We start from the raw sequence: 57,671 nt of genomic DNA, 5'->3' as shown, positions 1-57,671 counted from the left end.
CTAACCCTACTAAGTTTCCTTTTAAACAAGGTTATAAGTTTTACACCAATTTTATCTTACCCATTATTGGTAAAATATTTTCAAAAGACAAAGTTGCTTACTCTTATTTATCAGAAAGTGCAAATTCTTTTCCTTTTGGAGAAGCCTTTAACAATATTTTACAAAAAAACGGGTTTAACAATGCAAAGAATTTACCTGTGACTTTTGGAGTCGCATCAATTTATACCGCTTTAAAATAGTATGTTAAAAAAACTTTTGTTCTTCGGATTTTTCGCATTTATCACAATTAGCTTTCAAGCGCAAAGTGAAAAGATATTAAATCTTCCTAGTTTTGATAAACCGATATTTCATTATGGTTTTTACCTAGGTTTAAATAATAATGGATATAAAGTTGCCTACAAACCTAGCTCATTTAATAATGCTGAGATAGAAGTAAGTTCATCTATTGGGTTTAATGTTGGTTTAATTGCTGATTTAAGGTTACATAACAATATTAACCTACGTTTTGAGCCTGGTTTAATGTCTAACACTAAAACATTGCGTTTTAAACATATTGTTGGAACAGAAAACCAGAAAGAAAGAGAAGTCGGTGCCACATATTTACGTCTACCTTTTATCTTAAAACTTAGCACCAACAGACTTAATAATATTAGACCTTATGTATTAGGAGGTATATCATATGATTATAATTTTTCTAGTAACGAAAGTAATAGTGATGATAATTTTGGTGGTGAATTTAGAACCACTTCTAGCAATATAATGTACGAAGTTGGTATTGGAATAGATATTTACTTAAGTTACTTTAAGTTCTCCCCTTCTATTAGAGGAGTATTTGCTGTTAATAACGAAGCTGTTTACGATAATACAAGCCCAAGTCAATGGACAGATCCTATTGACTTCTTAGGTACAAGAGGAGTGTTTTTACACTTATCTTTCGAATAACAAAAAGCCACTGTTAACAGTGGCTTTTTTATGCTCTTAATTTACTTAAAAGAAAAAATGACTTCCGTTACCGGAAGTCATTTTAGTTAACTACTAGATGATAGATCCCCCCGAATCTATCATCTAGCAGTTTGACACCTCTTTTTTAATTAAGTCACTTTTTTTACAAAAAAAATGACCATCTTTCGATGGTCATAACGACAAAGATAAATCTTTATCTATAAGATAGAAGTCCCCCGAAATCTATCATTTTCTTAATTTACTTTTCATTATTATCAACAAATATAAAATAAAAACCGACAAATCATTAATTTTTAACAACTATTTTACTGTCTACCACCTCCTTAATAGGAAAAACAACTTTTCCTTCAGCTGTTTTAATGGTTAAACAAATATTATCTATAGCTATTACAACACCTTCAACATCACCTATAATAACTTCTTTACCAATACTTACATTTTTCCTCGAATAATAACCATAAAGTAATCTTGCAACCACCTCTTTTGCTCCTAAACCAAAGGCTAAAGTGAATGCTAACAGAACAGAACCTATTAAAAGAGTTAGGTTGCTTTTAATTACTGATGTATCTACACCTGCTTGATCTAGTGCTGTTATTGACAGAAAAACTACTATTAAATAAAAAGCGATATTTCCTACAAGGTTTCCTCCTGATATTTCTAACGATTTAAACATTGTTTGTATTGCCTTCTTAACCATTGTACCTAAATAGGCCCCAGCTACAAAAATACCTAACGCTGTTAATAGTTTTGGTAGATATGCAAAAAAGCTTGTAATACCTTCTGAAACCACTATCAAACCAAAGATATTAGATCCAGCCATTACAAAGGTTAAAATTAAAAACCATTTTAAAACCGCGAGTATTGCATTTGTTAATACTATATTTATGGTAGAATTACCAAATATTTGAGTTTCACTTAATTTTTTAGACCATTCATCAATCTTTGTTTTTGTTAATGCTTTTCTAACAATAAACAAAAAGAGTTTGATGATTAACCAAGCTAATATAACAAAGCCAATAAAGCCAAGTACTGTTGGTAATGAATCAATAATATTCTGAAAAATATTTTTAAAAGGCTTAATAATATCAATTTGTAATATAATCATAGTTTCGTATTGGTTCTGTTATTCGTTGCTGTTAAATTCATTTTTAGATGCACCACCACCTAATAAATCAGCAATTGTACTTGGGTATTTAACCACAAATAAATCAGCGATATCTATCGATAGTTTAATCATTGCCACATCGTTTAGCACTTTTCCTTTAAGTGCCTCTGGCAATTCTTCGTTATGTAATATTTTCTTAAATGGGTTCTCCATAATTATTACAGTGCATTATATGCTTTTATAACTTTTTCTTTTGCTCTTTTTAAACGCATTTTTACTGCGCTTACTCCTAATTCTAATGCTTCTGAAATTTCCTTAATACTCATATCATCTTGATATTTCATTAATAAAATCATCTTTTCTGAAACCTGTATCTTCTCGAGTGCCTTTGCTAACTTATCAGCTTTTAACTCAAATAACGAAGCATCATCAATTTCATCGTCATTACTATCTTCTTTAATATTATCTGTTACAACAGTTACTTTTTCTTTTTTCTTCTCTTTATTTCTTTGTACATAATTTACACAAAAATTATAGGTGAAAGAATACAACCATGTAGAAAACTTAGACCTTCCTTTAAAAGTTCTTAATTTTATAAATAATTTAATGAACACATCATGTGTTAAATCTTGTGCCTCTTCTTTATTATTTGAAAAACCATAACATTTGTTATACACAATACCAGCGTATCGGTCATATAAAACAGCGAATAAATGAGTGTCATTTTTTTCTACTATTTTACTAACTAGCTCCTCATCGCTTAGTTTTGTATCATCAATGGGTTTCAATAGCTAATTTTGGTTCTAGATTTGTAATTCGGTATCTAAATAATTTAGACACTACTTTACAAAAAAGGTTACTATATATTTGTTCTATGTTACAAATTTAACACTTCAATATCAATAAAAAGTTTTTTTTAAAAGAAAATATAATATGCAGTTATTATAGTTCATTATAAATTTTTTTAACTTTTTCTTTTGTTCTTTTCAAACGCATTTTTACTGCGCTATCTCCTATATTTAATATTTTTGAAATTTCTTTAATACTCATTTCTTTTTGATACTTCATGAGTAATATTTTCTTTTCTGAAACATATAACATGTCTAAGCTTCTTTGTAATTTATCAATCTTTAGCTCAAAATAGAAAATACTGTCTATTTCATCTTGATTAGTTTTTTCCTTAATATCATCTGTTGCGATAGTTACTTTTTCTTTTTTTCTCTCTTTATTTCTTTGTACATAATTCACACAGAAGTTATAGGTAAAGGAATATAACCATGTAGAAAATTTAGACATACCTTTAAAATTTTTTATTTTTAAAAATAACATAACAAATACATCTTGTTTTAAGTCTTCTGCTTCTTGTTTGTTTTTAGAAAAACCATAACAATTAATATATACAAACTTTGAAAAGCGTTGATATAATTCTGCAAAAAGTATGTTATTATTAGTTCTAATTATTTCAAAAACTAAATCTTCATCTGTCATTTCTAATACTATATCATTCATTCTATCTATATATTTACTACACAAATTAAATAAACGATTAATCTCAAAAAATTTAAAAACGTTTAAACAGCATCTTATATCTTCAAAAGAGCATAATCTATCGATGAATTGTTTAAAACATATATTTCGAAAAAGTTTTATTTTTTTTGTAACATTATTGAAACTTCATACGTATAAGCTAATGTAGACGGATAGATGAATTAAAAATAGTACTTAATTAGATGAGACAACTAAAGATTACCAAGCAGGTTACTAATAGAGAAACCGCATCATTAGATAAATATTTACAAGAAATAGGAAAGGTAGATTTAATTACTGCTGATGAAGAAGTTGAATTGGCACAAAGAATTAAAGCTGGTGACCAAAGAGCTTTAGAAAAATTAACGAAGGCCAACTTGCGTTTCGTTGTTTCGGTAGCAAAGCAATATCAAAATCAAGGTTTAACATTACCTGATTTAATTAATGAAGGTAACTTAGGTTTAATTAAAGCGGCAAAACGTTTTGATGAAACTCGTGGTTTTAAATTTATCTCTTATGCTGTATGGTGGATTCGTCAATCGATATTACAGGCATTAGCAGAACAATCTCGTATTGTACGTTTACCGTTAAACAAGATTGGTTCTATCAACAAGATTAATAAAATGTATGCTTTCTTAGAGCAAGAAAACGAAAGACCGCCAAGTCCTGAAGAAATTGCTAAGAAGTTAGATATGACAGTGAACGATGTAAAAGAGTCTATGAAAAACTCTGGTCGTCACGTATCAATGGATGCTCCTTTAATTGAGGGTGAAGACTCTAACCTGTACGATGTATTAAACTCAGGTGAATCTCCAAACCCAGATAAAACATTATTACATGAATCTTTACGTATCGAAATTAACCGTGCGTTAGAAACATTAACACCTCGTGAGGCTGATGTTGTAAAATTATACTTCGGTTTAGGAGAACACCAACCAATGACTTTAGAAGAAATCGGTGAAACGTTCGATTTAACTCGTGAACGTGTGCGTCAGATTAAAGAAAAAGCTATCAGAAGATTAAAACATACTTCTAGATCTAAAATATTAATGACCTACCTAGGCTAGCACAATCACAGATTGCATTAAGTATCACACTCATGCGCTATCAAGCATGGAAGATATATAAAACTCTCGAATTCATTTTCGGGAGTTTTTTTATTTGAAGCTATTTCCCGCTTTCCTCTCTATCTTTTTATGCTGCTATTCCGAAGCTTGTATTTTACAAACTTTAGTAATCTTATAATTAAAAAGTAGATTGCTTCGTACCTCGCAATGACGCTTATTTATTTTAAGCATAAAAAGGATGTCACTTCAAATACAAAATATTCAACGACGCTATAAAATATAAAAGCGGAGTTAATCCGGACTAAACTTAAACCTTTTACAATGGCATACTTTTAATTTTTGCTAGAATTCAAATTGTATGAAACGGCAAGCAACCAAATAACGTAGTGGTCTGGATGCAATAGTGGAGTACAATGCTAAAGTTCAAAAAAATTAAAATAAGACTAGATTTTTGTTTCTTGTCAGCAATGGAAAAGAAAAAAAGAGAATTAAAATTAGCATTCTTACTTTTAAATTTCAAAAAACAACGACCAATTAATTATCTTTACACTACATAACAACACAACAACAAACAAATGAGTAAATTAATTGCACCATCAATTTTAGCGGCAGATTTTGCAAATCTTCAAAGAGACATCGAAATGGTAAACAATAGTGATGCCGATTGGTTTCATATTGATATTATGGACGGCGTTTTTGTACCAAACATATCTTTCGGAATGCCTGTTTTAAAAGCGATAACGAAACACGCCAAGAAAACAATCGATGTACATTTGATGATTGTTAATCCTGATCAGTACATTCAAACATTTGCAGATTTAGGAGCCGATATTTTAACGGTACATTACGAAGCTTGTACACATTTACATAGAACAATTCAAGCTATAAAAGCTGCAGGAATGAAAGCCGGAATTGCCTTAAACCCCCACACACCAATTGCTGTTATAGAAGACGTAATTGCCGATTTAGACTTGGTTTGTATTATGAGTGTAAATCCTGGTTTTGGCGGACAATCTTTCATAGAAAATACCTATAAAAAAGTAACTCAATTAAAACATTTAATCGAGTTTTCGAATTCTGAATGTCAAATAGAAATTGACGGGGGAGTAACCAATAAAAACGCGAACAAACTTATTGAAGCTGGCGCTGATGTTTTAGTAGCTGGTAGCTATGTTTTTAAAAGTGATAACCCTGCCAAAACTATTAAAATACTAAAAGAGTTGGCTAACTAAAACTAAAATAAATTGATAGAAAAAATTAAACAACATTACGGTTACTTATTTGAAGATGATTTAATTAACGAAATCGCTAATGTTGCCGTTTATAAAGAATTTAAAGAAGACACTATTATTATTGATGTTGATAGTAATATGGTCTCTATCCCTTTAATAATTAGCGGTGCTATTAAAATTTTAAGAGAAGATAAAGAGGGAGAAGAATTAGTTTTGTACTATATTGAAAAAGGTGATACTTGTGCAATGACACTTTCTTGTTGTATGGGAGAAACAAAAAGTAAAATCAAAGCAATTGCCGAGACGGATGTTACATTATTAATGATACCTAAAAACAAAATGTCCGAGTGGTTAAGTAAATACAAAAGTTGGCAAGAGTATATTTTACTAAGCTATCATTCTAGACTTAATGAATTCATTGAAGCTGTAGATTCTATTGCTTTTTTAAATATGGATGAGCGTTTATATAAATACCTTAAAGATAAGGCTATGGTCGTTGGCAATGATGTCTTAAATGTTACTCATTTACAAGTAGCTAATGACTTACACACTTCTAGAGTTGTCATCTCTAGATTATTGAAAGCTTTAGAGAAACAATCGAAGATAGAATTACATAGAAATCAAATAAAAATACTAGCTCTTTAATTTTAAGAAAATTAAAATGTTATGTAACTTAAGTTACATAACATAAAATAATTCTTATATACTTTAGCACTTTATTAAAAAAGTTCCCCTTTTTATATTCCCCTAAAAAAGCAGTAGATATTTCTACTGCTTTTTTGTTCTTTTTGTGACTGCGAAGGGATTCGAACCCCCAACCATCAGAGCCGAAATCTGATATTCTATCCAGTTGAACTACGCAGCCATTATTATTAAGCTAAGCTTTTTTTAACAATCATTGAAATAGTTTTGCCATCAGCCTTTCCTGCTAATTGTTTTGAAACCATCCCCATTACTTTTCCCATATCTTTCATCCCTTCTGCTCCGACTTTAACAATAGTTTCGTTTACCACTTTTTCAATTTCATCTTCAGATAAAGCTTCAGGTAAAAACTGTTCTAAAACGGCTGCTTCTGCCAATTCAGGATCTGCCAAATCTGCCCTACCTTGTTCAGAAAAAACTACGGCACTATCTTTACGTTGTTTTACTTGTTTCTGAATAATTTTCAATTCTTCAGCTTCTGTAATCTCCCCTGTTCCTGTTTCAGTATTTGCTAACATAAAAGCTGACTTCAAAGCTCTAAGAGCTGTTAAAGCAACTGTATCTTTCGATTTCATTGCTTCTTTCATCTTATCCATCACTTGTTTTTGTAAACTCATCTTTCTTTTTTTATGATTAAAAAATTCCCGACAAGGCGGGAATTTTAAAAAAGTATATTCTTATTTTATTAATCTACATTATCATGTAAAAACGAATTATTAGAACGTAACAAATCGTTATTATCTGTATTTAATGCAGTATCTGATCTACTAATATCAGAACCTGTATTAATATCTACACCTAATCTTTTGTAGGCTGGTTGACGCTCAATTTCATCAATATTTTTACTAACTTGATCGTTGAACTTATAATTAAACCCTTTCATTTTATCACGTCTTTCTTGCGTTCTTTTTTGCAATTCCGATATGGTAATTTCTAAAGGTGAAACCTCTTCGCTTGTCGTTTCTATATTATTAATTTCTTCTTTAGTTTTAGTCTTCACTTTAAATTGTAAAGCTTCTTCAACTTCCTCTTTTATAACCGGAGTAGAACTTTTACCAATGGTTGGCTGCGCATTAAAATCATCTAAAACATAACGCTTTTCTATTTGATGAACCTGAGGTTTTACTTCTTGAGCTACAACTTTTATGTTTTTAATTTCATTTGTTGTTGTTACAATTGGCGCTACTGGTGTAATTTCTTCATATGAATTTACCGGTAAGTCAAACAATAAGTCTTGTTGAACAGGCTGTTGTTGTACTTCTTGCTTAACAACTTCTTGCTCAGCAATATTTGTAATAATAAAATCGTCTTCAGAAATTGTTTCTATAGCAACCTCTTCATAAACAACATTAATGTTTTTTATAGCCTCTGTTGTAGGAATTAAATTTGATTTTGGCGCTTCTTTTTCTTCCTCTAAAACATGAACAACTTTACTAGGTGTTGCTGAAGCGAAAGGTTGATTAAGACCTGGTGCTACCTGTACTTTTTTTTCTCCAAAATTATAGGTAGCCTTCTGTTCATCTTCTAAGGTGTGAACAATTTTTTTCACCTCAGTATCTGTAATTGTTCCTTGTTGATCTGCAGTAAAACCCGTTGCAACAATAGTAACAGCAATACCATCATCTAAAGACTCATCTTCACCAACTCCCATAATGATGTTTGCATCATAACCTGCTTCATCTTGAATATAGTCATTAATTTCTCCGATTTCATCTAAAGTAACTTCATTAGCACCTGAAACAATTAATAGTAAAACGTTCTTAGCTCCCGTGATTTTGTTATCATTTAACAACGGTGAATCTAATGCTTTTACTATGGCGTTTTTAGCTCGGTTATCTCCTGTTTCTTTAGCAGATCCCATAATTGCAGTTCCACTATTAGAAAGCACAGTTTTAGCATCGTGTAAATCAATATTTTGTTTATAGTGATGTGTTATTACTTCTGCAATACCTTTAGCAGCTGTTGCTAAAACTTCATCCGCTTTAGAAAAACCTGCTTTAAAACCTAAGTTTCCGTAAACTTCACGTAACTTATTATTATTTATAACAATAAGTGAATCTACATTTTGACGTAGTTCATCTATACCTTTTTGAGCTTGTTTGGTACGCATTCTACCTTCAAACTGAAATGGCATTGTAACGATACCTACCGTTAAAACATCCATATCTTTTGCAATCTTTGCTATAATAGGCGCGGCTCCTGTACCTGTACCACCACCCATACCGGCAGTAATGAATACCATTTTAGTATGCGTGCTTAACATTTGCTGAATCTCCTGGATACTTTCTGCTGCTGCTTGTGCACCAACATCAGGATTAGCTCCTGCCCCTAAACCAGAAGTTAGATGTGCTCCTAATTGAATTTTATTCGGAATAGGACTGCTTTCTAACGCTTGCGCATCGGTATTACAAATTACGAAATCTACTCCGTGAATTTGTTTACTAAACATGTGGTCTACAGCATTGCTTCCACCCCCACCAACACCAATCACTTTAATAGCATTCGATTGTGTTTTTGGCATGTCGAATGAAATGTTATTGAATTCTGTACTCATAATAACTTTCCTTTTAATTTTTATTCATTTACTTTCTTTTTCTAGGGGATAAAAAAGAACACTTAATTTATATACTTACTTATTCCGCGTTATCTAGAAACTCCGTAAATCTTTCTCTAAATTTATCAAAAATAGATTTTGTTTTCCCTCTAACCACTTGTTTTTCAACATTCAATTCCTCCGAAACATTTTCTGCTTCTATAATATTTTGTGTCTCAGCAACTATGGGCTCCTTAGCAACTTCTTCTTCTACCTTGTAAGCATCTTTACGTAAACCCTCCATTAACAAACCTACTGCAGTTGCATATGACGGACTAGATAAAACCTCGTCAGAATCACCTGCTAGGTGCTCATTCGGGTATCCAATACGAACGTCCATACCTGTAATATATTCTACTAGTTGACGCAAATGTTTTAACTGAGATCCTCCTCCTGTTAAAACGATCCCTGCTATTAGTTTTCCTTTCTGAGTTTCGTGCCCGTAATTTTTTATTTCTAAATACACATGCTCTATAATTTCCTGTACTCTAGCATGAATTATTTTCGATAAATTTTTAAGAGTAATCTCTTTAGGCTCTCTTCCTCGTAATCCTGGAATAGAAACAATTTCTGTTTCTTTATTTTCTCCTGGCCAAGCAGATCCGAATTTAACTTTTAACAATTCAGCTTGCTTTTCAATTATAGAACAGCCTTCTTTAATATCTTCAGTTATAACATTTCCTCCAAAAGGAATCACTGCTGTATGGCGAATAATACCATCTTTAAAAATTGCCAAATCAGTTGTACCACCTCCAATATCAATTAAAGCAACACCTGCTTCTTTTTCTTCTTGACTTAAAACTGCTGATGCTGATGCCAATGGCTCTAATGTTATATCTGACAAACTTAAACCAGCACTTTTAACACATCTCCCTATATTTCTGATAGAAGAAACCTGACCAACAACTACGTGAAAGTTAGCTTCTAACCTACCTCCATACATACCAATAGGCTCTTTAATTTCCGCCTGACTATCAACCTTAAAGTCCTGGGGTAAAACATGAATAATTTCTTCACCCGGAAGCATTACCAATTTGTGTACCTGATTTACTAAACTTTCTATATCTGCTTCATTAATTACTTCATCTGATTTTTCACGAGTTATATAATCACTATGATGTAAGCTCCTAATATGCTGACCTGCAATACCCACAACTACATTTTCAATCATCTGGCCAGAAACACTTTGTGCTTCATCTACTGCCTGTTGAATAGATTGAATAGTTTGGGTTATATTGTTTACCACTCCTCGTTTTACACCTAAACTCTTAGCCTTACCAATACCCAAAACCTCTAATTTGTCGTACTCGTTCTTACGACCAATCATAGCAACAATTTTGGTGGTACCAATATCTAAACCAACTGCAATTTTATTATTCTCCATCTTGCTTTTGTTTTGTGCACACAACTTGGTTGTGGTATTTTACATTTATTGTCTTATAATTTTTAATTGTTTTATCAATCAATGCTTTATTATAAAAAGCTATTAACTTTTTAAATTTTACATTTATATCTTCTAGCGCTCCAAAAATTATTTGATACTCACCACTTCTAACTGTAAAAACATATTCATCTTGAGTATTTTTTTGAATTGCAATAATTTCTTTACTTAAAAAATCATTGCTTTCAATTACTTTTATCAAGTTTATTAACTCACTGATGTCTTTAATACTCTCTACTCCCGAAACCAACGGAACTCTTGCTGAAAAATTCATCGATAAGGGAATTTTCACTCCAAACTTATCTACATAATAAGACTCATCTTTATTAATAACACGAGCTATTGGTGTACGTTGTTTTATCAGTGTTTTTAAGACGCCATTAATTGTTAAAAAAACAGCTGCTTTTTCAACATAAGGATTCTCAGAAACCTTGGTTTCTAAAAGGTGTAAATCTACTACTCTTTTTGGTTGATTTTTAACAAATTTTTTATTTTGTATTAACAATTTATCAACCATACTGTGTGTCAAAAAGTTATTGTTACCTGCTTCAAATTCAACCACAGTGTTTTCTACCTTTTTAACCCCATTTTTACTAGTTGTAAAGCCATATAAAAAGCCCATAAACACCAGTAACACGAAAAAAGAAAGATATGTTGCTACTTTTTTCATTCTTAAATATTATATTTTTTCTCTAAACTATTCTTTACTTCGTCAACCAATAAACCAATATCTCCCGCTCCTAACATTACTATAATTTTCGATTCAGATTTTAAGATTTCTCTCTCTAAGTTTTCTTTAGATACCAACGCCTTATTAACTGAATTTATTTTATCTAATAACCAGGCAGCAGTAATTCCTTTTATAGGCAGTTCTCTTGCCGGATAAATATCTAATAACAACAGTTCATCAAACTTAGAAAGCGCAGTTGAAAAATCTTCTACAAAATCTTTTGTTCTCGTATATAAATGCGGTTGAAAAACAGCCAATACTTTTTCTTTTGGATACATTTCTCGCACAGAATGTTCTACGGCATTAATCTCTGTTGGATGATGTGCATAATCATCAATCAACACTATGCTTTCATTTTTGATTTTATATGAAAATCTACGCTGAACACCTTTAAAAGTTCTTAATTGCTCTTTAATACTTTCTAACGAAACACCATAAACATCAGCCATTGCTAAAGCAGCCAGAGCATTCATCATGTTGTGCTTTCCTGGCAAATGGAATTCTATATTTTTTATTTCTGATGTTGGTGTTTGCACATCAAAAACATATATCCCTGTTTCAACTTTTACATTGTATGCTCTGTAATCTGCAACATCATCTACAGCATATGTTAATCCTTTTAAAGGCAATCCTTTTTCTACAATTAATGTATCAGAAACTTTATTTGCAAATTCTCTAAACGACTGTTGCAACATTTCATTTTCTCCATAAATATCTAAATGATCAGCATCCATAGAAGTAACGCACGCAATATTTGGAGATAACTTTAAAAACGAACGATCAAACTCATCTGCCTCTACAACTGATATTTTATCTTCTCCTAAAATTAAATTCGAGTTATAGTTTTCTGCAATTCCACCTAAAAAAGATGTTGCCTTTTCAGGCTGCATTATATGACCTAAGATTGAAGACGTTGTGGTTTTACCATGCGTACCTGCAACACCTAAACAAAAAGTATTTTTTGTTATTTCTCCTAAAATCTCAGCCCTTTTTAAAATCTCAAATCCGTTATTGATAAAATAATTTAATTCTTGATGCGTACTCGGAATCGCAGGTGTATAAACCACCAACGTTTGTTTTTTATCTAAACAAGAAATATCGATATTTTTAACAGCATCTTCAAAATGGATTTTAACACCAATCTCCTCCAATTTTTTAGTAATCGGACTTGGTGTTTTGTCGTATCCAAACACTTGCTTTCCGTTCACAGCAAAATAACGAGCAATAGCACTCATACCAATTCCTCCGACACCTATAAAATAAACGTTATGTACTGTTTTTAAATTCACCTATTTATTAATTTTTCTACCTCGTTAACAATATCACTCGTTGCATTAGGCAACGCTAACTCATTTATATTTTCACTTAAACTCTGCTGTTTTCCTTTATCTTTTAATAATGTTTCTATTACAATCGGAAAAGTATCTAGTTCACTTTCTTTTACTAAAATAGCACCATGTTTATCTACAATAGATTTCGCATTTTTTGTTTGATGATCTTCTGCCACATTTGGTGACGGAATAAAAACAGTTGGTTTACCTACAATGCATAATTCAGATACCGAACTTGCACCCGCTCTTGAAACCACAAAATCTGCCGCCGCATAAGCTAAATCCATTCTATTTAAAAACTGATGTACCTGTACATTTTCAACTTCATTATGTTTTTTATAATCTTCAAAATACAACTTACCACATTGCCAGATTAATTGAATGTTTTGATTTTTAAAAAAGTCTAGATTTTCTTCTATTAGTTGATTTATCTTTCTTGCCCCTAAACTTCCCCCTAAAATTAGCATTGTTTTTTTAGAAGTATCTAATTCAAAAAACTCCTTTCCTTCTGCAGTTTTTGTATGAATACTTAACAAATCTTGACGAACAGGATTTCCTGTTTTTACAATTTTATCCTTCGGAAAAAAACGCTCTAAATTATCATAAGCAACACATATTTTACCTGCTTTTTTACTTAGTAACTTATTTGTAATTCCTGGATATGAATTTTGCTCCTGCACCACAGTATGAATTCCTTTTTTATTAGCAACCATTAACGTTGGTCCGCTTGCAAAACCACCAGTGCCAATCACTATGTTTGGTTTAAATTTTTTGATAATTCTATGCGCTTTCCATAAACTGCTCAGCAACTTAAAAGGAAACATTAAATTAGCAACTGTCAACTTTCTTTGAATACCTGAGATCCACAATCCTTTTATATTATAACCAGCTTGTGGAACTTTTTCCATCTCCATTTTATCCTTCGCTCCAACAAACAAAATATTAGCCGCTGGATAACGGACTTTTATTTCGTTTGCAATTGCTATTGCCGGATAAATATGCCCGCCTGTACCACCACCACTTATAATAACGTTAATCGATTGTTTCATGTAAGACACTTAAAGGATTATCATCTAGAATTGTTTCTTCTGTTTCATTTTTATGAGCACTAACACTCAATATCATTCCCAAAGCAAAACAAGTCATCCAAATAGAGGTACCTCCACTACTAATTAGTGGTAATGTTTGCCCCGTTACTGGCAATATGTTTACAGCTACAGCCATATTAATCATTGCCTGAAAAACAATTGGTATCCCTACTCCCAACACCATCAATGTCGCAAAGATTGTAGTTGCTTTTTTAGCTGTTATTAAAATTCTAAATAGCAATAAAAAATAAATGAATACAACAATAACAGCTCCTACCAAACCATATTCTTCAACAATAATCGCATATATAAAATCGGAAGATGACTGCGGTAAAAAGTTTTTCTGAACACTTTTTCCTGGTCCATTTCCTAACATACCGCCAGTGGCTATTGCTATTTTTGCTTTTTCTACTTGGTAATTCTCTTTTCTGCCTGAATCAGAAAACCCTTCTAACCTACTCTGCCAAGTACTTACTCTGTTTGGCATTGCATCTGGAAAAGCCTTTGCTACAAGTATGAAAAAAAGCAACGAGAAAAGGCCTAACCCTAATATATACCCTATATACTTTAATGGATATCCTCCTATAAAAGCTAATAATAAAATCATAAAAAAAACAATAGCTGTTGTAGAGAAGTTCGCAGGAAGCACCAACAATAGTATTAAAGCTACAGGCAACCACAGTTGAACTAAACTATCTCTAAACGATATTAATTTCTCTTTATTTTTTGCTAAATATCTAGATACATATACCATTAACACTAAGCCTGCCAACGTAGAGGTCTGAAAACCAATACCTACAAACGGTATACGAATCCACCTACTTGCGTTCGCACCTCCAATTGTTGTTCCTTGAGCCAATGTAAAACCCAATAACAGCACCACTATCGGTAACATTATAACTGAACCTCCACTGAAATACCTATACGGAACTTTATGTACCCCATAAATTACTGCAAAACCAGTAATTAATAAGACAACATGCTTTACTAAATGCCCTAATGTAGAACCATTACCAACCACATAAACTAAATTGGTACTAGCACTGTAAATAGGCATAAATGAAAATATTGCCAACACAGCAACAATAGCCCAAATAGCCCTGTCTCCTTTTATATGTTGAAAAATGGTTTTCATTAATCTACTTATTTTTATAAATTTTTAATAGCTTCTTTAAACTTATTACCTCTGTCCTCGTAATTTTCAAACAAATCAAAACTAGCGCATGCTGGAGATAACAAAACAACATCTCCTGCTTTTGCTACTTTATTTGCAACCTTAACAGCTTCTTCCGCTCCAGCTGTCTCAACCATAACGTCTACAACACTACCAAAGGTTTCTATAATCTTTTGATTATCTAAACCTAAACAAACAATTGCTTTTACCTTCTCTCTTACCAATGGTAATAAATCGGTATAATCGTTTCCTTTATCAACTCCTCCAACTATCCAAACTGTAGGGCTATCCATACATTCTAATGCATAAAAAACAGCATTTATATTTGTAGCTTTACTATCGTTGATAAATTGTACACCATTAATTTTTTGCACATATTCTAAACGATGCGCTACACCCTCAAAATCCAATAAGCTTTCGGCTATTGTTTCTTTTCTTACTTGTAACAATCTTGCAGCCATAGATGCAGCCATTGCATTTTTAGTGTTGTGTTTTCCTTTTAATGCTAATTCAGAAACGTTCATCAATATTTCTTCTGTTGTTAATTTCATTATTATTTTATCTTGTCTTAAAAAAGCACCATATTCTAATTCTTTTTCAACCGAAAAAGGCACTTTTTTTGCGTTAACTTTATTTTTACTTAACCAATTTTGTATAGCCTGATCATCTGCATCATATATTAAAAAATCGTCTTTCGTTTGATTTTTTGTTATTTGAAACTTTGATGCTATATACTTATCAAAACTATACTCGTATCTATCTAAATGATCTGCTGATATATTTGTTATAATTGCAATATGTGGTTTAAACTCTATAATTCCATCTAACTGAAAACTACTTAATTCTAACACATATTCACTGTAATCTCTCTGTGCAACCTGCTGCGCAAAACTATCACCTATATTTCCTCCTACACCAACGTTTAACCCCGCTCTTTTAAGTACATGACCTGCTAACAGAGTGGTCGTTGTTTTTCCGTTTGAACCTGTAATTCCGATTATTTTTGCATTTGTAAATTCAGCTGCAAATTCTATTTCAGAAATTACTTTTATTCCTTTTGAAATCAATTCTTGAACTAACTTTACGCCATCAGGAATACCAGGACTTTTCATTACTACATCGGCATTAAAAATTTTACTTTCTGTATGCTTATTTTCTTCAAAATCGATTGAATTATGTAAAAGAACTTTTTTGTACCTCTCTGCAATACAACCTTTATCAGAAACAAAAACTTCAAATCCTTTTTCTTTTCCTAATAATGCTGTACCAACACCACTTTCTCCTCCGCCAAGAACTACCAACCTTTTCATTTTATCTTAATTTCAAGGTTATAATAGTTAACACAGCTAATAAGATTCCTACAATCCAAAAACGGGTAACTATTTTACTTTCATGGTAATTTAATTTTTGATAATGATGATGTAATGGTGCCATTTTAAAAATTCTCTTTCCTACTCCAAATCGTTTTTTGGTGTATTTAAAATAAAACACCTGAAGAATTACTGATAAATTCTCAACGACAAAAATTCCTGCTAAAATTGGCAACAATAATTCTTTACGAATTGCAATAGCAATAACCGCTATAATTCCTCCGATTGTTAAACTCCCTGTATCTCCCATAAAAACCTGTGCAGGATATGTATTGTACCAAAGAAACCCAATTAAGGCGCCTGCAAATGCGAATATAAATACCGTCATTTCTCCAGAATTTGGGATATACATTACATCGAGATAATCTGCAAAAATTATATTTCCTGATACCCATGCAAATATTGCCAATGCGATCACCATAATTGCGGATGTACCGGCCGCTAACCCGTCGATTCCATCTGTTAGGTTTGCGCCATTTGATATTCCGGTTACAATAAAAACAACTACGAAGATGAAAACAACCCATCCGTATTTTTCATAACCATCACCTAAAAAGTTAAACGCTTTTGCATAATCTAATTCATTGTTCTTTAAAAACGGAACGGTTGTTTTTGTTGATTTATGTGCCTCACCAAAAACCTTTACTTTTCCGTTTACTTGCTCTACTTGTTGTAAAATAGGAAGCTGCTCTTTAATTGTTACATCTGGATGAAAATAAAGCATAGAACCTACAATTATTCCTAAGCCGACTTGACCTAACACTTTAAATTTACCTTTTAAGCCTGCCTTATCTTTTTTAAATACTTTTATATAATCATCCGTAAAACCTATCACACCCATCCAAACGGTAGTAATTAACAAGATGACGATGTAAATGTTTTCTAATTTTGCCAATAACAAAACCGGTACTAGAGTGGCAAGAATTATAATAAGTCCGCCCATCGTTGGCGTTCCTGCTTTTTGCACCTGCCCCATTAAACCTAAATCCCTTACTGTTTCACCAATTTGTTGTTTTCTTAAAAAATTAATTATTTTTTTCCCGAATATAGTTGATATCAACAAAGACAAAATAAATGCGATTGCAGCACGAAACGTAATAAACTGAAACACACTTGCTCCTGTTAAATTAAATTCACTCTCTAAATATTGAAATATATAATACAGCATGCTCTATGTGTTTTTTAGTTGATTGAAACAATTCTCTACTTCCTCTAAATCATCAAAATGATGTTTTACACCATTTATATCTTGATAATTTTCATGTCCTTTTCCTGCAATCAATATTATATCTCCTTTTACTGCCAATTTGCATGCTGTTTTAATTGCTTGCTTTCTATTTACAATCGACAATGTTTTTTTATAGTTTTCTGGAGACACTCCTGCTTCCATTTCATCAATAATCACCTGAGCATCTTCTGTTCTTGGATTATCTGAGGTAAAAATCGCCTGACCACTTAGTTGAGAAGCAATCAACGCCATTTTTGGTCGCTTTGTTTTATCCCTGTCACCTCCACAACCTATGACAGTAATTACCTTTTCGTTACCTGTACGGATATCATTTATAGTTTGTAACACATTTTTAAGTGCATCTGGTGTGTGCGCATAATCAACAACAGCAGTTACTCCGCCATCCGACACCGTATACTGAAAACGTCCATCTACACTTTCTAACTCACTTATAAGCCTTAAGATTTCTAATTTCTCTAAGCCTAATAAATCTGCAACTCCAAAAATTGCCAATAAATTAGAAGCGTTAAATTCACCGATTAACTTTGTCCAAACCTCAATATTATTAATCGTTAATAAACTTCCTGAAAAACTTTTTTCTAACACTTTAGCTTTAAAATCACCCAATGTTTTTAATGCATAGGTTTGCTTGTTTGCTTTGGTATTTTGCAGCATTATCTGCCCGTTCTTATCATCAATATTTACCAATGCAAATGCTGATTTTGGCAACGAATCAAAAAATGATTTTTTTACATCTCTGTACTCTGCAAATGTTTCATGATAATCTAAATGATCGTGTGATAAGTTTGTAAAAACCCCACCTACAAAGCTCAATCCTTCAGTTCTTTTTTGATGAATTCCGTGAGAACTAACTTCCATAAAGCAATACTCAACACCTGCATCAATCATTAACGATAAGTATTTATTTATCGCTAGAGAATTTGGTGTTGTATGTGTTGACTTATGCGTTTCATCAGCAACCATTATTTTAACTGTTGATAATAAACCAACTTTATAACCTGCTTTTTTAAATAACTGATATAATAAGGTAGCTATTGTTGTTTTTCCGTTTGTACCTGTAACACCTACCAATTGTAATTTACTTGACGGATTCTCATAAAAATTGGCAGCCATAATTGCTAATGCAATATTAGAATCATTAACCTCAACATAAGTTACCCCCTCTTTTTTATCCGCAGGAATACTTTCACAAACAACAACAGTGGCACCTAAGTTCAATGTTTTTTCTATAAACTGATGCCCATCAACAGTAACTCCTTTTTGCGCAACAAACAAGTCGTTTTTTTGCACCAATCGGCTATCAAACTGAATATTGTTGATTGCAACATCAGTATCTCCATAAATTTTATTTACAGCTACTTTATATAATATATCTTTTAACTTTCTCAATTATGATAACTTTAAATAAACAGTTGCTCCTTTTGATACTTTTAGCCCATTATCTATAGATTGCTCTGTTACTTTTCCCATTCCTGAGAACCTAACCTTCAATCCCATGTTTTCTAATAAAGCAACCGCATCCATTCCGCTCATACCTAAAACCCTAGGCATAATTGTTTTATATTTTCTTAATTTCTTATAATAATCCTGATATTCATTATCAATACTTGCTGATGAAATCTCATCCGATACTAATTGATTATTTACAGGAGTTGTTGTGTATATTTTCTGTGCGATATCCTTAAAAACAGGAGCAGCAACTATAGCTCCGTAATATCCTTTTTCCTTCTTCGGACTATGAACAACTACGATACATGAATATTTAGGTTCATCAGCAGGGAAAAAACCAGCAAAAGATGCTACATATTTTTTACTAGAATAATGACCATAAACAGTTTTACCATTTTCATCCTTGTGCTTAGGAATCCATTTTTTTGCCGTCCCTGTTTTACCTGCCATAGAAAAATTTGAAGAATACACATTCATTGCCGTACCTTTTTCTACAACATTTTCCATAACTTTTCTCACCTTATTCAGGGTCGTTTGAGAGGCTATTTTTTCTTTTAAAACCTGAGTACCAAAACTTTTCTCCGTTTTCCCACCAATTCTTAACTCTTTAACAAAGTAAGGCTTTACCAGTTTTCCGTTATTAGCAACAGCGTTATAAAAAGCCAATGTTTGTAATGGTGTAAGAGAAACTCCATACCCCCAAGCCATCCATTCTAATGAAATCGGACTCCAACTTTTTTCTGAAGAATTCGGAATGTACGGTTTACCTTCTCCTTTTATTTTAACACCAGTTAACTGGTCTAAACCAAAAGACTTAATCCGTTTTGTAAATTTCTCAGGGTTTTTATCGTAATGTTTTTTTATTGTTTTTACAATACCAACATTAGAGGAAACCTCAAAAACACGCGCTAATGATATTTTACCATATCCACCTCTTTTACTATCCTCTACCTTTCTGTTGTTAATATAAATTCTACCTTTTTCGCAATCAATTACATCCGAAGTATCAGCAACTTTATCTTCTAAGGCAGCCATTAAACTTGCTAGTTTAAATGTAGAACCAGGCTCGTGGCTTTCCCAAACTGCGTAATTTCTTTTTTCGTAGTATTTTCCTTTAGACGTTCTTCCTAAATTCGAAATTGCTTTTATCTCACCCGTTGCTACTTCCATCACCACTGCACAACCATGATCTGCTTCAAAATACTCTAATTGACTAAGCAATGCATGATGCGTTATATCTTGAATATTTACATCGATTGTTGTTATTACATCACTACCATCTATTGGTTCTTTTTCATTTACATCATTAATAGGTCTCCATTGCCCTTTTGCAATCTTTTGTTTCAAACGCCAACCATTTTCTCCCTGCATATAATCAGCAAAAGCACCCTCTATTCCTGCTCCACCTCTTTTATTATCATAACCAATAGTTCTTTCTGCAATTTTACCTATCGGATGTACTCTTACCGTGCTTTGCTCTGCAATAAAACCACCTCTATAAATTCCCTCTTTAAAAATCGGGAACTTTCTCATTCTTACATAATCATTGTACCCCACATTACGAGCGATTAATAAATAACGGTTCTGTTGTTTTTTTGCTTGTCTTATTTTTTTCTGATAGTAACTTGTAGATTTACCTAACATCGCCGACAATGATTCCGACAAACCTCGAATGTTCTTCTCAAACACTTCTGATTTTACAGCAACAACATCCATACGAATTGTATATTTTGACATTGAAGTCGCCAATAAATTTCCATCCGCAGCATATACATTACCTCGGTTTGCAAATATAGTGTCGTTTTTTACTGTTTTTTCTTGAGATAGCTTTCTATACTTATCACCATCTACATACTGAAGATTAAATACTCTAAAAACAATAACCACAAAGAAAAGCGTCATTAAAACAACTACCACATAGAGTTTGTTTAATATCCCTTTCTTTTCTACCATGCTTATTTATTCTTTTTTAGTTGTTACTTTTATTTTCTGAGGAGGTTTCTCAGCCGGAAACAATCCTTTTTCTTTTACTCTTTTCCGAATACTACTTTCTAACTTCATCCTTGTTAACTCGGTACTCGTATCAAAATCTTCTGCTCGCAATTCTCTTTTCAGCTTATTTAGCTCCGCAATCTTCACCACTTTCGCATCTAAACTATGAGAACTCGATATCATGATTAATAATAACACTACTACAAAAATTAATATCCGCCAATTATTAAAAGAACTATCATCCGTTAAAAAGCGCCCTCGCAAAACATCGTAAATACCCTCTCTTACCTTAGACATTATTTAAGTGTTGCTGCTCTTAATTTTGCACTCCTGGCCCTATTATTCACTTTCACTTCCTCTCTAGCTGGTATAATCATTTTACCAACCTTCTTTAAAGGAACACTAATGTTTCCGTAAAAATCTTTTTCTGGCTCACCACTAAACAACCCTGTTCTTATAAATCGCTTTACCAACCTATCTTCTAACGAATGATAAGAAATAACACTTAATCGACCATCTTCCTTTAACAAATCTGGCATTTGCTGTAAGAATTCTTTTAAAACCTCTAGTTCCTGATTCACCTCTATTCTTACTGCCTGAAAAATTTGCGCTAATATCTTATGCTCTTTAGCCTGCGGCAAAAACTCTTTTAAAACTTCTTTTAACTGAAAACTTGTAGCAATTTCTTCTTCTTGTCTTGCCTCCACAATCTTCTTAGCCAGTGTTCGTGCATTTCTTAACTCTCCATACAAAAACAACACATCCGCTAATCTTTCTTCACTGTATTTATTGATAATTTTTTTTGCTGATAAATCCGATTTCTGATCCATCCTCATATCTAAATCAGCATCAAATCTTGTAGAAAAACCTCTTTCTGCCTCATCAAATTGATGAGAAGAAACTCCTAAATCAGCCAAAACACCATCTACCTTACGAATTCCGTAAAAACGAAGAAATCTCGATATAAATCGAAAATTCTCTCCAATAAGCACAAAGCGCTCATCATTAATTGTATTTTGCTGCGCATCTGGATCCTGATCAAAAGCAAACAACTTTCCGCTCTTACCCAATCTACTTAATATCTCTCTTGAATGACCTCCGCCACCAAAAGTAACATCAACATACACCCCATCCTCTTTAATATTAAGCGCATCTACACTTTCCTTCAGTAAAACTGGACTATGATAATTCATCTACACCTGTATTTCCCATCACCTCTTCTGCCAAATCAGCAAAATCAACAACAGCATCATCTATTACTTTCTCGTACTTATCTTTATCCCAGATCTCAATAATATTTACAGCAGAAGAAAGCACAACTTGCTTTCCTATACCCGCAAACTGACAGAGATCTTTTGATACCAAAATTCTACCCGAAGCATCTACATCAACAGTTTTCACACCCGCCGTAAACCTTCTAATAAAATCATTATTCTTCTTTACAAATCGATTTAATTTATTAATCTTTTGCATCATTAAACCCCACTCCTTCATCGGATACAACTCCAAACAAGGCTGAAAAACAGAACGCTTAACCACAAAACCATCTTGCAACACAGCAGACAATTGCTTCTTGAAAGCCGATGACATCATCAACCTCCCTTTAGCATCTACCTTACACTCGTATGTTCCAATTAAATTCACCACGTTACACGCTCATAGTTTGCATCAAAAATAAAGAATATTTACCACTTTTTACCACTTTTTACCACTTTGTTGATAAGTTTTGAGTTTTAAGCTAAAAAACTGACAGTAAGAGTAGTTAACTTCGCTAATGAGTATGAAATAATAAAAGTGAAATTTTAACAAAAAAGGACTACATTTGTGGTTAAGTCAAACCTATAATATCAATGACTGATTTTTTAAAAAAAGAAGGCGATTTTACATATGCAGAGGCAGGTGAAGGAAGAGCATTAATTGTATTACACGGATTAATGGGGGCTCTTAGTAACTTTGACGAGACTTTTAAACATTTCTCTAAAAAAGGATATCGAGTTTTAATTCCCGAATTACCTTTATACACCTTACCATTACTTAAAACAAATGTAAAACAACTAGCTAGTTACTTACATGATTTTATTGAATACAAAGAACTTAAAGACGTTGTTCTTTTAGGAAATTCTTTAGGTGGTCATATTGCTTTATATTACACTAAGCATTACCCAAAAGATGTTGGCGCACTGGTTTTAACCGGTAGTTCTGGCTTGTATGAAAAATCTATGGGAGATAGTTATCCTAAAAGAGGTAATTATGAATATATCGAAACAAAAGCTCAGGAAGTTTTTTACGACCCAAAAATAGCTACAAAAGAATTAGTTGATGACATATACAGTATTGTAAATGATAGAGTTAAAGCTTTAAAAACACTTTCTATCGCCAAAAGTGCCATCCGTCATAACATGGCAAATGACTTGCCAAACATGCAACAACCAACATGTCTTATCTGGGGAAAACAAGATGGCGTAACTCCGCCAGAAGTAGCCAATGATTTCCATAAATTATTACCAGATTCTGATTTGTTTTGGATAGACAAATGCGGGCATGCAGCAATGATGGAAACGCCAACAGAATTTAATGAAATTTTAGAAAGCTGGCTTTCTAAACGAAATATATAATAGTATAACTTAGTATTTATGAAAATAAAATCTGCCGATTTTGTGATGAGTAACAGTAATGTTATGAAAGCTCCTAAAGACAGAATACCTGAGTATGCTTTTATAGGACGCTCTAATGTTGGTAAATCTTCATTAATCAACATGTTGATGGAACGTAAAAGTTTAGCTAAAACATCTGGTAAACCCGGTAAAACACAACTTATCAATCACTTTAAAATAAATGAAGAGTGGTTTTTAGTCGATTTACCTGGTTACGGTTACGCTCAAATTTCTAAAAAGAAAAGAACTATTTTTCAGTTTTTCATTGAAAACTATTTCAAAGAAAGAGAACAACTAGTTTTTACATTTGTTTTGATAGATTCTCGTCATGATCCTCAAAAAATAGATTTAGAGTTTATGCAGTTTCTAGGAGAAAACCAAATTCCGTTTGGAATCGTTTTTACAAAAGCTGATAAATTAGGGAGTTCTAAAATAAATCAACAAATTGCTTCTTATAAAAAGAAACTATTAAAACATTGGGAAATTCTTCCAACCTCATTTATTACCTCATCTGAAACAGGTGTAGGACGTGATGAATTCTTAAAATTCATTGACAATACTAATGAAGCTATAGCTAAAGACTTTAAATAATTTCTCGACCAAGCTCGAAGTGATACTTTAAAAATGCATTCTAACAAAGACAATTTACAAGTTTTACATGAAGATAATCACCTCGTGGTTATTAACAAAAGAGCAGGTGACATTGTTCAGGGTGATAAAACAGGAGACAAACCACTTTCAGACGTTGTTAAAGAATACATTAAAGATAAATACAATAAGCCTGGCGCTGTTTATTTAGGAACCGTTCATCGTTTAGACAGGCCAACATCTGGCGTTGTAATTTATGCACGTACCTCAAAAGCTTTAGAGCGTTTAAATAAAATGCTTCGCGAAAAAACCATCAAAAAAACATATTGGGCTGTTGTAAAAAACGAACCTAAGAAAAGCGAAGGCACTCTTATTAATTTTTTAAAGAAAAACCCTAAAAACAATAAGTCTACTGCCTATCCTAAAGAAATTGACGGTAGTAAAAAAGCGATTCTTCATTATAAAACTCTTAAAAAACTAGACAATTATTCTTTACTTGAAATTGACTTAGAAACCGGTCGTCATCATCAAATTCGTGTACAATTATCAAATATCGGTGCTACTATTAAAGGCGATTTAAAGTACGGTGCAAAAAGAAGCAATAAAGATGGTAGTATTCATTTACATGCTCGTAAAATTGAGTTTATTCATCCTGTAAGTAAAGAGCTAATAAGAATTACCGCTCCAACCCCAAAAGAAGCTATTTGGGATGCTTGTTTGTAAGTTGTATCTTTAGGGAAATTTCAAGTATGAAACCCCTTAAATATTTATCAATAGTTATTTTACCAATTACGGTATTTTTAGCTTTTACAAATAAAGGATGGATTACATTCTTACCTATACTAACTTTTTTTGTTGCAGTTCCTTTTGCCGAACTTTTTTTTAAAACAGATAAAAAAAACCTAAACAAAGAAGAAGCGCTAATTGAAAAAGAGAATAAATTATATACACTAATTTTATACGCAACAATACCTATTCAACTACTATTTGTTGGATGGTTTTTTTATGTTATTCAAGAAATTAACTTAACAACTACAGAGATTACAGGTCGTATTCTTGCCTTAGGAGTTATGTGCGGAGTTATAGGTATAAATGTTGGTCATGAATTAGGCCATCGCAATAATCGCTTTGATGAATTTTTAGGAGAACTCTTATTATTAACGTCTTTAAATACACATTTTTTACCTTATCATAATGCTGGGCATCACTTAAATGTAGCTACACCTAAAGACGCTGCAACTGCCAGAAAAAATGAAGTTTTATATTTATTTTGGATACGCTCACACATTACAAGTTATTACCAAGCTTGGCAAAGCGAAAATAAACGTTTAAAAAGCACAGGTAGAAATTGGTTTCATTACCAAAACAGAATGGTTATTTATACTGTTTGCAACCTATTATTTCTCGGATTAATCTATTTTTCCTTTACTCCGTTTGTACTATTCGCTTTTATAGGAGCTGCTGTTTTCGGAATAGTATTACTAGAAACAATAAATTATATTGAACATTATGGTTTATTAAGAAAGCAACTTGAAAACGGAAGATATGAGCGCGTAAAAAGAATACATTCTTGGAACTCTGATCATGTAATCGGGCAAGTATTATTATTTAATTTATCGCGTCATTCAGACCATCATTATAACGGATCTAAACATTATCAATTATTAAAAACAGTTCCTGAAAGTCCGCAAATGCCAACCGGTTATCCTGGTATGATGCTACTTTCTTTGATTCCGCCTTTATGGTTTTTAGTAATGAATAAAAAACTACAAGAAATTTAATTTTATGGATATATCACAATTGGTTAAATCCCAAAAAAACTTTTTTAAAACGCAACAAACTAAAGACATTTCCTTTAGAAAAAACGCCTTAAAAAAACTACAGAAAGAACTTATCAGAAGAGAAAAAGATATCGTTGAGGCACTTTATAATGATTTTAAAAAATCGGAATATGAAGCTTTAATGACAGAAACATCTATTGTTTTAGCCGAGCTAAAAATGACTATTAAAAACATTCATTCTTGGAGCAAGCCAAAACGTGTTTTACCGTCTTTATTAAATTTTCCTTCTTCTGCTAAAATTCATAGCGAACCTTACGGAACAATATTAATTATTGCACCCTGGAATTACCCTTATCAATTAGCTTTCGCACCTCTTATAGGAGCAATTGCTGCAGGAAATAATGTGGTCTTAAAACCATCTGAATTAACACCTCACACAAGCAAAGTAACCAAAGAAATTATTGAAGCTGTTTTTAATAAAAACCATGTTGCAGTAGTAGAAGGCGGTGTTGCTGTTTCTCAAGAATTATTAGCACAACGTTGGGATTATATATTTTTTACAGGAAGTGTACCCGTAGGTAAAATTGTAGCTAAAGCTGCCGCAGAATATCTTACGCCTGTTACATTAGAGTTAGGAGGAAAAAGCCCTTGTATTGTAGATGAAACCGCTAATATAAAATTGGCCGCTAAACGTTTAGTTTGGGGTAAATTTATTAACGGTGGACAAACTTGTATTGCTCCTGATTATTTATTGATTCATACTTCAGTAAAAGAAGAATTTATAAATCATTTTAAAAAGGAAATCATAAACGCTTATGGTGAAAACCCCGAAGCTTCTAAAGATTATCCGCGTATTGTAAATACCCGTAATTTCGACAGACTTGCCGCACTTTTACAAGGTGAAAAAATTGCTATTGGAGGACAAATAAATAGAGATGATAACTATATCGCTCCTACTGTTATTGATGAACCTAGTTTAGACAGTGAAGTTATGAAAGGTGAAATATTCGGACCAATATTTCCTTTAATTTCATACGAAACAGAAGAAGAATTCGACGCTATTATTGCTAAATACGACAAACCTTTAGCTTTATATGTTTTTACAACCCGAAACCGTTTCGCTAAAAAAATAATTACTAAATATTCTTTCGGTGGCGGAACAATTAACGATACCACTGTTCACTTTGCAAACCATCGTTTACCTTTCGGAGGTGTTGGTGAAAGTGGAATTGGAGGCTATCATGGTAAAAAAACATTTGATACTTTCTCTCATAAAAAGGGTGTAGTTACAAGAGGTAACTGGTTGGATGTTCCTACGCGTTATGCACCTTACAAAGGAAAGTTAAAACAACTAAAATTCTTGATGAAGATAAGTTAATTACCCGCTATTAAAAATAAGAAATAACATAAAAGATGACAGAAAAAACAGTTTCAGCGGCAATTAATTATCGTCGCTCTGTAAGAATATTTAATGCAGAAAGAGCTATTGACACCAATATCGTAAAAAAATGTATTGAGCAAGCAAGTTTAGCTCCAACAAGTAGTAATATGCAATTGTGGGAATTTTATCATATTACGTCTAAAGAAACTATTGCTAAAATTGCACCGTTGTGTTTTAACCAAAACGCTGCAAAAACCGCGCAACAATTAGTTGTTTTTGTTACTCGAAAAGATTTATGGCGTAAACGCGCAAAAGCAAATTTAGCCTTTATGGATAAAACTTTTGGAAAAGATAATCCGAAGGAAACACAAAGCAGTAGAGAAAAAGTAGCTAGAAATTATTACGGAAAAGTGATTCCGTTTATCTATTTCGATTTTTTAGGGATTTTTGGTTGGTTAAAATACTTGGTAACATTAATTACGGGCTTGTTTAGACCAACATATCGTGAGGTTCGTAATAGTGATATGCGAATAGTAGCACAAAAAACTACAGGATTAGCAGCACAAAATTTTATGATATCTATGGCTGCTGAAGGTTATGACACTTGCCCGATGGAAGGCTCTGATACTTGGCGTGTAAAGCGGTTATTAAAATTACCTAGAGGCGCGAAAATTAACATGATTGTTAGCTGTGGTATTAGAACAGATAAAGGAGTATATGGTGAGCGTTTTAGAATTCCTTTTAATGATGTTTATAAAGAAGTTTAATAAATGACTCGCAAAAAAATCACTCTCATTTTCATAGGAATCAGTATTGTAATGGTTGTAATCCTTATCACATCATATAAAGTTGTGACCAAGTTTAATAATATAAATCAAAATAAAGGTGAAGATATTATTGAGAAACACCAAGAGTGGATGCATCAAATAATTACGCTATCAGATACAATCCCTATTAAAACAAAAAACCATAGAGATTCTATAATAAAAGCTGAGTTAAAGTTTTTAAAAACAAACGACAGCTTACTTAAATTAAATAAAAAAAGAGAAACTGTAAAAAATTAGCAGTTTCTCTTTTGTATGTATTTTGTTTAGTTTTAATTAAAACAATTGTTAATCCTTCGGAGAAAAAATCAATTTATTTTCACTCTCTTTAATGCTCGACTGATTCAATTTCATCTTCACAAACTCACCGTTTAAATATTTTTTAGCTTGATCTTTATAGTGCGTACTAAATACATTACCCGATTGCCCTGTTGGTAAAATAGCCATACTGTTTTCTACATCAGAAAAATCTACAATTCTTCGCGTAGAAGGTCCTGCTTTTATGTTATAAACACCTGTACTATCAATTGTGTAAATTTGATTGTTAATTACCTGATCTCCTCCATTTGTTTCAAAAGGTCCTACATTAAAAAACTTACGCAATAACCCACCCGCTTTTCCTATTGGGTGCTCATACTCTACCGAAGTTACTCTTTTCCAATGCCAACCTTCAACGTTTTCACCTAATTGTTTTTGTAAAAAAGCAACCGTATTCTGAAAAGACTTTGTTACTATGGCTTCTTTATCTTCTATCTTTTTGGTAGTAATATCGTCCCACCAAACAGATTGCTCTTTCTTTACCTGACTCGCTACTGCTTTTTCCTCTAAAGGTGTATTTGCAAACTGCTTAAAAGCCGCACCCATTTCATCTTTATAAGTATTTTTAACAAACTCATACCACAAACGAGTGTAAATAACAGGAGCTATTTCTTCTTTTCCATAATAGCCTTTCCAATTTTTTAGAATATGAAATGCCTTTTTCTCACTTGGCGTAAGCTGAGATCTATTTACACTTCTACTTAAATACATAATAATTTCTGGCACTACTGGCGAGGTAACATCATAAATCATTTCACCAACATCTTCTTTTGTCCAATCGTTTTTAGGAGCTAACAAATCAACAATTCTTCGTGCTCTATCTTCTGATAAATAATAACCTGGATATAGCATTCCTGCAATAGAATCTGGCTGATTATTTGCTGAATACACATAATTTAAGCTCGGGTTTATCGCTTGCGGATTCTCTTCGAAATCTAACCACTCTTTAATTTCGTCTTTTCCTGAAGCTCCGTTTAAAATCAGTTTTGTGTTTAGGCTATCTCTGTACTTGTATAATTTACCAGAAGCAAACCAAGCAATATTATCTTTGGCATCTCCGTACATTATATTTAATCCGGGAGCATGTAATTTACTTGCTCCGTTTTTAAACTCTTGCAACGATTTGGCGTGCGACATTTCGTAAGAAACGTTTAATAATTGATTGTTTAATTTAGTATAAATCCACTGCATTGCAATTGGTCGCTCATCATCAATAAAATCAATTAAACCATTCATCACAGGTCCGTGCTTACTTACTTTTACTTGAAAAGTAGTATCAGCATCACCTTTAACTTTTATTTTTTTATCAATTAATTTATATTTCTCATATCCAAACGGAGTTTTATATTCCATCGGATTATTGGGATTGTTTTCCTCGTAATAAAAATCAACATCATCGTTTTCAAACATTGTTAATCCATAAGCATAATTGCGATTATGACCTAATAAAGGAAATGGGGTTAACGCTAAATTGAATCCGTATATCTCATAATCTGGAGTTTTAATATGTGATTGATACCAAACAGAAGGTTGTGAGAACCCAATGTGTGGATCATTAGCAAAAATTACTTTTCCGCTTTTCGTTTTCTCAGGTCCTAAAACCCACGAATTACTTCCTATAAAAGGTGAAATTGGTAACTTGTCTAATAATGTATTCATTGCTTGTGCAAAACTGGCATTCAACTCAGGTTTTTTCTCACTTTTGATAAATGTAAGATTTTCATAATTTGCCCCGTTTAATTCTTTAAAATAAGCATCGCCTAGTTTTTCTTTTACTTCTGTTAGTAACGGATCTGTTTTATGAGCAACTGCAAAACTAAAGGCCATATAACCGAATACATTATACACATCTTTAATCGTATATTTTTCTTTTTCGAGACCTACTAAATAAAATTCTAACGGAGTGGCTCCTTCTTCTATAAACTGATTTATTCCGTTTAAATAAGCTTCTGTTAATTTATATGCTTCAGAATTTCTATCTAAATTATGAATCGTTTTATTCGCTGCTTCTTCAATTCCTAATCCAGAGAAAAAAGTATCAGTTTTAAGTAATTCTTTTCCAAAAACCTCAGCTAATCTTCCTGCTGCAATTCTTCTAATCAACTCCATTTGCCAAAGTCTATCTTGCGCATGTACATAACCTAAAGCTGTATAAGCATCTTGTTGATTTTTAGCTTCTATATGCGGCACACCAACCTCATCATAATGCACGGTAACTTTATCTGAAATGGCCGATAATTCTAACTCCCCGCTATAAGTAGGATGTAAAGTTCTAGAAAACAACCAAACAGCAGTAATTACTACAATTAGTAATATTAATATAATTTTAAAAAGCTTTTTAAATAACTTCATTTACTAAGGTTTTTCTTCAAAGATAACAGAAATTTAATTCGTATTTTTGAATTCTATAAAATCATGTTAAATGAAAAAAATTCAGATGGTTGACCTTCAAGGTCAATACGCAAAAATAAAACCACAAGTAAATAAGGCTTTCGAAAGTGTTTTAGACACCGCTTATTATATTGGTGGCCCTGAAGTTAAAGGCTTCGGAACTGATTTAGAAAAATACTTAGATGTAAAACATGTAATACCATGTGCTAACGGAACTGATGCATTGCAAATTGCAATGATGGGATTAGGTTTAGAGCAAGGTGATGAAGTTATTACTGCCGATTTTACTTTTGCCGCTACCGTAGAGGTAATTGCGTTGTTAAAATTAACGCCGGTTTTAGTAGATGTTGATGCTGATACTTTTAACATTAATATTGATGCTTTAAAAAAGGCTATTACACCAAAGACCAAAGCTATCGTTCCTGTTCATTTATTCGGACAGTGTGCAAATATGGAAGCGGTTATGGAAATTGCCAAAGAGCATAACCTATTTGTTATTGAAGATAATGCTCAAGCAATTGGTGCTGATTATACATTTTCTGACGGAACAAAAAAGAAATCTGGAACTATTGGTAATGTAGGTACAACATCATTTTTTCCTTCTAAAAACTTAGGTTGTTATGGTGATGGTGGTGCAATTTTTACCAACGATGATGATTTAGCACATACTATTAGAGGAATTGTAAACCACGGAATGTACAAGCGTTATTACCACGATGTTGTTGGTGTAAATTCTCGTTTAGATAGTTTACAAGCTGCCGTTTTACAAATAAAACTACCTTTATTAGATAGTTTTTGTGATGCCCGTAGAAAAGCTGCTAGATATTATAATAATGCCTTTACTAATAATCCAAATATAATAACACCTTCTACAAGTTCTTGTGGTAACAATATATGCGACACTTGTAATTGCCATGTTTTTCATCAATATACTTTAAGAATTACGAATGGAAAACGTGATGAATTACACCAGTACTTATTAGATAATAATATTCCGAATGCAATTTATTATCCTGTTCCTTTACATGCTCAAAAAGCGTATAAAGATGAACGTTATAATGAAGATGATTTTACGGTTACCAATCAGTTAATTGATGAAGTAATTTCATTACCAATGCATACTGAGTTAGATGAAGAACAATTAGCTTTTATTACAGAAAAAATTAATGCTTTTGTTCAATAAACAACTATGAATCAAAAAATAAAAACACTTAAAATAATTCACCTCGCGTTAATAGCTGGAGTTACTTTAGCTTATTTTTTAATTGGTGATTTTAAAAATATCTTAAATTTAGAAATAGACAATGCTTCATTAATCTATTCTTTTATTCCTGCTGTTGCATACGTGCTTAGCAACTTTATATTTAAAAACACTTTAAATAAAATAAAAGAAGGTGATAGTGATGATGAAAAGTTTGCAATTTATCAAAGTGCCTCTATTTTTAAATGGGCCATTATAGAAGCTGCGTGTTTTATAATTCTATTACTAAAACCAGATTTTATTCTTTTTGGAGTTATTCTTTTATTTTATATGATTCTTTTAGCGCCTAAAGAAGATAAAATATATCAGCTTTTAAAAATTAAAAATCCTGAATTATAGATATTAAAAAAGCGAACTCAAAATTGAGTTCGCTTTTTTAATACTTTATAAATAATTTATCTAAGCGTCAATACTAGCTCCGCTAGCCGCTACACTTCTATCTATTTTACGCATAAGACCCTGTAATACTTTACCAGGACCTACCTCTACAAACTCAGTTCCTCCATCAGCAATCATTGCTTGGATACACTGTGTCCATTTTACTGGAGCCGTTAATTGCGCCATTAAATTTTCTTTTATTTCTGCAGGATTTGTAACTGCTTTTGCAACTACATTTTGATATACTGGACATGTTGGCTCACTAAAAACAGTTTCTTCAATTGCTTTTGCTAACTCTTCACGAGCAGGCTCCATCATTGGTGAATGAAATGCGCCTCCAACAGGTAAAACCAAAGCTCTACGTGCTCCTTTTTCAGTTAAAACCTCACAAGCTTTTTCTATAGCTTCTACTTCTCCTGAAATTACCAACTGACCAGGACAATTATAATTTGCAGCAACTACAACTCCGTCAATCTCTGCACAAGTATCTTCAACTATTTTATCCTCTAAACCTAAAACAGCTGCCATAGTAGATGGCTTAATTTCACACGCTTTTTGCATAGCTAAAGCACGTTTAGAAACTAATGTTAATCCGTCTTCAAAAGATAACACTCCGTTTGCTACCAAAGCTGATAATTCTCCTAACGAATGACCCGCAACCATTTCTGGCTTAAAATCATCTCCTAGTACTTTTGCTAAAATTACCGAATGTAAAAATATTGCAGGTTGTGTTACTTTTGTTTCTTTTAATGCTTCTGGTGTACCCTCAAACATTACATCTGTAATACTAAAACCTAGTATATCGTTTGCCTTTTCAAAAAGTTCTTGAGCTAATGGAGATTTTTCATATAAATCTAATCCCATTCCCGTAAATTGCGCTCCTTGACCCGGAAAAATATATGCTTTCATCTGTTTTTCTCTAATTTGTTATTATTTTTTGATATAATCGATAAAAAAAATTATGTCTTTTAATTATCGTAAAATATAAGTTGCAAACATACACAATTTTAAAATCATTATTAATTAGTAATTTCGCTCTATGACTGAACATTTAAAAAATAAAGCGCAACTTATCTATTTAGTTTTAGCTGCATTATTTATTGCTTCTTTGGTTACTTCTAATTTAATTTTTCAGAAATTTTTTTATTGGGAACCATTTAATTTGTATCGCTTTGAAATTTCTGCAGGAATTTTACCGTACCCTATTACCTTTTTAATTACAGATATTTTATCTGAGATTTACGGAAAAAAGAAAGCCAATCAGGTTGTAATCGCCGGTATTTTTGCGTCGTTCTTTTCTATGTTAATTATTTTAGTTGCAGATAATGTTCCTGCAATTAACAGTTCTCCTATTAACAATAAAACCTTTTCTACTGTATTTGGTTTATCTCCACTTGCTGTATTAGCATCTATGCTTGCCTATTTATTTGCTCAGTTTATAGATATTCGTATTTTTCATTTTTGGAAAAAATTAACCAACGGAAAACATTTGTGGTTACGTAATAACTTCTCTACTTTTCTTTCTCAATTTATAGATACTTTTACCGTTGTTTTTTTATTATGCTCTTTTAAAATTCTTCCTTGGGATATTTTTACAAGCTTGTTAATTAGCGGATTTTTATTTAAAGTTATTATAGCTGCTTTAGATACACCTATTTTATATCTAATTGTTTTTTGGTTTCGAAAAAAATTCAACTTAAAAGTTGGCCAAGAAATACCTACTTTTGATTCTTAAACTAAATTATGCCAGATAAATTTTTTTATAATCTTTTTAAAGAACAGTTATCACTTTCTGAAACATTAGCAACCTATTTAAACCTTATAGCAAACCTTATTGTTTTTCTTGTTTTAGGTTTTATTCTTTTTAGAGTAATTAGGTATGTTGGTAGAAAAGCTATTCATAAAATAGCTGATAAAACAGGCACTCAGTTAGATGATATGCTTATTAAAAATAGGGTGTTTTTAAATTTTTCTAGAAGTGTAATCTTAGTTGTTATCTTTAATTTCATAAAAGAACTTTTAGCAGATTTCCCCAATGTATTATCCGCTTCCGAGCGCATTCTTAGTATTGCTATTATATTTTCTGTTGTTTGGTTTTTAAAAAGTGTGCTTAACAGTATTAAAGACTTTTTAAGAACTATGGATGCTTTTAAAGACAAACCTTTAGATAGTTATGTGCAAATTTTTATGATTGCATTATGGCTTATAAGTATCATCTTATCTTTCTCTGTATTAACAGGAAAACCTCTTATTAAATTCTTAACTGCATTAGGAGCATTTTCTGCCGTATTATTACTTATTTTTAAAGACACTATTCTTGGTTTTGTTGCCAGTATTCAGGTTGCCGTAAATGACACTGTTAGGATTGGGGATTGGATTACTATGGATAAATACGGTGCCGATGGTGATGTTGTAGAGATTAACCTAACATCGGTTATTATTAGAAATTTTGACAATACCATTTCTAGTATCCCAACCTACTATTTAACTTCAGATTCTTTTAAAAACTGGAGAACAATGAGCAATTCTGGTGGAAGAAGAATTAAACGTGCTATATTGATTAAAATCAATAGTATTCGCTTTTTAACGGAATCGGACATTGAAAATTTCAAGAAAATTGCTTTAATTACTGATTATATCAATGAAGCAAGTGGTAAGGTAAATAATTACAACACCGAACATAACATTGATAAGACCGTTTTATTAAACGGTAGAAACTTAACCAATTTTGGTTCTTTTAGGGTATATTTAGATCATTACATTCAAAATCACCCACAAATAAATCAAGATATGTTATTAATGTCTCGTCAATTAGAACCAACTCCTAACGGAATTCCTTTAGAAATTTATGCTTTTAGTAAAGAAAAAGTATGGGAAGATTACGAACGTGTTATGGCTAATATTTTTGATCATATTTTAGCTTCTGTTAAATATTTCGATTTAGAAATTTTTCAAAATCCATCAAGTATTGATATACAAAATCTAAGAGACCTTTCGGTTACTAAACAAGAAAATACTGTACGTGAAAAATAATCTAAGCCACTCTTTATGGCAATTAGCAATCAAAAAATTTAAGCAAAGTAAAATTGGTGTTTTTAGCTTTTTGTTTATTGTTTTTTGTGGATTAACAGCTGTTTTTTGTTATGTGATTGTGCCAGATAATAGTAACGCTGCAAATCAAATGCATTTAGAAATTCACTCTAAATCTCCAGGTTTTTCAGTATTGATGCTTAGTATTCCGTCAAAATCAAAAAAACAACAATCATGGTTTTCTGTTTTTATGGATGGAAAAAAGCATTCACCTACCGAAATACCTATAAAATCATACGAGTTAACAGAGAATCAATTAGCAGTTTTAAAATATTCCGACGGTTTAGCTAAAACTTATCCGTTATCTTTATTTGATAATCAACCTACAACATATATTCAGCAAAAAACCTTTTGGTTTGGTACCGATAAATACGGACGCGATTTATTAAGCAGGTTATTAATCGGAGCAAGAATTTCTTTTTTTATAGGATTTATAGCCGTGTTTATTTCGCTGTTAATCGGAATTCCGGTTGGAGCAATCGCGGGTTATTTTGGTGGAAAGGTTGATACTTTTATTATGTGGATTATTAACATTACATGGTCTATACCTACGTTATTATTAGTAATCGCCATCACTTTAGCATTAGGAAAAGGTTTTTGGCAAGTGTTTATTGCCGTTGGTTTAACCATGTGGGTAGAAGTTGCTCGTGTGGTACGCGGACAAGTAATTACCACCAAACAACAACAATATGTTGAAGCTGCAAAAGCATTAGGTTTTTCTGATTTCAGAATTATTTTTAAACATATATTACCAAATATTTTAGCGCCTATAATTGTAATATCGGCGGCTAATTTTGCTGCGGCTATTTTAATAGAAAGTGGCTTGAGTTTTTTAGGAATCGGTGCGCAACCTCCTACTCCGTCTTGGGGAGCCATGATTAAAAATCATTATAACTATATTATTTTAGGAAAACCATTTTTAGCGTTAATTCCCGGTTTGGCAATTATGAGTTTAGTTATGGCTTTTATGTTAATAGGAAATACACTTCGTGATGCTTTAGATGTAAAATCTTAATTTTAACACTTCATTAAAAGTTAATAACTGTATTTGCGTTAGGGATTGTAGCATTTGTTTGAGCTCTTTTGTGAGGCACGAACAAAAAGCGAGTGCGAAAAGCCCGACCCTCGTGGTAACGCTAAAAAAATGAAAATTTGTATCTTCGCTTTTCAAAAAAAAATACAAAAATGAGTTTTAGTGTAGATTTTAAAACAAGATGGTCAGATTTCGATGCCAATATACATATGCGCCACACGGCATACAATGATTATGCTGCAGAGGTAAGATTGCGTTTTTTTAAAGAACATAATATTACAATACAAGATTTTACAAAGGAAAAAACAGGTCCGATTTTATTTGAGGAGAACACCAAGTTTTTACGTGAAGTTCATATGGGAACCGATATTTCTGTGAATCTTAAAGTGATTGGGTTATCGAGTAAAGGAGAACGTTGGAAAATTCAACATGAAGTTTTTAATGAAGCAGGGAAATTATCGGCAGTAATTACCGTGTACGGAGCTTGGTTAGATTTGGTAAAGAGAAAACTATCGGTGCCTCCAACAAAATTTCAAACAATATTTGATCAGGTAGAAAAAACGGATGATTTTAAAGAGATTCTGCTAAAAAGTTAATGAGTACTTCTAAAAAAATAAAATTAGTAGTTGCTATTATCGTTTTAATCGTTGGTTATTATTTAAAACCTCAAGAAAATACTATTGATTTTCCTGCGGATATAGTAATTGAAGATGTAAATGGTTTTAATTATTTACCAAGCTCAACAACAGGTGCTATTATAAAACACGATGGATATCAGTTATCTTATAATGAGGAACACGAACAAGCGGAATGGGTTGCGTATTCTTTAAGTAAAAACGATATTGTTTATAATGATTTTAAGCGTCCTTACTTTATTAACGACCCGAAAGTAAAGACAAAATCTGCCAATTGGAGGAGTTATAAAAAATCGGGGTACGACAGGGGGCATTTATGTCCTGCTGCCGATAAACGTTATTCTAAAGAAGCTCATGACGAAACTTTTTACACCTCTAATATTACGCCACAGAAACACGATTTTAATGCTGGTATTTGGAACAGATTAGAGCAAAAAACACGGTACTGGGCTAAAAAGAATCAACATTTATATGTTATAACCGGTGGTGTTTTAAAACCGGGTTTAAAAACTATTGGAAAAAATAAAGTAAGTGTTCCTACTGAATTTTATAAGATACTCTTAGATTATTCACAGCCAGAAATAAAGGCTATTGCTTTTTTATTTCCTCATGAAGAAAGTAAAAAACCTTTATATGATTTTGTAGTTTCTATTGATACCTTAGAAGAAAAAACTGGAATCGATTTTTTTCCTGAATTACCAGATGCTATCGAAATAAAACTAGAAGCTTCTAGTAATTATAAAAACTGGAGTTTTAGGTAATTGAATGTAACTTTTTAAACAATAAAAAAGCTTCTCGTAAATGAGAAGCTTTTTTTAATCTGTACGGGCAAAGAGACTCGAACTCTCACACCTTGCGGCACTAGATCCTAAGTCTAGCGTGTCTACCAATTCCACCACACCCGCATACAAATTTAATTGTGGCTGCAAATATAAACAATACTTGTAAACTACAAAGGAGAAGCACAAAATTTTTATTATTTTTGATGCTTACTAAATTACAACACATGAAAAACGTACAAGATTATATTGTTCAACATAAAGATAGATTTATAAACGAGCTTATCGATTTATTAAAAATTCCTTCTGTAAGTGCGGATCCTGCCTTTAGCAAAGATGTATTAAACACTGCTGATGTTGTTAAAAACAGTTTAGAAAAAGCGGGATGTGATAAAGTAGAAATTTGCGAAACTCCTGGATATCCTATTATTTATGGTGAAAAAATAATTGACCCAAATTTACCAACCGTTTTGGTGTATGGTCATTATGATGTACAACCTGCGGATCCTATTGATTTATGGACTTCACCTCCTTTTGAGCCTGTTATTAAAAAAACAGACATTCACCCTGAAGGTGCAATTTTTGCGCGTGGTGCTTGTGATGATAAAGGGCAAATGTATATGCACGTAAAAGCAATGGAATACATGACAAGTACAGGAAACTTACCTTGTAATGTTAAATTCATGATTGAAGGTGAAGAAGAAGTAGGTTCTGAAAGTTTAGCTTGGTTTGTTCCAAGAAATAAAGAAAAATTAGCCAACGATGTTATCTTAATCTCTGATACAGGAATGATCGCTAACGATATTCCATCAATCACTACAGGTTTACGTGGTTTAAGTTATGTAGAAGTTGAAGTTACCGGTCCAAATCGAGATTTACACTCAGGTTTATATGGTGGTGCCGTAGCAAACCCAATCAATATTTTAACAAAAATGATTGCGTCATTACACGATGAAAACAATCATATTACGATTCCTGGTTTTTACGATAACGTAGAAGAATTATCTCGTGAAGAGCGTGCTGAAATGGCAAAAGCGCCTTTTTCTTTAGATAAATATAAAGATGCTTTAAAAATTGAAGATGTACATGGGGAAGCAGGTTACACAACCAACCAACGCAATTCTATTCGCCCTACTTTAGATGTAAACGGAATTTGGGGTGGTTATACCGGTGAAGGTGCAAAAACAGTAATTGCAAGTAAAGCGTACGCTAAAATATCGATGCGTTTAGTACCAAATCAAGAATGGAGAGCAATTACCGAATTGTTTAAAAATCATTTCGAAAGCATTGCTCCGAAATCTGTAACCGTAAAAGTTACGCCGCATCACGGTGGCCAAGGTTATGTTACACCTATCGATAATATCGCTTATAAAGCAGCAAGCAAAGCGTATACCGAAACTTTTGGAAAAACACCTATTCCGCAACGTAGCGGAGGAAGTATTCCTATCGTAGCTTTATTTGAGCAAGAATTAAAAAGTAAAACTATTTTAATGGGATTCGGATTAGATTCGGATGCAATTCACTCACCAAACGAGCATTTTGGTATTTGGAATTACCTAAAAGGTATTGAAACAATTCCTTATTTTTATAAGTATTTTACTGAATTATCTAAGTAAATATCTCTTTGAGTGCAGTTGTAAAGTTTTAAAAGTTCTCGACTGCGCTCGAACAGACATTATCATCATAAATAAAATCCGTTCAGCAATGAGCGGATTTTTTTATGCTTGTCATTTCGAGTGATTTTATTGAAGTATGAAATAAAATTGTATCGAGAAATTGGGCGTTCCGTAATTATTTTGAGAATAATTACGGCAGGCTTTCCACTATATCTTTTTTCCTAGTAAATCTTAATGCCATTGCAAACAACATAAAGTAATTTCTAACTCCAATGAGATTACTTCGTCGTACCTCCTCGTAATGACGAATATTTAATAATCATAAAAAAGGATGCCGTTTCAATCCTTAACGCAAACAGATTCATCAACTTTAAAATCAATCTCAATGCAAATACTTCAACTCTACACTTGTAGAATTAAAATATTTACTCTATGTTTGTAGAGCAATAAAACAGATTACCATGCAATTATCAAAAACCGAAGAACAAGTAATGCAATTATTATGGAAGTTAGAAAAGGCTTTTATGAAAGATTTATTAGCGGAGTTTCCAGAACCTAAGCCAGCAACAACAACGGTAGCAACTTTGTTAAAACGAATGAATGATAAGGGTTTTATTGCCTATAATTTATTCGGAAAATCTAGAGAATATTATCCGTTAGTTAAAAAAACAGATTATTTCTCGAAACACGTAAACGGATTGATAAAAAATTTCTTTAACGATTCTGCTAGTCAGTTTGCTTCTTTTTTTACCAAAGAAACCGATTTGTCTGTTTCTGAATTAGAAAGCTTAAAAAAAATTATCGATAGTCAAATTAAAAAACAACAATAATGATTAGTTATTTCATAAAATCTGGAATTTGCTTAACGCTACTGCTACTTTTTTATCATTTGGTATTAGAGCAAGAAAAAATGCACAAATTCAATCGTTTTTATTTATTAGGCAGTGTGTTATTTTCATTTTTAGCGCCGTTATGTATAATTTACACAAAAGTTGCTCCTTTACAAATTATAGAAACTGCGCAACTAACAACACAAGAACCTATTGTTTTTGAAACCGCAGCAGTCATTGAAACACCTGTTAATTATTTTAATTACTTCATATACTTCTCCATTTTTATATCGATAATTTTATTAATTCGGTTTATAAAAAATGTAGTTGCTATTTATCAGAAAACAAGAAAAAACACAACGATAAAGCATCAAAAAGCAACATTAGTTTTAGTTGATGATAAAATAAGTCCGCATACATTTTGGAATTATATTTTCATCAATAAAACAGCATATAATTCGCAAAAAATTGAAGAAGAATTATTTACGCACGAACTTACACATGCTACACAAAAACACACTTTTGATGTATTGCTTATTGAAGTTTTAAAAATTGTTTTTTGGTTTAACCCTATTTTTTACTTCTTAAAAAAAACAATACAATTAAATCACGAGTTTTTAGCAGACACAAAAGTGATTTCTAATCATAAAAATATTTCTGAGTATCAACATTTATTATTGAATAAAACTGCTTGGAACAACGATTATTACTTGGCCAGTAATTTGAATTATTTATTAACAAAAAAAAGATTACTAATGATGACAAAACAAAGTTCACCAACCAAAGTCTTATTAAAAAAACTGGCTGTAATACCAGTTACAGTAGGATTCGTATTCTTGTTTGCTGAAAGAGTTGAAGCACAAGAAACAATTATCGAAGAAATTACAGAGGATGTTCCTTTAAAAGAAGGAAAACTATCTGATAGTGAAATTTACAAAAGTTATTTTTACAGAAATAGTTTTAACATTAAAAAAGATAAAAACGGAAACAAAGTTAAAAAACGATTTGATGAGTTAACAAAAAAAGAAAAAGCGCAACTACCTCCTCCACCTCCTTTAAAAACTAAAAAGAAAGTACCAAGTCAAAAATTAATTGAAGATTTAAAGAACAACAAAGAGTATGCAATTTGGATTGATGAAAAAGTGGTAAAAAACGAAATCCTTAATAATTACAAAGCTTCAGATTTCTCTAACTATTCTGTTAGTTTTGTGTACAAAAATGCACGCAGTAAACGTTTTCCTCAAGAACATCAGGCAAGCTTATCTACTAAAAAATATTTTGATTATCAAAATAAGAAAAGAGAAAAAGCTTTTTTTAATTACTTAAAAAACGAGTATAAAATTGAAGAGATAACGATTAAAGAAGATCCAAAGAAAAAATATATAGATGCACCTATTAAAAGAGAATCTTCAAAACAAAGTATTGCTTCTGAATCAGTTGTAGATGATGTTAAGCTGAAATTAAAAGATATTGATGCTCTTAAACTAAGCATAAATAAAAAAGACACTATAAAACCTAATAATAAAAAAGCATCCCTAAAAGAAATTACAGAATACAATAGATTAAGTAAAAAGTATAATAGTAAGCCTTTAAACAAAAGAATAATTAAGGTAAAAGATCATAATAAAATAAAACAGCTTTATAATTTGTTAAATGATAAACAAAAACAAAGTGCAGAACCTTTTCCTAACTTCCCTATTTACCCAACGTTAAAACCTACATCAATAAAAGTAATTAAAAAAGGTGAAAAATCTAATATTCCACCGCCACTTGCTCCAATTGTAAAGAAAGGTGAGGTATCCAATATTCCTCCTCCGTCTCCTGCAATAAAAAAAGGTTGGGTAGTAAAAAACGACTTACAAATAATTAAAGATGAAAATTTTAAAAACATAACTTTTTATTTAAACGGAAAAATAATCGCATATGAAAATTTAAATAAAATTCATCCAAAAGACATTAAAACTACCTCCGTTAAAAAAAACAAAGATGGGTCAGGAAAAATTTATATAACTACTAAAACAAATTCTGACTCTTTTAAAACAAATAAAGAAAACAACAAATCTAAAACTCTAACTTCATCCAAAGAAAAGGCAAAAAACAAATGGGTAGTTGGAAATGAAGTGCATATAATAGAAGATGTAAACTTAGAGAAATTAGCTGCTAAACCACAAGTAAAAACAAAAAACAACTGGGTAGTCGAAGACGAGGTACATATAGTAGAAGATGTAAATACTGAAACCGGCGACGTTTATAAGAGAAAAGACACAAAAGAAAAACCAACATCTAACAAGTCTACTGAATTTAAAAAACTAGATGAAACGTTTAAAAAAATTATTTTATAGAGGATAAAAAAACATCTAAAAAAGATTTTTTTAATCATCTTAAAAATAATAAAGATTATCATTATGGTTCCGCTTATACTGACAAAGATAAAACTACTCTAAATATGTATATCTCTAAAAGTCAGGACAAAATTATAAAGCTAATGCAAAAAGAAAATTAAAAAAATTGTTAAAAGCCTCTTAATTGAGGCTTTTTTTGTAACATTTCTTTGAAAGTATCGTTCTTATAGTATACACTTATTTTTATGTTAAAACAGTTTTTCCTTATTTGTTCGGGAGTAGATTTACAATTAATTAAAGATTGCGCTAACGGAGAACAAAACAAATACGCAGGTATTGGTGCTACTGTTTTTTTTACAGCGCTAATGGCAACCATTGCTTGTAGCTATGCTTTATTTACAGTTTTCGACAACTTATACTCCGCTATCTTTTTTGGATTCATTTGGGGGTTGCTAATCTTTAATTTAGATCGTTTTATTGTTTCAACCCTCAAAAAAAAAGAATCTAAACGTCAAGAAATAGCACAGGTAATTCCGCGTTTGCTTTTAGCTTTTATTATTGCTGTGGTAATTTCAAAACCTCTGGAATTAAAGATTTTCGAAAAAGAAATAAATCAAGTTTTGCTTACCGAGAAAAATCAAATGACGTTAGCTAATAAATCGCAAATTGCGCAACAGTTTACACCCGAAATAAACAATATTAATTTAGAAATTGAAGTTTTAAAAAATGAAATTCTTGCAAAAGAAGGCGAAACAAATTCTCTTTACGAAACATATATTGCAGAAGCTGAAGGCACAAAAGGAACGAAGCGTTTAGGAAAAGGCCCTGTATACAAAGAAAAACGAGCCAAACACGATGCTGCTTTAGCTGAGCTACAATTATTAAAGGAAAGTAATAACGAAAAAATTAAAGCAAAAGAATTAGCGATTGTAAACTTACAAGAAAATCAGAAATTAACAGAAACGAAAACCCAACCCATAATTTCTAATTTCGACGGATTAATGGCACGTATAGAGGCCTTAAATAAACTTCCTTTGTTGCCATCTTTCTTTATTTTCTTGTTATTCTTAGCTATTGAAACGGCGCCTATTTTCTCGAAACTCATCAGCTCTAAAGGAGAATATGATTATAAACTCGAAAACCAGGAATCAATTATAAAAACGTGGATTCAGCAACAAGTACAGCAACGAGAAGCTATTTTAAAAACAGACATTGATATCAACAATAAAGTATATTCCGGTTTAAAAACGGAAGAAGAATTATACAATTATAAGCAAAAAATGGCTCGTAATCTCATGAAACTTCAGGCTGATACTTTTTACAAAAACGAACAAAAAATTTTATAATCAACTTTTTTTTGCTTCTTTTGTTAAAAAAGAAAAAAGTTGCTTCTATGAAAAAATTACCCCAAGCTATTTTATTAATAGCTTTCCTTTTGTGTGTGAATATATTTGCTCAGAAAAATGACAATCTATCTTCCCTTTTTATATCTAAAGAATTAACAGAAAATGCAAACGCAGTAATTAGACTTAATGATATTCTTGTTGATATTGTAGCCGTAGATGAAATGGTTATTACACAAAAAAGAATAGTTACTGTGTTAAATAAACTTGGTAAAACCCATATAGATGCTTACAAGTATTATAATGATGATACAAGGATAATAAAACTATCTGCAATTATATATGATGCTTTTGGTGATAAAATTAAAAAATATTCTAAAAATGATTTTAAAGATGTAAGTGCTATTAATGGTGGCACTTTGTATTCTGATTCTAGATTAAAATATCTAGAATACACCCCAACTTCTTATCCCTATACTGTTGTTTTAGAATCTAAATATAAAAATTCATCAACTGCATTTATTCCTCGTTGGTTCCCTATTGAGAATTATAATTTAAGTATTGAAAAAAGTATTTACACACTAAATAATCATGAAAAAATTCCTTTAAGAAAAAGAGAAAAAAAATTTAAAAATCTACCTATCAAAAGCTCTTTAAATGAAAGTAACTTAGTTTATTCCTTAACAAATCAAAAAGCAATAAAATACGAAGCGCATACCATTAACTTCGAACATTTTTCGCCTAATCTTTCTATTTCTCTAAACAAATTTAGTTTAAAAGGAGTTAAAGGAGAGGCTAAAGACTGGAAAGAATTTGGAAGTTGGATGCATAATAAATTGATTGCAAATCGAAATCATTTATCACCAGTTACGGTCGCTAAAGCAAAAAACTTAGTGAAAAATGCAAAAACACCTATTGAAAAAGCTAAAATCATTTATCAATATGTTCAAAACAAAACACGTTACATTAGTGTACAGGTTGACATAGGTGGTTGGCAACCAATAGCTGCAAATAAAGTTGATGCTGTGGGTTATGGCGATTGTAAAGGACTAACTAATTATACTAAAGCTCTTTTAGATGCTGTAGGTATTACCTCTTACCACACAATTGTTCATGCTGGTAACAAAAAAAATATAGATAAAGACTTTACCATTATTCAGGGTAACCACATGATATTAAACATTCCGAATGAAGGCAATGATATCTGGTTAGAATGCACGAGTCAAACCATTCCTTTTGGTTTTTTAGGCGATTTTACTGATGATAGAGATGTTTTAGTTATAACCCCTGAAGGAGGTATTATAAAAAGAACTCCTGCTTATACAAATACCGATAACCTTCAAAAAACTGAAGCTACTATTAATTTATTAGCCAACGGTAATATAACTGCAGCTTTGACCAGGGAAGCATATGGAACAGAGTATTATAATAAATATCAAATTGAAAATTATACACAAAAAGAACTCTATAAACATTATAAATCGAATGTTTGGGGCTACAATAACAACTTAACAATTGAAAATATCGTTCATAAAAATGATAAAGAAAAAATAGTATTTACAGAAAACTTAGCTCTAAAAATTGAAAAGTATGCATCACTAAGAGATAGTAGTTATTTACTAAAACTAAATGTGTTTAATAAATCTACTTTTATTCCTAAAAGATATCGAAAAAGACAACGAGAATTGTATATCGTAAGAGGATTTACAGATAAAGATGAATTTATATTTAAGACACCTGAAGAATATTCGATCGCGAATTTACCTTTAGATAAAAGTATTGAAAATAAATTTGGAACCTATAAAGTAACCTTTGAAAAAATTAGTGATACCTCTTTTAAATACAACAGAGAGTTTTCTTTAAAAGAAGGAAAACATCCTAAAGAGGATTATAAATTTTATCGAAAATTCAGAAAAACAGTTGCTAAATATGATAATATTAGAACTGAACTTACTAAACTATAATTATTATAAAAAAATGAAGAAACTATTACTATTTATTGCCGTAACATTTTCATTATTAACTACAGCCCAAGAAATAAAATTTGGAGAAGTTTTTAAAGAAGAATTAAAAGAAAAATTTCATCCTTTAGATTCTACTGCAGATGCAGCTTATTTATTAAAGAAAAGGAAAACTCACTTTATTTACGATAAATCTAGAGGTTTTTTGGTAGTAACTGAATATCACGAAAGAATAAAAATATATTCTACTAAAGGTTATGAATATGCTACAAAAAAAATGACGTATTACAAGCCTAAGTCTGGTGATCATGAAAAAATAAATTCAATTAAAGCTTATACTTTTAATCTTGAAAACGGAAAAATTCTTAAGCAAAAATTATCGAAAAAAAATATTTTCGATGATGAATTAAGTAAATATAGGTCTCAAAAAAAAATAACATTACCTAATATAAATAAAGGAAGTGTTTTGGATATAAAATATACTTTAACTTCACCGTATTGGGGTATAGAAAAAATAAATTTTCAATATGAAATCCCTGTGAAAAAGCTTGATTACCAAATAGAAATACCTGAATATTTCACTTTTAACTCTAAAGCAAAGGGGTATTATAATGTTCCTGTAAAACAAACGAATAAGCCTGGTCGAGCTAGTTGGACAACTCGAACGAGAACATCTTCAAATACTGGTCGCAAATTTGGATCTACAATCCAAAGTAATGTGAATAATAATCAAGTAAATTATACAATACATAGCTCTACATTTATTGATCAAAACATACCTGCTTTAAAAGGTAATGAGTCACATATTTACAATATAGCAAATTACAGAGGAGGAATTCAATATGAACTTTCAGGCACAAAATTCCCTCAATCGTTACATAAAAACTACTCAACTAACTGGGAAACTGTTTGTAAAACAATATATAAATCACCTTCTTTTGGTGGTGAACTTGAAAAAAACAATTATTATAATGATGAATTAACTAATTTAATTAGTATTGCAAAAAACGATTTAGACAAAACTTTTAAAATATTACAGTTCGTAAAAGCTAAGGTAAAATGGAATGGTTATTATGGTAAATACACGGATTTAGGTGTAAAAAAAGCATTTAAAGAAGGCGTAGGAAATACAGCAGATATAAACCTAATGCTAACCGCAATGCTACGTAGTGCAAATCTAAATGCAAACCCTGTATTGATAAGTAGTAAAAACAACGGAATTCCATTATTCCCAACAATAGAAGGCTTAAACTATGTCATTTCTAAAGTTAATTTCAATGACGGAAAGTTTATTTTACTAGATGCAACAGAAACATACTCTATGCCAAATACATTACCACATAGAGCTCTAAATTGGCTTGGTAGAGAAGTTTTTAAAGATGGAAGTTCAAAGGAAGTTAGTCTAACACCTCGTTATTTTTCGAAAGAAAATAATATATTACACATAAAAATCAATAATTTAGGAGAGGTTAATGGAATGATGAGAAAAACATTATCAGGTCATTCAGCAATGTATTTTAGGAAAAAAAATAGTCAGAAAAAAGAATCTGAAGTTAAAGCTTCTCTTGAAGAAAAGTACTCTATTGAAATTAACGATTATAAGTTGTTAAATGAAAAAAAATTACTTAAACCTGTAATTAGAAGTTTTAAGTTTACCAGTGAAGATTTTATTGAAAATATAAACGGTAAATTATATTTTCACCCGATGTTTTTCTTAGCTACAACTAATAATCCTTTTAAATCTAAAGAAAGAAATTTTCCTGTAGATTATATTATGCCTTGGCAAGATAATTTTTCTGTTTCAATTACAATACCTCAAACATATTCAATTGAATCTTATCCAGAAAATATAGCAATAGGTCTGCCAGATAATTTAGGAATATTTAAGTTTCAAATTACTATTCAACAAAACAAAATTAAACTTTCATCTATTATGCAAATTAATTCAAACATAATTACTCCTGAACATTATAACAGTTTACAACGCTTTTATAAAGATTTAGTAAGTAAACAAACCGAAAAAATCGTTTTAATTAAAAAATAAGAATTAATAGTAGAGTGATTTTATAAAAAAAAGAGCAATTAATTGCTCTTTTTTTTTATAAAATTATTGCTTTAGAGCTCTTAACTTTACCTATAGCAAAAGTACTATAAGTACTCTCTATATGTTTTAATGCGGTTAATTTATTAACCATAAAATCGCGATATTCGTTCATATCTTTTACATATATTTTTAAGATATAATCGTAATTACCACTCACGTGAAAACACTCAGTTACTTCTTCTAATTTGGTGATTTCCTTTTCAAAAACAATAATATTTTCTTTTGCATGCTTCTCTAACTTTAAGTGACAGAACGCTAAAAACGATTTCTCGATTTTTTCTTTATCTACTATTGCTACGTATTGTGTAATTACCCCTTCTCTTTCTAACTTTTTTATGCGTTCATAAACAGCCGTAACCGACAAACCTAAGAACAAAGACAGCTGTTTTGTAGTCTGTTTACTGTCTTTTTGAAGTAAAACTAAAAGTTTTTTATCTATTGCGTCTAATTTCATCTGAATAATATATTGGTATTTTAAAGAATAACTATATAAATTTAATTTTAAAAACTAATATAACCATATTTTATAGTAAAATAATCTATAATTCAACTTTTATCTTTCTTTAAAAACAAAAAAACGAGTGTTTTGCAATTTAAATAACATGTTATGAATTTTAAAATGATAAAGCTCATAACCTAAAGAAAATTTACACACTATTTTTAATTATGAATGAAGTAATCGCTTTTGGTATTTTATCATTTACGTCTTTTTTTACGTTGATAAATCCTTTTGGAACCATGCCTATTTTTATGACTATGACTGCTGATTTAGATCAGAGCCATAGAACAAAAACTGCTCAAAAAGCAGCTGTTGTTAGTTTTATAACAATTGTGATTTTTGCCTTTTCGGGTCAGGTTTTATTTAACTTTTTTGGTATTTCAGTAAATAGTTTTAGAGTTGTTGGTGGTGTAATTTTCTTTTTAATGGGAATGGATATGCTACAAGCTCGTTTAGGAAAAGTGAAATTAAAAGAGTCTGAAATAAAAACCTATGTAGATGATATTTCTGTAACACCCCTTGCTATACCTATGATTTGTGGTCCTGGGGCATTAACAAATGCAATTGTGATGATGGAAGATGCTCATACTTTTGAAATGAAAATAGCGTTAATCTTCGCTGCTTTTACTGTTATTTTACTAACCTATTTTATATTATACAGTTCTTCTAAAATCATTAAAATACTTGGTCAAACAGGTATTAATGTAATGATGCGTTTAATGGGATTAATTGTTATGGTTATTGCTGTAGAATTTTTCTTTAGCGGATTAAAACCAATATTATTAGATATTTTTAGAGCGCTTTAAATTCCCTTAAATCGTTTTAAAAACTCGTTTAAGTCTTTTTTAGAAGGTGGATTTCCTGAAAACGGAACCATATCCCAGCGATTTCCATCTTTTTTTAATTCAAACTTAAATACTGATGTTGTAAAGTCTTTAGGATTTAATAACGGATAGCGTAAATCTAAATATTGTACGTTTTCTGAAGAATCTATTGGCACTAAATTGTAATAACCATTACTAAACCAAGTTAGGGTTTTTATATCTGGATGATTTACATCTAACAATTTTCTGTTTTTAGGAATCGTTAGCATTGTGTCTACTTTTACTTTGGTGTCTAATAAAGAATAGAATCCTATTTTATAATTCTTCTCTGTTTCTGCAACTCCGTACCACAAAACATTATTAAATATTGTTGGTTGTGTAGAAAATCTGCTATAAGAAATACCTGCTTCATCAAATGATTTTTTAAACACCCTATTTATATAAATCTTATTCCCTAAAGTAAATAACATATAAGCCGAACTAATATAAACACCTGTTTTTACCCAGGCTGCTCTTCTTGTTCTTTTTCGATTATAAAACATCGCAACAACTAAACATATTAAAAACGGCAATGTGTATAAAGGATCTACCACCGAAATATTATTAAATGCAACTCTATAATCAGAAAAAGGTAAAAACAATTGTGTACCGTAAGGTGTAAAACTATCTAAAAGAGGATGCGTGAAAATTGCTAAAAAATAAAGCCAAATCCAATTTTTTAATGTCGTTGTCTCGCTACGTTTACCTTTATTGTATAATTTAAAAGTGATCCATCCGAAGAGAAAAGAACTAAACACAGCAAATAAAATGGAATGCATAAACCCTCGGTGAAAAGCCATCGCATCAATTTCATTACTATACAACCATCCGCCAATAAACACATCTAAATCGGGGATTGTACCACCAATGGCTCCGAATAACAATGCTTTATTTCCAATCTTTTTACCAAGCACTAATTCGCCACAAGCAGCACCTAAAACAATTTGAGTTAATGAATCCATAAAAGCAAATGTAGTAAACGAATTCTACTTGTATAATTCTATACAAAATCGTAACATTACAAACCGAAAAAAAAGATACAATGCAAGACGATAAAAACTTATCTGAAATTAATATAGATAGCCAAAAAATTATTGATAATAAAGAATTAAATATTTGGGAAGCTTTAATTCCTGTAATCATTTTAATGAGTTTATTGGCGTATAATATTTTTTATGCAGACGGCGCTTGGTTAGGAGATTATTCTAATCAATATATTTTATTAATAGGAGGCTTAGTTGCTGCTGGTGTTGGGTTTTACAATAAAGTATCACTTAAAAAAATGGTTTCTGAAGTTTTAGAAAACTGGAAAAGTGTTTTCGTTCCTATTATGATTTTGTTTTTAGTTGGAGCTTTAGCAGGAACTTGGTTGGTAAGTGGAATTATACCTGCCATGGTATATTACGGATTACAAGTATTAAGTCCTGAAATATTTTTACCTGCATCGGTAATAATTGCAGCAATTATATCGGTAGCTACAGGAAGTTCTTGGACCACCTCAGCAACGGTAGGTATTGCATTGGTAGGAATTGGTAGTGCATTAGGAATTCCGACAGGAATGATTGCTGGTGCTGTAATTTCTGGAGCTTATTTTGGCGATAAAATGTCGCCTCTTTCTGACACTACAAATTTAGCTCCTGCTATGGCTGGCACCGATTTATTTACACATATTAAATATATGGCATATACCACAGTGCCAACAATTACAATTACACTTATTGTTTTTGCTATATTAAGTGCAACAATTGATACTACAGGAAGTACAGATATAAGTAATTTATTAGCGAGTATTAAAAATACGTTTCATATTTCACCGGTATTATTTATTGTTCCAGCAGTAGTTATTGCCATGATTTTATTAAAAACAAAACCATTAGTTGCCTTAGGTACTGGAGTTGTTTTAGCTGCTGTTTTTGCTTTTATTTTTCAAGGTGATGTGTTAGATGCTTTATCTGAATCTAGATATCAATCCGTTTTAAATGCTGTTATAACAGATACTCAAGTACAAACGGATAATGAAAAGTTAACCGAATTATTTAGCGCAGGTGGTGTTGTTGGAATGCTATGGACCATCTTATTGATTATATGTGCTATGGTTTTTGGTGGAGTTATGGATGCTATTGGTGCCTTAGCAAAACTTACAAAAGAATTATTAGCAATAGCAACTTCTGTATTCGGATTATTTGCAAGTACCGTTATTAGCTGTTTAGGGTTAAATATTATTGCTTCAGATCAATATTTAGCGATAGTAATTCCTGGTAAAATGTTTAAACAAGCTTATGAAGACAAAGGTTTAGCGCCTGAGAATTTAAGTAGAACCTTAGAAGATTCAGGAACCGTAACTTCGGTATTAATTCCGTGGAACACCTGTGGTGCTTACCAAGCTGGTGTTTTAGGTGTTGGTGTTGGCGAGTATGCTTTATACGCCATATTTAATTACTTAAGTCCGTTTATGACGTTGTTGTTTGCTGCTTTTAGAATTAAAATCAGACAAATCGCTAAAAAATAAATACGTTATTACGAAGAATTTTTATTCCGAAGTAATCTTACAATCAAAAAACTATATTTTATAGATTCCGTCACTTTGTTCAGAATGACGGAATTTTTTTTATATGATACAAAAAGCCACCATAAACGATAGGAATTTATTAACCAATATTGCTTTAACCTCTAAAGCGCATTGGGGCTATTCTAACGAATTAATAGAAAGTTGGCGAAGTGATTTAACTGTTACATCTAAAATGATTGAAGATGTATTTGTTTATAAATTTCTTCAAAAGGATAAAATTGCAGGCTTTTACATTTTAAACCAACCCATAGAAAATAAAATTGAACTAGAAATGCTGTTTATTCTTCCTGAATTTATTGGAAAAGGAATTGGTAAAAATTTATTATTACACGCTTTTACAAAAGCGCGTAACCTAAAAGTAAACAAACTAACTTTATTAGCCGATCCAAATGCGGTGGACTTTTATAAAAGTCAAGGCTTTGTTATAATTGACAAAAAGGAGAGTTCTATTCCGAATCGGTTTTTACCAATAATGCAGAAAGATTTAATAGCATAGATACTGTTAAAAGCAACCAAGGTAATCCGTGTAATAAAACATCAAACCAATCCTTAAATTGCATTGCTTGTTCACCTGAAAAAGCATTTCCTCCTAAAATCCATTTTAGTTTACCAACAATATGTGGCGGATTAAAAGGAGCCAATCCTAAGGTTAAACTAGCTATTAAAAATAGTTTCCAATTATTTTTTAATTGATTTTTCATTTTTTAGATATTATATGATATTTATAAATAGCGAAAAGAAAAATCAAAAATGAATGGAGCGTTATTAACAATAATATCTTAAAATAAAATCCAAATTCTATTTTATCACTTTCTCTAAAATAAATTAATAGTGTGTAAAAAAATAGAATTACGATATTACATGAAATAAAAGAGAATAACTCTTTCCATCTTGCCAGAAAAAAAATACTCAAAAAACTGAATGTTAATGAGAGTATAAGAAAAATCAAAATAAACAACATACGTAATAGTTCTTATTTAATTATATAAACCAATTCCAAACAATTCCAAAACGGATTACAAAATCTCTGTATGGGTTGTTAGAATCAGATAAATAATTCTTTTTTAAGAAAAAAGAACTCACATTGTCTGCCTTAAAGTAAATACGTGTTCTACGCACTCTTGCGTTAAAAAACACATCAACCGTAGGATAACCTATTTCAGTATCATTTTGCAGCCTGAATTCAGCTAATAACGGATTATAAGTATTGGCTTTGTATTCTGAAAAATAATTTAACGTAGTTCCTATTTGCACATATAAAGGATCTCCTTTAAACCAACTATCAGAATAATACAAGGTATTTCTTGTTACAATTTCCGGAACTCTAAATACATCATTACCATTTGCTACTTTTTGATACATTACTGTGTTATCCAAAGCAAATTTTCCGAAAGTAAATTCTTTGGCTACTTTTGCTTTTAAATAATTAACACTCCCCGAAAATTGTTGCGGAGAACTTGTTTCATCAAAATAAGTGTAATTATCAATATTTGTAATATCTACAGATGCATTTCCCCATTTAGATTCAAACACACCGCCTAATGTTCTTGTTCCTACAGCAGCAAAATCGTTTTCCCAATTATAGTCGTTATAACTACTTTGGTGCAGTAAAAAGTTAAAGTTTGGTAATTTGTTACTTATTTCTAAATGCGCTTTTATCGTAAATAAACTATCCTTTTTATAAAAGGCTTCAGCTTTTAAATCGTTTCCAGAAAGTCTTGCGCTACCTGGTGTTAAATTACCAGAGGCATTTATATAAAAGTTTTTTATTTTTCCGTTCCAATTTGCACCAAAAGAAACTGCTTTTCCTATTAACTTATTCTTAGTAATTCCAACTAAATTATTCTGTAGGTTTTCATACCCATAACTATACGAGGTATATCCTGTTTTTACGCGGAACTTCCCCAATATATATTTAGAATTAAAATCTAAAAAAACTTCATTATTGTAAAGTAAATAACTGGCTTTATCATTTATGCTTCCTGATGTGTTTGCGTCACCAAAATAAGATGGTGTTGCAGTTGACTGGTTGAAACGATAGTATTTAGAATCTCTTGTAAAAGAATGTCCTATTTTTAAATTCGAAAAATCATTTTCATGTAAGCTATCTTTTGCTGATAGTAGCTTAAAGGTATGTTCAAAATACAAACGTTTTCCTTCTAGTGTATTTTCGGCATCATTTAAATTCACATCTAATCTACCTCTATTGCCACTAAAGTTAGGATCGTCGTTTAAGAAAGCCTCTAAAGAAGTAGCTGTTAAACCTCCGTTTTCTTGATTAAAAAAATCTTGATTAACTGCCTGACCTTTTATAGCATATTGTCCTTTAGGAGTTTCATATTTAAAACTCATTCTAAAATTACCTGAACTTGATAATGCGCGCCTGTAAGCACCTAACGAACGAATACCTTTGTAGGACAAGCCTACATTAAATCGTTTTGAAAAATTTGTGGTAAATAAAATATCTAAAACTTGCCCTTGCTCTAATCCTGTTCTATATAAAACTTCGGTTGTTGGTGTTGGCACATGGTAATAATCTACATCTTCTTTTTCGAAATAATTAAACTGTTTTGCTCGAAAACCAATATCAGGGAACTGAGAAATACCTTTAAAATTATATCCTAAATTATTAAATGTTTGTCCTTGGTTATGAAAGGGTAATAACTCGAAATTATCCTTTCTTAAAAAATTAAACTTATAATGCTTTTTTAACGTTAACGTAGTATCTACAATTGTAGTATCGTTTTTAAAAGAGATTATCTTATAATCGGTATACTTTGTTTTACCGCTAAGTTTTACGTTAACCTCTCCTTCATATATAGAATCATTGCTCTGATTAAAACCACCTCTATTCCCTACATTTAAACCTCTCGGAAGGTCTCTTTTCTGAGAATACATTTGAGCGCTTAACACTAATAAAATAATGATTATAAAAAATTTCTTCATAATGACAAAAGTAAAATAATTAAACGACAAAAATTGTGAATAATTTCTTTGAAAACTGTTAATTTGTAATATGTTGAAATTAAATTATAGCGGACATATTTTAGAGGCAGGAACAGATGAAGCTGGTAGAGGTTGCCTATCTGGGCCTGTGGTTGCAGCAGCCGTTATTTTACCTGAAAATTTTCATCATGAATTACTGAATGATTCTAAGCAAGTTTCAGAAAAAAAGCGTCGTGAATTACGCCCCTATATCGAAGAACATGCCTTAGCCTTTGGCGTTGCTTTTGTAGATCATAAAGAAGTAGATGAGATAAATGTTTTACAAGCATCTATAACTGGTATGCAACGCTCTATAGAACAACTTTCTCCACAACCTGCATTTATTATTGTTGATGGTAATAAATTTAAACCTTATAAAGAAATTCCGCACGAAACAATTGTAAAAGGTGATGCTAAATTTATGAGTATTGCAGCAGCATCTGTATTAGCAAAAACATATAGAGATGAATATATGGAAAAAATTCATCAAGAATATCCGCAATATAATTGGCGAAAAAATAAAGGCTACCCAACAAAAGAACATCGAAACGCAATTCGTGAATTTGGTGCAACTCCTTATCACAGAATGACTTTTAAATTACTTCCCGAACAATTTAAATTAAAACTTTAGTTTCTCTATTTTTGTCTTCCAATATTTTAGAAGATGATTAAAAGAACGCGTGCAGAAATTAGCAAATGTATTATTCATAAAGTTGCTAATAAATACAATAGTGGCCAAAATGCTTTTTCAGAAAGCTTAGTTCGTTTCGATGAGGAAAGCTACGAATTATTGATGCCTTTTTTATTAAAAAACTTTGGTACAGTAACACAAAGTTATCGTTTTAACCATCATGCTGATGTTCGTTTAAACGAAATTAACAAATACACTTCTGATATTTTTGAAGATGAAAACACGTTCATAGAGCATTCTAAAAACATTGTAAATCACTTATACGAACAATCAAATTCTGCCAATATAAAAACAGGTGATGTTTTGGTGGTTTATTTCGAAGGCATCGAATATAAAGACATCTTAACTGAAGCTGTTGGTGTTTTTAAAATTGAAAGCAAAGTAGATTTTTTACAAACATATTTAGATGATGATAGTTTTGATGTGGTTGTTCAGAAAGGAATTTCAACTAAAAAATTAGACAAAGGATGTTTAATCATAAATTCTTCGGATACTGAAGGAACCGTAATTTTATCCGTAGACAACAATAATTATGATGCGCAATATTGGATTAAAAATTTCTTAAATGCAAAATTTGCAGATGATCGTAATTTACATACTCAGAATTATTTAGAAATGTGTAAAGATTTTTCTGAAGAAATTATAAAACCTGAATTCGGAAAACATGAACAAAGCAATTTCTTAGCCAATACGGTTGATTATTTTAAAGAGCATGAAAACGTAGATTATCATGGTTTTAAAGAAGAAATTTTTGAAGACGAGAAACATAAAGGTATGTTTGAAGACTACAAAAAACATTTTGAAGGTTTGAATGATGTTTTAATTCGTAATAATTTTGAAGTTTCGGATGCGGTATTAAAAAAAGAAAAAAGTAAGTTTAAAACAGAATTTAAACTCGATACAAATATTCTAATTAAAATTGATGTAGACGCACCTGATGCTTCTTCAGAATATCTAGAACAAGGTTATGATGAAGAGAAAAAAATGAAATATTATAAAGTATTTTACAATACTGAAAAATAAGAATTAAAAAAGGGAACGTTTAAAACGTTCCCTTTTTTATTACCTATTTTTTAATGCTATTCTAAACTTGCTTCAGAATCTCATCGTTCGATTCTTACTCCTTCTCAGCCATTTTCTTAACGTAATCGGTAATAATAACGATTTGAGTTGGCCCTACTTTACCTTCAATATAATTTGCGTTTTCATGATCTAAAGAAATTCTACGAACAGCAGTACCTTGTTTGGCAACTATACTAGAACCTTTTACTTTTAAATCTTTAATTAATACTACAGAATCTCCTGCTTGTAAAATTACTCCGTTTGCATCTCTGTGAATTATTTTTTCACTTTCATCTAAATGATCTCCACTTTCTTTAGCATAACGTAAATCATCATCTTCTAAATACAACATATCTAACAAATCCTGAGGCCAACCTTCTTTACGAAGTCTAGATAACATTCTCCAAGCAATAACCTTTACGGCTCTAAACTCACTCCACATACTATCATTTAAACAACGCCAATGATTTGCTTCTGTTTTTTCAGCATCTTCAATTTGCTCAACACAAGTATCACAAGCTAATAAGCTACCATCAACACCACCAATAGCCATTGGTTTAACTTCATAAATTGATAAATTATCTTTTGAAGCGCATAACTCACATTGATTTCCACTTCTATCTTGTAATTCTTCTAATAAACTCATTTTTTTACTCTATAAATTAATGTCTGTAAAAATA

55 protein-coding genes and 2 tRNA genes (1 of these 57 only partly in view) are annotated in these 57,671 nt (G+C 31.3%); 30 read left to right on the top strand and 27 right to left on the bottom strand.

Annotated features, from left to right (window positions below; all coding sequences use genetic code 11):
- Positions 1-239, top strand: partial view of a bifunctional demethylmenaquinone methyltransferase/2-methoxy-6-polyprenyl-1,4-benzoquinol methylase UbiE gene (gene ubiE, locus H0I30_RS12600; protein WP_218772209.1) — the end only. The gene continues 490 nt to the left of window position 1, outside the view; only the last 239 of its 729 coding nucleotides appear in the window; its start codon lies off the left edge, out of view; its stop codon occupies positions 237-239.
- Position 240: 1 nt separating this feature from the next.
- The gene (locus H0I30_RS12595) at positions 241-942 is read left to right on the top strand and encodes a porin family protein (RefSeq protein ID WP_218772208.1); all 702 of its coding nucleotides are present in this window, start codon (positions 241-243) and stop codon (positions 940-942) included.
- Positions 943-1,249: 307 nt separating this feature from the next.
- Here the strand turns inward: H0I30_RS12595 and H0I30_RS12590 are convergent, their stop codons facing one another.
- The 4 genes from H0I30_RS12590 to H0I30_RS12575 all read right to left on the bottom strand — a co-directional run bounded on the left by H0I30_RS12590 (position 1,250) and on the right by H0I30_RS12575 (position 3,577).
- Positions 1,250-2,068 (bottom strand): hypothetical protein, encoded by an 819-nt coding sequence (locus H0I30_RS12590; protein WP_218772207.1) that lies wholly within the window; start codon positions 2,066-2,068, stop codon positions 1,250-1,252.
- A gap of 18 nt (positions 2,069-2,086) precedes the next feature.
- Positions 2,087-2,281 carry a hypothetical protein gene (locus H0I30_RS12585; protein ID WP_218772206.1) on the bottom strand — a complete coding sequence of 65 codons (195 nt, stop codon included), beginning with the start codon at positions 2,279-2,281 and terminating at the stop codon, positions 2,087-2,089.
- A 5-nt stretch (positions 2,282-2,286) separates the two neighbouring features.
- Entirely contained in the window at positions 2,287-2,856 is a 570-nt protein-coding gene (locus H0I30_RS12580) for an RNA polymerase sigma factor (protein WP_218772205.1), read from the bottom strand.
- 154 nt (positions 2,857-3,010) lie between these two features.
- The gene (locus tag H0I30_RS12575; RefSeq protein WP_218772204.1) at positions 3,011-3,577 is read right to left on the bottom strand and encodes an RNA polymerase sigma factor; all 567 of its coding nucleotides are present in this window, start codon (positions 3,575-3,577) and stop codon (positions 3,011-3,013) included.
- 221 nt (positions 3,578-3,798) lie between these two features.
- Here H0I30_RS12575 and H0I30_RS12570 point away from each other — a divergent pair, with 221 nt between their 5' ends.
- From H0I30_RS12570 to H0I30_RS12560, 3 genes are all read left to right on the top strand, one after another.
- Positions 3,799-4,662 (top strand): RNA polymerase sigma factor RpoD/SigA, encoded by an 864-nt coding sequence (locus H0I30_RS12570; protein WP_028890199.1) that lies wholly within the window; start codon positions 3,799-3,801, stop codon positions 4,660-4,662.
- A 575-nt stretch (positions 4,663-5,237) separates the two neighbouring features.
- Positions 5,238-5,894, top strand: a complete 657-nt coding sequence (gene rpe / locus H0I30_RS12565; protein WP_218772203.1) for a ribulose-phosphate 3-epimerase — start codon at positions 5,238-5,240, stop codon at positions 5,892-5,894.
- A gap of 12 nt (positions 5,895-5,906) precedes the next feature.
- Positions 5,907-6,539 carry a Crp/Fnr family transcriptional regulator gene (locus H0I30_RS12560; RefSeq protein ID WP_218772202.1) on the top strand — a complete coding sequence of 211 codons (633 nt, stop codon included), beginning with the start codon at positions 5,907-5,909 and terminating at the stop codon, positions 6,537-6,539.
- Between the two features lie 146 nt (positions 6,540-6,685).
- On the opposite strand, the gene H0I30_RS12555 is transcribed toward H0I30_RS12560, so the two are convergent.
- From H0I30_RS12555 to mraZ, 15 genes are all read right to left on the bottom strand, one after another.
- Positions 6,686-6,759 (bottom strand) — tRNA-Arg (locus tag H0I30_RS12555).
- 7 nt (positions 6,760-6,766) lie between these two features.
- Positions 6,767-7,213, bottom strand: a complete 447-nt coding sequence (locus H0I30_RS12550) for a GatB/YqeY domain-containing protein (protein WP_218772201.1) — start codon at positions 7,211-7,213, stop codon at positions 6,767-6,769.
- A gap of 68 nt (positions 7,214-7,281) precedes the next feature.
- Positions 7,282-9,150 (bottom strand): cell division protein FtsZ, encoded by a 1,869-nt coding sequence (gene ftsZ / locus H0I30_RS12545; RefSeq protein ID WP_218772200.1) that lies wholly within the window; start codon positions 9,148-9,150, stop codon positions 7,282-7,284.
- A gap of 79 nt (positions 9,151-9,229) precedes the next feature.
- Entirely contained in the window at positions 9,230-10,573 is a 1,344-nt protein-coding gene (ftsA, locus tag H0I30_RS12540) for a cell division protein FtsA (protein ID WP_218772199.1), read from the bottom strand.
- Positions 10,563-11,300: a cell division protein FtsQ/DivIB gene (locus H0I30_RS12535; protein ID WP_218772198.1), complete on the bottom strand. Its 738-nt coding sequence runs from the start codon at positions 11,298-11,300 to the stop codon at positions 10,563-10,565. The genes ftsA and H0I30_RS12535 overlap by 11 nt, the downstream gene beginning before the upstream one ends.
- A gap of 2 nt (positions 11,301-11,302) precedes the next feature.
- A complete protein-coding gene (gene murC / locus H0I30_RS12530) occupies positions 11,303-12,649 on the bottom strand; it encodes a UDP-N-acetylmuramate--L-alanine ligase (protein ID WP_218772197.1) in 1,347 nt (448 codons plus the stop codon).
- Positions 12,646-13,740 carry an undecaprenyldiphospho-muramoylpentapeptide beta-N-acetylglucosaminyltransferase gene (gene murG, locus H0I30_RS12525; protein WP_218772196.1) on the bottom strand — a complete coding sequence of 365 codons (1,095 nt, stop codon included), beginning with the start codon at positions 13,738-13,740 and terminating at the stop codon, positions 12,646-12,648. Before murG ends, murC begins: the two co-directional genes overlap by 4 nt.
- Positions 13,724-14,914, bottom strand: coding sequence for an FtsW/RodA/SpoVE family cell cycle protein (locus H0I30_RS12520; protein ID WP_218772195.1), 1,191 nt, complete (start codon positions 14,912-14,914; stop codon positions 13,724-13,726). The genes murG and H0I30_RS12520 overlap by 17 nt, the downstream gene beginning before the upstream one ends.
- Before the next feature lie 14 nt (positions 14,915-14,928).
- Positions 14,929-16,263 (bottom strand): UDP-N-acetylmuramoyl-L-alanine--D-glutamate ligase, encoded by a 1,335-nt coding sequence (gene murD / locus H0I30_RS12515; protein WP_218772194.1) that lies wholly within the window; start codon positions 16,261-16,263, stop codon positions 14,929-14,931.
- A 1-nt stretch (position 16,264) separates the two neighbouring features.
- Positions 16,265-17,491, bottom strand: coding sequence for a phospho-N-acetylmuramoyl-pentapeptide-transferase (gene mraY, locus H0I30_RS12510; RefSeq protein ID WP_218772193.1), 1,227 nt, complete (start codon positions 17,489-17,491; stop codon positions 16,265-16,267).
- Positions 17,492-17,494: 3 nt separating this feature from the next.
- Entirely contained in the window at positions 17,495-18,961 is a 1,467-nt protein-coding gene (locus H0I30_RS12505) for a UDP-N-acetylmuramoyl-L-alanyl-D-glutamate--2,6-diaminopimelate ligase (protein WP_218772192.1), read from the bottom strand.
- Entirely contained in the window at positions 18,962-20,974 is a 2,013-nt protein-coding gene (locus tag H0I30_RS12500) for a penicillin-binding protein (RefSeq protein ID WP_255554300.1), read from the bottom strand.
- Positions 20,975-20,980: 6 nt separating this feature from the next.
- The gene (locus H0I30_RS12495; RefSeq protein WP_218772191.1) at positions 20,981-21,310 is read right to left on the bottom strand and encodes an FtsL-like putative cell division protein; all 330 of its coding nucleotides are present in this window, start codon (positions 21,308-21,310) and stop codon (positions 20,981-20,983) included.
- Positions 21,310-22,206: a 16S rRNA (cytosine(1402)-N(4))-methyltransferase RsmH gene (gene rsmH, locus H0I30_RS12490; protein ID WP_218772190.1), complete on the bottom strand. Its 897-nt coding sequence runs from the start codon at positions 22,204-22,206 to the stop codon at positions 21,310-21,312. The genes H0I30_RS12495 and rsmH overlap by 1 nt, the downstream gene beginning before the upstream one ends.
- Positions 22,193-22,660, bottom strand: coding sequence for a division/cell wall cluster transcriptional repressor MraZ (gene mraZ, locus H0I30_RS12485; protein ID WP_218772189.1), 468 nt, complete (start codon positions 22,658-22,660; stop codon positions 22,193-22,195). Before mraZ ends, rsmH begins: the two co-directional genes overlap by 14 nt.
- A 203-nt stretch (positions 22,661-22,863) precedes the next feature.
- Between mraZ and H0I30_RS12480 the strand changes: the two genes are divergently transcribed.
- Genes H0I30_RS12480 through H0I30_RS12450 form a run of 7 tightly spaced genes read left to right on the top strand, consistent with a single transcriptional unit; the run spans position 22,864 to position 28,481 of the window.
- Positions 22,864-23,628 (top strand): alpha/beta fold hydrolase, encoded by a 765-nt coding sequence (locus tag H0I30_RS12480; protein WP_218772188.1) that lies wholly within the window; start codon positions 22,864-22,866, stop codon positions 23,626-23,628.
- Between the two features lie 18 nt (positions 23,629-23,646).
- Complete coding sequence (yihA, locus tag H0I30_RS12475) at positions 23,647-24,258, top strand: ribosome biogenesis GTP-binding protein YihA/YsxC (RefSeq protein WP_218772187.1); 612 nt, start codon at positions 23,647-23,649, stop codon at positions 24,256-24,258.
- A gap of 33 nt (positions 24,259-24,291) precedes the next feature.
- Positions 24,292-24,978, top strand: coding sequence for an RluA family pseudouridine synthase (locus H0I30_RS12470; protein WP_218772186.1), 687 nt, complete (start codon positions 24,292-24,294; stop codon positions 24,976-24,978).
- A 26-nt stretch (positions 24,979-25,004) separates the two neighbouring features.
- Positions 25,005-26,036: an alkane 1-monooxygenase gene (locus tag H0I30_RS12465; RefSeq protein WP_218772185.1), complete on the top strand. Its 1,032-nt coding sequence runs from the start codon at positions 25,005-25,007 to the stop codon at positions 26,034-26,036.
- 4 nt (positions 26,037-26,040) lie between these two features.
- Positions 26,041-27,414, top strand: coding sequence for an aldehyde dehydrogenase (locus H0I30_RS12460; RefSeq protein ID WP_218772184.1), 1,374 nt, complete (start codon positions 26,041-26,043; stop codon positions 27,412-27,414).
- A gap of 35 nt (positions 27,415-27,449) precedes the next feature.
- Positions 27,450-28,184 (top strand): nitroreductase family protein, encoded by a 735-nt coding sequence (locus H0I30_RS12455; protein WP_218772183.1) that lies wholly within the window; start codon positions 27,450-27,452, stop codon positions 28,182-28,184.
- A gap of 51 nt (positions 28,185-28,235) precedes the next feature.
- Positions 28,236-28,481 carry a hypothetical protein gene (locus H0I30_RS12450; protein ID WP_218772182.1) on the top strand — a complete coding sequence of 82 codons (246 nt, stop codon included), beginning with the start codon at positions 28,236-28,238 and terminating at the stop codon, positions 28,479-28,481.
- Between the two features lie 48 nt (positions 28,482-28,529).
- Here the strand turns inward: H0I30_RS12450 and H0I30_RS12445 are convergent, their stop codons facing one another.
- Positions 28,530-30,911 (bottom strand): penicillin acylase family protein, encoded by a 2,382-nt coding sequence (locus H0I30_RS12445; RefSeq protein ID WP_218772181.1) that lies wholly within the window; start codon positions 30,909-30,911, stop codon positions 28,530-28,532.
- Between the two features lie 70 nt (positions 30,912-30,981).
- On the opposite strand from H0I30_RS12445, the gene H0I30_RS12440 reads away from it, so the two are divergent.
- Positions 30,982-32,133 (top strand): DegT/DnrJ/EryC1/StrS aminotransferase family protein, encoded by a 1,152-nt coding sequence (locus tag H0I30_RS12440; RefSeq protein WP_218772180.1) that lies wholly within the window; start codon positions 30,982-30,984, stop codon positions 32,131-32,133.
- Between the two features lie 6 nt (positions 32,134-32,139).
- Positions 32,140-32,550: an MFS transporter gene (locus tag H0I30_RS12435; RefSeq protein WP_218772179.1), complete on the top strand. Its 411-nt coding sequence runs from the start codon at positions 32,140-32,142 to the stop codon at positions 32,548-32,550.
- 60 nt (positions 32,551-32,610) lie between these two features.
- Here H0I30_RS12435 and fabD read toward each other — a convergent pair whose 3' ends face one another.
- Complete coding sequence (gene fabD / locus H0I30_RS12430) at positions 32,611-33,498, bottom strand: ACP S-malonyltransferase (RefSeq protein WP_218772178.1); 888 nt, start codon at positions 33,496-33,498, stop codon at positions 32,611-32,613.
- A gap of 130 nt (positions 33,499-33,628) precedes the next feature.
- On the opposite strand from fabD, the gene H0I30_RS12425 reads away from it, so the two are divergent.
- From H0I30_RS12425 to H0I30_RS12405, 5 genes are all read left to right on the top strand, one after another.
- Positions 33,629-34,324, top strand: a complete 696-nt coding sequence (locus tag H0I30_RS12425; protein WP_218772177.1) for a queuosine precursor transporter — start codon at positions 33,629-33,631, stop codon at positions 34,322-34,324.
- Between the two features lie 8 nt (positions 34,325-34,332).
- The gene (locus H0I30_RS12420; RefSeq protein ID WP_218772176.1) at positions 34,333-35,622 is read left to right on the top strand and encodes a mechanosensitive ion channel family protein; all 1,290 of its coding nucleotides are present in this window, start codon (positions 34,333-34,335) and stop codon (positions 35,620-35,622) included.
- Entirely contained in the window at positions 35,612-36,694 is a 1,083-nt protein-coding gene (locus H0I30_RS12415; protein ID WP_218772175.1) for an ABC transporter permease, read from the top strand. The genes H0I30_RS12420 and H0I30_RS12415 overlap by 11 nt, the downstream gene beginning before the upstream one ends.
- A 170-nt stretch (positions 36,695-36,864) precedes the next feature.
- Complete coding sequence (locus tag H0I30_RS12410; RefSeq protein WP_218772174.1) at positions 36,865-37,308, top strand: thioesterase family protein; 444 nt, start codon at positions 36,865-36,867, stop codon at positions 37,306-37,308.
- Complete coding sequence (locus tag H0I30_RS12405) at positions 37,308-38,108, top strand: DNA/RNA non-specific endonuclease (RefSeq protein ID WP_218772173.1); 801 nt, start codon at positions 37,308-37,310, stop codon at positions 38,106-38,108. The genes H0I30_RS12410 and H0I30_RS12405 overlap by 1 nt, the downstream gene beginning before the upstream one ends.
- A gap of 62 nt (positions 38,109-38,170) precedes the next feature.
- Here the strand turns inward: H0I30_RS12405 and H0I30_RS12400 are convergent.
- A tRNA-Leu gene (locus tag H0I30_RS12400) sits at positions 38,171-38,252 on the bottom strand.
- Between the two features lie 101 nt (positions 38,253-38,353).
- On the opposite strand from H0I30_RS12400, the gene H0I30_RS12395 reads away from it, so the two are divergent.
- The 6 genes from H0I30_RS12395 to H0I30_RS12370 all read left to right on the top strand — a co-directional run bounded on the left by H0I30_RS12395 (position 38,354) and on the right by H0I30_RS12370 (position 48,262).
- A complete protein-coding gene (locus H0I30_RS12395) occupies positions 38,354-39,742 on the top strand; it encodes a dipeptidase (RefSeq protein WP_218772172.1) in 1,389 nt (462 codons plus the stop codon).
- Between the two features lie 461 nt (positions 39,743-40,203).
- Positions 40,204-40,572 carry a BlaI/MecI/CopY family transcriptional regulator gene (locus tag H0I30_RS12390; protein WP_218772171.1) on the top strand — a complete coding sequence of 123 codons (369 nt, stop codon included), beginning with the start codon at positions 40,204-40,206 and terminating at the stop codon, positions 40,570-40,572.
- Entirely contained in the window at positions 40,572-42,914 is a 2,343-nt protein-coding gene (locus H0I30_RS12385; protein WP_218772170.1) for a M56 family metallopeptidase, read from the top strand. The genes H0I30_RS12390 and H0I30_RS12385 overlap by 1 nt, the downstream gene beginning before the upstream one ends.
- Before the next feature lie 245 nt (positions 42,915-43,159).
- Positions 43,160-44,260: a DUF4407 domain-containing protein gene (locus H0I30_RS12380; RefSeq protein WP_218772169.1), complete on the top strand. Its 1,101-nt coding sequence runs from the start codon at positions 43,160-43,162 to the stop codon at positions 44,258-44,260.
- 47 nt (positions 44,261-44,307) lie between these two features.
- Complete coding sequence (locus H0I30_RS12375; protein WP_218772168.1) at positions 44,308-46,221, top strand: DUF3857 domain-containing protein; 1,914 nt, start codon at positions 44,308-44,310, stop codon at positions 46,219-46,221.
- A gap of 13 nt (positions 46,222-46,234) precedes the next feature.
- Complete coding sequence (locus tag H0I30_RS12370) at positions 46,235-48,262, top strand: DUF3857 domain-containing protein (RefSeq protein ID WP_218772167.1); 2,028 nt, start codon at positions 46,235-46,237, stop codon at positions 48,260-48,262.
- 55 nt (positions 48,263-48,317) lie between these two features.
- On the opposite strand, the gene H0I30_RS12365 is transcribed toward H0I30_RS12370, so the two are convergent.
- A complete protein-coding gene (locus H0I30_RS12365) occupies positions 48,318-48,776 on the bottom strand; it encodes an Lrp/AsnC family transcriptional regulator (protein WP_218772166.1) in 459 nt (152 codons plus the stop codon).
- A gap of 212 nt (positions 48,777-48,988) precedes the next feature.
- Here H0I30_RS12365 and H0I30_RS12360 point away from each other — a divergent pair, with 212 nt between their 5' ends.
- The gene (locus H0I30_RS12360; RefSeq protein WP_218772165.1) at positions 48,989-49,627 is read left to right on the top strand and encodes a MarC family protein; all 639 of its coding nucleotides are present in this window, start codon (positions 48,989-48,991) and stop codon (positions 49,625-49,627) included.
- Here H0I30_RS12360 and H0I30_RS12355 read toward each other — a convergent pair.
- Positions 49,624-50,646: a metal-dependent hydrolase gene (locus H0I30_RS12355; RefSeq protein WP_218772164.1), complete on the bottom strand. Its 1,023-nt coding sequence runs from the start codon at positions 50,644-50,646 to the stop codon at positions 49,624-49,626. The two genes, H0I30_RS12360 and H0I30_RS12355, sit on opposite strands and share 4 nt — an antisense overlap.
- Before the next feature lie 80 nt (positions 50,647-50,726).
- Between H0I30_RS12355 and nhaC the strand changes: the two genes are divergently transcribed.
- Together nhaC and H0I30_RS12345 are read left to right on the top strand one after the other, a co-directional pair.
- The gene (gene nhaC, locus H0I30_RS12350; protein ID WP_218772163.1) at positions 50,727-52,193 is read left to right on the top strand and encodes a Na+/H+ antiporter NhaC; all 1,467 of its coding nucleotides are present in this window, start codon (positions 50,727-50,729) and stop codon (positions 52,191-52,193) included.
- Between the two features lie 103 nt (positions 52,194-52,296).
- Positions 52,297-52,749, top strand: a complete 453-nt coding sequence (locus H0I30_RS12345) for a GNAT family N-acetyltransferase (protein WP_218772162.1) — start codon at positions 52,297-52,299, stop codon at positions 52,747-52,749.
- On the opposite strand, the gene H0I30_RS12340 is transcribed toward H0I30_RS12345, so the two are convergent.
- Both H0I30_RS12340 and H0I30_RS12335 read right to left on the bottom strand, forming a co-directional pair.
- Positions 52,700-52,954 (bottom strand): hypothetical protein, encoded by a 255-nt coding sequence (locus tag H0I30_RS12340; protein ID WP_218772161.1) that lies wholly within the window; start codon positions 52,952-52,954, stop codon positions 52,700-52,702. The genes H0I30_RS12345 and H0I30_RS12340 overlap by 50 nt on opposite strands.
- A gap of 280 nt (positions 52,955-53,234) precedes the next feature.
- On the bottom strand, positions 53,235-55,199 hold the full coding sequence (locus H0I30_RS12335; protein WP_218772160.1) for a putative porin: 1,965 nt from the start codon (positions 55,197-55,199) through the stop codon (positions 53,235-53,237).
- Positions 55,200-55,269: 70 nt separating this feature from the next.
- Here H0I30_RS12335 and H0I30_RS12330 point away from each other — a divergent pair, with 70 nt between their 5' ends.
- Together H0I30_RS12330 and H0I30_RS12325 are read left to right on the top strand one after the other, a co-directional pair.
- Positions 55,270-55,869 carry a ribonuclease HII gene (locus H0I30_RS12330; RefSeq protein WP_218772159.1) on the top strand — a complete coding sequence of 200 codons (600 nt, stop codon included), beginning with the start codon at positions 55,270-55,272 and terminating at the stop codon, positions 55,867-55,869.
- 33 nt (positions 55,870-55,902) lie between these two features.
- A complete protein-coding gene (locus H0I30_RS12325; RefSeq protein WP_218772158.1) occupies positions 55,903-56,952 on the top strand; it encodes a nucleoid-associated protein in 1,050 nt (349 codons plus the stop codon).
- A gap of 94 nt (positions 56,953-57,046) precedes the next feature.
- On the opposite strand, the gene H0I30_RS12320 is transcribed toward H0I30_RS12325, so the two are convergent.
- A complete protein-coding gene (locus tag H0I30_RS12320; RefSeq protein ID WP_218772157.1) occupies positions 57,047-57,637 on the bottom strand; it encodes an alkylphosphonate utilization protein in 591 nt (196 codons plus the stop codon).
- Positions 57,638-57,671 lie beyond the last annotated feature (34 nt).

Source organism: Tenacibaculum sp. AHE14PA (genome assembly GCF_019278465.1).
In the GTDB taxonomy this organism is placed as follows: Bacteria; Bacteroidota; Bacteroidia; order Flavobacteriales; family Flavobacteriaceae; genus Polaribacter; species Polaribacter bernardetii.
This window is presented reverse-complemented; position numbering and strand designations above follow the sequence as displayed.

Excerpts from the sequence above, each read along its gene's own strand:
- H0I30_RS12595 (WP_218772208.1), top strand. The coding sequence starts at position 241 with ATGTTAAAAAAACTTTTGTTCTTCGGATTTTTCGCATTTATCACAATT.
- H0I30_RS12590 (WP_218772207.1), bottom strand. The coding sequence starts at position 2,068 with ATGATTATATTACAAATTGATATTATTAAGCCTTTTAAAAATATTTTT.
- H0I30_RS12585 (WP_218772206.1), bottom strand. The coding sequence starts at position 2,281 with ATGGAGAACCCATTTAAGAAAATATTACATAACGAAGAATTGCCAGAG.
- H0I30_RS12575 (WP_218772204.1), bottom strand. The coding sequence starts at position 3,577 with ATGAATGATATAGTATTAGAAATGACAGATGAAGATTTAGTTTTTGAA.
- H0I30_RS12570 (WP_028890199.1), top strand. The coding sequence starts at position 3,799 with ATGAGACAACTAAAGATTACCAAGCAGGTTACTAATAGAGAAACCGCA.
- rpe (WP_218772203.1), top strand. The coding sequence starts at position 5,238 with ATGAGTAAATTAATTGCACCATCAATTTTAGCGGCAGATTTTGCAAAT.
- H0I30_RS12550 (WP_218772201.1), bottom strand. The coding sequence starts at position 7,213 with ATGAGTTTACAAAAACAAGTGATGGATAAGATGAAAGAAGCAATGAAA.
- ftsZ (WP_218772200.1), bottom strand. The coding sequence starts at position 9,150 with ATGAGTACAGAATTCAATAACATTTCATTCGACATGCCAAAAACACAA.
- ftsA (WP_218772199.1), bottom strand. The coding sequence starts at position 10,573 with ATGGAGAATAATAAAATTGCAGTTGGTTTAGATATTGGTACCACCAAA.
- H0I30_RS12535 (WP_218772198.1), bottom strand. The coding sequence starts at position 11,300 with ATGAAAAAAGTAGCAACATATCTTTCTTTTTTCGTGTTACTGGTGTTT.
- murG (WP_218772196.1), bottom strand. The coding sequence starts at position 13,740 with ATGAAACAATCGATTAACGTTATTATAAGTGGTGGTGGTACAGGCGGG.
- H0I30_RS12520 (WP_218772195.1), bottom strand. The coding sequence starts at position 14,914 with ATGAAAACCATTTTTCAACATATAAAAGGAGACAGGGCTATTTGGGCT.
- murD (WP_218772194.1), bottom strand. The coding sequence starts at position 16,263 with ATGAAAAGGTTGGTAGTTCTTGGCGGAGGAGAAAGTGGTGTTGGTACA.
- mraY (WP_218772193.1), bottom strand. The coding sequence starts at position 17,491 with ATGCTGTATTATATATTTCAATATTTAGAGAGTGAATTTAATTTAACA.
- H0I30_RS12500 (WP_255554300.1), bottom strand. The coding sequence starts at position 20,974 with ATGGTAGAAAAGAAAGGGATATTAAACAAACTCTATGTGGTAGTTGTT.
- H0I30_RS12495 (WP_218772191.1), bottom strand. The coding sequence starts at position 21,310 with ATGTCTAAGGTAAGAGAGGGTATTTACGATGTTTTGCGAGGGCGCTTT.
- rsmH (WP_218772190.1), bottom strand. The coding sequence starts at position 22,206 with ATGAATTATCATAGTCCAGTTTTACTGAAGGAAAGTGTAGATGCGCTT.
- H0I30_RS12480 (WP_218772188.1), top strand. The coding sequence starts at position 22,864 with ATGACTGATTTTTTAAAAAAAGAAGGCGATTTTACATATGCAGAGGCA.
- yihA (WP_218772187.1), top strand. The coding sequence starts at position 23,647 with ATGAAAATAAAATCTGCCGATTTTGTGATGAGTAACAGTAATGTTATG.
- H0I30_RS12470 (WP_218772186.1), top strand. The coding sequence starts at position 24,292 with ATGCATTCTAACAAAGACAATTTACAAGTTTTACATGAAGATAATCAC.
- H0I30_RS12465 (WP_218772185.1), top strand. The coding sequence starts at position 25,005 with ATGAAACCCCTTAAATATTTATCAATAGTTATTTTACCAATTACGGTA.
- H0I30_RS12460 (WP_218772184.1), top strand. The coding sequence starts at position 26,041 with ATGGATATATCACAATTGGTTAAATCCCAAAAAAACTTTTTTAAAACG.
- H0I30_RS12455 (WP_218772183.1), top strand. The coding sequence starts at position 27,450 with ATGACAGAAAAAACAGTTTCAGCGGCAATTAATTATCGTCGCTCTGTA.
- H0I30_RS12450 (WP_218772182.1), top strand. The coding sequence starts at position 28,236 with ATGGTTGTAATCCTTATCACATCATATAAAGTTGTGACCAAGTTTAAT.
- H0I30_RS12445 (WP_218772181.1), bottom strand. The coding sequence starts at position 30,911 with ATGAAGTTATTTAAAAAGCTTTTTAAAATTATATTAATATTACTAATT.
- H0I30_RS12440 (WP_218772180.1), top strand. The coding sequence starts at position 30,982 with ATGAAAAAAATTCAGATGGTTGACCTTCAAGGTCAATACGCAAAAATA.
- H0I30_RS12435 (WP_218772179.1), top strand. The coding sequence starts at position 32,140 with ATGAATCAAAAAATAAAAACACTTAAAATAATTCACCTCGCGTTAATA.
- fabD (WP_218772178.1), bottom strand. The coding sequence starts at position 33,498 with ATGAAAGCATATATTTTTCCGGGTCAAGGAGCGCAATTTACGGGAATG.
- H0I30_RS12425 (WP_218772177.1), top strand. The coding sequence starts at position 33,629 with ATGACTGAACATTTAAAAAATAAAGCGCAACTTATCTATTTAGTTTTA.
- H0I30_RS12420 (WP_218772176.1), top strand. The coding sequence starts at position 34,333 with ATGCCAGATAAATTTTTTTATAATCTTTTTAAAGAACAGTTATCACTT.
- H0I30_RS12410 (WP_218772174.1), top strand. The coding sequence starts at position 36,865 with ATGAGTTTTAGTGTAGATTTTAAAACAAGATGGTCAGATTTCGATGCC.
- H0I30_RS12405 (WP_218772173.1), top strand. The coding sequence starts at position 37,308 with ATGAGTACTTCTAAAAAAATAAAATTAGTAGTTGCTATTATCGTTTTA.
- H0I30_RS12395 (WP_218772172.1), top strand. The coding sequence starts at position 38,354 with ATGAAAAACGTACAAGATTATATTGTTCAACATAAAGATAGATTTATA.
- H0I30_RS12390 (WP_218772171.1), top strand. The coding sequence starts at position 40,204 with ATGCAATTATCAAAAACCGAAGAACAAGTAATGCAATTATTATGGAAG.
- H0I30_RS12385 (WP_218772170.1), top strand. The coding sequence starts at position 40,572 with ATGATTAGTTATTTCATAAAATCTGGAATTTGCTTAACGCTACTGCTA.
- H0I30_RS12380 (WP_218772169.1), top strand. The coding sequence starts at position 43,160 with ATGTTAAAACAGTTTTTCCTTATTTGTTCGGGAGTAGATTTACAATTA.
- H0I30_RS12375 (WP_218772168.1), top strand. The coding sequence starts at position 44,308 with ATGAAAAAATTACCCCAAGCTATTTTATTAATAGCTTTCCTTTTGTGT.
- H0I30_RS12370 (WP_218772167.1), top strand. The coding sequence starts at position 46,235 with ATGAAGAAACTATTACTATTTATTGCCGTAACATTTTCATTATTAACT.
- H0I30_RS12365 (WP_218772166.1), bottom strand. The coding sequence starts at position 48,776 with ATGAAATTAGACGCAATAGATAAAAAACTTTTAGTTTTACTTCAAAAA.
- H0I30_RS12360 (WP_218772165.1), top strand. The coding sequence starts at position 48,989 with ATGAATGAAGTAATCGCTTTTGGTATTTTATCATTTACGTCTTTTTTT.
- H0I30_RS12355 (WP_218772164.1), bottom strand. The coding sequence starts at position 50,646 with ATGGATTCATTAACTCAAATTGTTTTAGGTGCTGCTTGTGGCGAATTA.
- nhaC (WP_218772163.1), top strand. The coding sequence starts at position 50,727 with ATGCAAGACGATAAAAACTTATCTGAAATTAATATAGATAGCCAAAAA.
- H0I30_RS12345 (WP_218772162.1), top strand. The coding sequence starts at position 52,297 with ATGATACAAAAAGCCACCATAAACGATAGGAATTTATTAACCAATATT.
- H0I30_RS12340 (WP_218772161.1), bottom strand. The coding sequence starts at position 52,954 with ATGAAAAATCAATTAAAAAATAATTGGAAACTATTTTTAATAGCTAGT.
- H0I30_RS12335 (WP_218772160.1), bottom strand. The coding sequence starts at position 55,199 with ATGAAGAAATTTTTTATAATCATTATTTTATTAGTGTTAAGCGCTCAA.
- H0I30_RS12330 (WP_218772159.1), top strand. The coding sequence starts at position 55,270 with ATGTTGAAATTAAATTATAGCGGACATATTTTAGAGGCAGGAACAGAT.
- H0I30_RS12325 (WP_218772158.1), top strand. The coding sequence starts at position 55,903 with ATGATTAAAAGAACGCGTGCAGAAATTAGCAAATGTATTATTCATAAA.
- H0I30_RS12320 (WP_218772157.1), bottom strand. The coding sequence starts at position 57,637 with ATGAGTTTATTAGAAGAATTACAAGATAGAAGTGGAAATCAATGTGAG.